The organism is Ferrimonas pelagia (genome assembly GCF_039543565.1).
GTDB lineage: Bacteria > Pseudomonadota > Gammaproteobacteria > Enterobacterales > Shewanellaceae > Ferrimonas > Ferrimonas pelagia.
The window spans coordinates 288,046-333,673 of record NZ_BAABJZ010000006.1 but is presented as its reverse complement, the minus strand read 5'-3'; the positions used below and the strand labels follow the sequence as shown (position 1 = coordinate 333,673).

Genomic DNA, 45,628 nt, shown 5'->3' with positions numbered 1-45,628 from the left:
TACTCAAGCAGTGTGATTGCGGCTCACCCAGTCAGCGCAACAAGCTTAAACGGGCAGGCTGGGATGACGATTACAGGGCGAAAGTGTTCTTTGGGTGAATTGTGATCAAAGTATGCTCCCGCCCTGGACGAGTGTATTTAAAGTAATCCTTGGAGTAATATTAAAGTAAAGTGACCGCAAGTAGATTGATAAAATGGGTTAGTGGTTTTCTATTGTATTGTATTGTTCGTGAGTGAAGTTCGTTATTTTAGCTTGACTTTACGGCTATTGGATCCTGCATAATAGGCTTCGAAGGAAAGGTCTTGTGGAGTCGGGGGGTATATATTGACTGGTAAAGTTTCATCTGTTCTCAAGTGGATTTATATGACCAAATTGAAAATAATGATGCCGCATTTATTTGCGCTTGCGACTTTTGTTCATTGAGTGCGTTCGCATCGACTGGCAGCTGTAGCGATGTTCGCTGTGTAGGCGTCGGCGCTGAAGTGATTACGAGTGTATATCCCGTATCAAATGGTGATGTGTACCTTGGCGCACCGAAATCATCGGGTAACTTAAACTGTGAACTTGTAGAAGGAGCATACTTGACATTAGAAAGAGGGCATTCAAATTTCACACAAACATATTCACTTATTTTGACTGCTATATCTACTGAAAAGAGAATGAATATCAGAATTGTTCCAGGCTCGACAGACTGTCGGATTAGTTATGTAATGATGTCAATAGACTAGTATAAGAGATACGATTATACATAGGGTTGCTGAAGCGATATTGATGTTAACACCTTTAAATGATTTTAGTTTTGACGGGTGGTCTGGACTTACAGGAATAATTTAGGCTCGGGTTTACCAAAATGAGTTTACTTTTTACAATTGGACACGACGTCAAATATAAGTGAGTTCGAGACAAGCCAGGATCTAAAGTTGGATATAGGAGATGACATCTCTAAGGATAGGCAGTTCAGCAACATTTCTGAGCACCTATATGACAGGGAAAAAAGTTACTTTAGCTCTGACGGAATGCTCCAGAGGGGGGAACAGGATTACTACTCAGTAGTTGAGCAGTTTCAGCTCAAGTGACAAAAATGTAGGCTATGCCCGATTGTTTTACATTATCTGTGATTTCGTTTCCTTCAGTGGCAGAAACAAGCCTGTGCACAATACTCTGGCAGCCACTAGGTAATCGATTCTATCTTCATTAAGAATGAGAAATATCAATGACTAAAAAATTAAACACACTTGCGCTTGCGATCTTTGCTGTCTCTGTGACGCCGTTTACTGTTTTAGCTGGCACGACCATTTGCGTCTGTGAGCCACGGGAAATAACAGTTGGTTTTACTGGTCAAAACGATAAATACATGAAAGTGAACTGTATTGATGGTAGCTCATACCCATTGGGGAGAGTTGATGATCTCAAATCCAATATGTACTTATCTTTAGTTTCTAGTGCACTAGTTGCGGATAAAAGAGTACGAGTAACATTTTGGGATGCAGCAGACCGCAGTTGCGAAGACTATAGCGAGCAGTGGAGAGAAGCCCCAGTCGGAATTGGGTTAATAAAGTGATGAAAAAGTTTATAATTGCAATGCTTACTTACTTTTGTGCTACTGCTTCACAAGCGACTACTATTAGTCAGCATAATGTCGAAATAAATCGAATTTATACCGGATATAAAACAGGGGAGGATTATTTCTCGATAATAAATGAAGTCGTCAACCCGAGTGGATGCCAAAATACGGTCGGAAGCCACCGACTATATTCTTTAAATCCCGACGATAACGACATGTCTTCAGCCTTAACCTCTCTTGTAGCTGCAAAGTCTCTTGGGGTAACTATTGATCTTCAGCTCTTTAAAGACTCTTGTTATAGCGGTTATGTCAAAGTGCGTAGAATCGCATTTTAGCAATTGGGTGTATTTATGAGAATAATGAAAACCATAATAGTCGGGCTTGCATCTGCAACATTAGCATTATCACTTTCAGATTTTATTGGTGTAGACAAGGGGAATATAGATAGGGAATCAACTGACGAGCTAGTCGTGAATACTGTAGAGCAAAACTCTCCAAATATACTTAGAGCAAAAATATTAACCATGGGAAAAGAGATATCGGAGTCTACAGTAGCTAGTGTTGATATTGATACTGATGAATATAGTGAAGGAAACGGCGTTAGACTTGCAAGTGCAATGAGGCAAATACAACACTTAAAGGACTTGGTAGGTGAGTGATTGTGGAAAGTAATTTAATAAAAAAATCAATAGGAATGCCATTTCTGCTTTTCTCAATGAGTTGCGCCTTAGCGAATGATAATTCAATTGGTAGTATAGCATCAGAATTTAATGTCGTTGATGGAACGGCAGTATATACCGTGCCAATTTTGAGTGTACCAGGAGTTGGTGGAATGGCTCCTGATATCTCGCTCAGGTACAGTCATAATAGTGGGCCAGGATATTTAGGTATGGGGTGGTCTATCGATGGGCCAAAAATGTTCCATCGATGCGAAAAAATTGAAGCCATTGATGGATATAATCAGAATTTTCAATATGAATCTACCGATGCGTACTGCTTAGACGGTCAAAGAGTGTTGCTAGTTAGTGGAGAACCAGGTCAAACTGGATCCGAGTATAGATTGCAGTTGAATGGAGTCGATCGCATTACAATTTTAGATTCTGATGATAATGGTCCATTATCTATTCAGATGCGGTCTAAAGGAGGAGTTCATCACGTCTTCGATGTTACGCAATACGGCAAATATGCAAGCAAGGCTCCTATTCAATTAAAACTATCTAGATCCTGGGATGGTCTAGGAGGACCTGATTCTGGTATATATTATCACTATTCAGAAGTAGGTGATACTAATCAATTTCGACTGTTAGAGAAAATTACCTATAATGATGGTAATGCATCAGTTGTGTTTGATTGGAAGCCGGATTCAGATGCAGAGACTGGATGGTTTAATGGTAGGAAGCAGGAAGATAACTTTTATCTTGATCAGGTGGATGTAGTAGATAGCTCTACAGGTGTTGTTTGGAATTACGCTTTAGTATATAAAGATGATCAATTTGGTGACCGGTACTTGACTGAAGTCCGGCAGTGTGATGCAGACAAGGTATATAGTCATGACAATTCATTTTGTCTTCCTCCTTTAGTATTTGAGTATCAGTGGCAGTCACGAAGCACTGATGAAGTGTCTTATACTAAAAACCCCACAGAAATCCTTGGTGGAGGGCCAGATATTGAGAATAGAATGGCATTTCTTGACTTAAATAGAAATGGAGTCAGGGACCAAGTAAGGTTTGGTAGCCTTGGGACAATGTTTATCAACTTTGAAATTATACTAGGTAAAATACAGAGTGTGAATGGAAAGGTAATCCCTGTTTGGGATTACAGAAATGAAGAGCAATATATTAATGGCCTTATAAGCGAAGAATCTGGCTTTTCCGTTATTAATAATGCAGATAATATTGAACTGATAGACATCAATGGAGATGGGTATGAAGATATTGTATTAAAGAAAGGTGCAGATGTTGCAGTTGTTTTTTCTTCTGACTTGTACCAGGCCATTCAACAGGGTGGAAGTTGGTGGCCGACTTACAATGTTCGTGGTTGTACAGCAAGTGGTTTTTCAAATAAGAGTGCCTATTTCGCAGATTTGACTGGAAATGGGGTGATGGAATATGTTTGTGAAGGTGTAAGAGAAGACAGTTGGGGCCATATCATTCAGGAGTATAGGGAATGGACAGGTGATGAGTTCGGGCCCCCGAATCGGATAGTGTCTCCAGGAAGCTACATCATATCGGATAGGCCAATTATCAGCCAGTTAGTTGATTTGACTGGTAATGGAGTGCCAGAGTTAATTTCTCATTATAAGAGGCGTGGTTCAAAGTATGAGAGCACCGGTGTTAGGGTATATAGATATGTTCCAACACGCAGTGAATATGAGTCTCAAGGGAAGTGGGTACTGCAATATCGGTATGATGATGAAGAGGCTTTGGCCGCTTTTTCGGTAGACTTCAATCGTGATGGCACTCCGGATATTTTATATAAACACTACGATGGAAATGCACGTTATAAGGTTCTATTTGGGAAGGGAGATGGGACATTTATTTCTCCGGGAAAGACGGTGGCACTCTTTATAGATAAAGACAAAGAGAACGTTCGAATTGGTAGCCATTTTGGTAGAGGTATATCAGATGTGGCTTATACATTTGATGGTTATGCCCCACTTAGTTTTTATTCTCATCGTAATGATAGTAAAAAACACAAGTTGAATTTATATGGTGATGAAGACGAGTTCATCAATAGAATAAAACGGATGGATATAGCCGATTTAAACGGGAATGGGGTCGGAGATATTTATGTTCTCCGGAGAAAAAATAGTAGCTCTAGTAGTCCTTATCGTACTTCTTATGTGTTTCACTCTGACAGAGGAATAGATGAAACGTTTTTGAAAAAAGTTTCAAGTCGAGATGTTAACTCGACTGAAATTTCATATGAGTCTATCGCTGGCTTCAAAGCGTTTTATGACAACGAGTTTATTTATGCTAGATCAGACAAGCAAAGGGAATTCCTAGATAAAAATACAGTGCCGGTTCACAGTGGGTCGTTTCTTGTCAGTAACGTAAAAGTACGGGGTAAAGCCACAGGTAACGTAATATCTCACTTGGAGTATCAATATGGAGGATTGAGAAACAGCCTTAATGGTCGAGGCAACTTAGGTTTAGGAAAAGTAGTAGTTACAGACCATTTTACAAATAGAGAAACGGTAGAGCATCGTAGTGTGATGTATCCATTTACTGGAAAGCAAATGGAAGCATGGGAATATATCATTAAAAACAATGGCTCTAGGCAACTATTGAACCATTCTGAGAATGAGTATTGTTATACTGGCAGTATGGTTTTACCTGATGTTTCTGTATGTAATTCGTCGAGTTTATTGAAAGTAGAGTCTTCGTCAGATAAGCCATTGCTGTTTGCTCACCTGTCCAAAAGCAAACAGACAGGGTATGAACTCGATGGAACCAAAGTTAATGAAGTAACTGTAACGAACAGTAACTTCGATAAATACATGAACGTCGGACGAATTGTTTCTAGCGCCGACAACCTTGTATCTAATGAATCGTATACAACGGATACTGTAAGTACGTATTATCCAGCGAACGAGTCTGAATGGATAGTTGACCGCGTCGAGTCAACAAGAGTAACACATGCTCTAACAGGTCAATCCCCGATAACGAAGAAAGCAAGCTTTGGCTACTTTGACAATGGCCTTCTTCAATGGGAGCTAAGCGGTGATAGACAGTCGGAGTGGAGTGAAGTTAGATATGCCTATGATGGGGTTGGTAATATTACGTCTACAACGACAAATGGTAGTGACTTGCCTTCCCCGCGCGTCGAAACATATGTCTATGATCCCTCAGGACGTTTTATTGAAGAAACATTGATTACGGCGACTAGCCACAGTGTCAATGGAGGCAAAAAATCCTTCACTCAAAAGTCTACTGCAACTTACGATCCCGTAACCGGCTTTACGAAAAGCGTTACTTCGCCCGCGTTGCAAGACAAAACGGATGGAGCAATCAGATATGAGCATAATTGGTTTGGCGAAGTTATTGAGGAATGGCGACCGGGCGTTAAAGAGCCAATTCAGTTTAGTAAGCATCGGGGTGCAACGAAGTGTCAATCTGAAGGAATATCTGATTTTGCTTGGTGTCAAGTTACCCAAGAGCCGGATGGGCCACAGAGCATTCAGTCTTATAATCGTCAAGGACAATTGTTAAGAGAAGCAAAAGAATCATTATTGCCGAATCATTCTGGCAACACACCTAACCAAAAGATACGCTGGGTTTATACCGACTTTAAATATGATGCAAGAGGAAACATAGCAAAAAGCTCTCGGCCTTATTATAAAGGGGCTATCGGTCAGCATTGGGTTGAGAGTAGCTACGACGATGTAAATCGTGTCACAAAGATGCTAGACCCCTGGAAGCCGGGAGCTAGTCGCTCTCAGGCAACAACCGTTTATTCGGCAAATAAACAGACTTTGGTTGATAGGAACGGAGTGAAAACCGAACGATATACCAATGTACTCGGTGAGATGTCTAGAGTGATTCAAGATGGCCGTGCGGAGGTGAGGCATGAATACTATGCAGACGGACTACTTAAGCAGACCACTCAACTTGATGCAGGTAAAAGTTACGTCACTAGTTTCACTTACGACATACTGGGCAATAAATCAACACAGAAAGACCCAGCAATGGGAACTTGGAGTTACACCCATAATGGTGTAGGCGAGGTGATCGAACAGGTTGACGCAAGGGGAACGACGACAACGTCCTTCTACGATGAATCAGGTCGATTGTATCGCTCTTTAAAGGTTTCGAAAGATGGTAAACGGCAAGAAGAATCTCTTTGGGAATATGATACGCAGCTAGTGGGCCTTCTGTCCGCTGAAAGGCATCGAGTTAAGGTCGATAATGTCTGGTTACCAGAACAGGACGTAACAATTCGCCATCAATACGACAAGTTTGCCCGGCCAGAGATCACAACGCAAAGCTTTGATGATGATGTTGACGGCTCCTTGACGACTGTCGAATTGACGTCGAGTGTCGGTTATGACGACTTCGGCAGAGTCGTTAAGGAAGTAAGACCTGACGGCTTCGTGCTTTACAACGAATACCAAAATGGTTACTTACACGCGATTAAAGGGCCCTCTGAGCAGCACAACCTAGAGCTTACGAAAGAGGAAATCGATAATCTGATCCGTGATGCTGTCGAAATGGCAGAGGCATATACTAACAAAGCCAAAGAAGCACTATCACAGGCAGAAAAGTTCGCATCCTGGGCGATGGAAACGCTAAAAGTTGCTGATTCTGTGGTTAGCACTGACAACGTCAACCCAGACACCGTCGGTCGTTATGGTGATAGACCTCATGCGGTATGGCGCAGTGACAGTGGTTATTTGGTGTTTGAAACACCCGTTATTATGGTTCCTATACACGGTGAAATTTTATTTATTGTGCCAGTAAAGCCTGAATTTCACTATTTGTATAACCCCAACGGTGGTGAACTATTGCAGATCTCTGCTGATGAGTGGAATGCCGTTCTTGCAGGCGAAAATACAGACTACGGAGAGTTTATTAAGTCAAATGACAACGCTTGGTTTGGTGACTTCAATGGCGACGGGCGAACTGACTTTGTGGTTCTTGATGGTGCAAAATACACCAGTAATCCGTTTGTTCAGCCGGGATGGCAAAGTGAACTCAATAAGCTAGCTGCTGATTACTTAGCGGCCTATCAACTGTTGATGGCTGATTATGAACGATACATGGATGCCGTCGAAGACTTGATCTTGCTTACCGAGGACGTAGCCTTGATGTCCGGACACTATGAGCTGCAGTCCGATATTGAACTAGAGCGGGCTGATTTGTGGTCGAAACTGCAAGAAGCGGACAACGATGGTAAAGGTTACCTCTATTACTGGAAAGCCCAAGAGATGGATGCGTCTGGACGAGTGCGTGCTGAAGTGTTTGGTAACGGTGTAAGCAGTGACTACTACTACTTTGAAGGCAGCGGTCAGTTGATGCATATCGACAGTCGAGGACCCAGTGGAGCAAGTGATGCTTTCAATATCAATGGTCAAAATTGGCTACGTCAGATGCGTTATGGTTACGACAGAGAAAACAACGTAACGAACAGAGAAAATCTGACGGCCGGTATTACCGAAACGTTCAAGTATGACCGACTCGGCCAACTGCGAGAGGCTACCTATTATTCTATGAATCATGCCGTCGCTGGCAAAGGGAATCGATTTACTGAGAAGTTTGAATACGATAATCGTGGAAACTTCACTCAAAAGGACGGCGTAATTTATCACTATGGCAATAGAGCTTATGCGCCGGAACGTGTCGGTGATGACCAGCTCCATTACAATGAGAATGGTTCGGTGGAAACCATGGGCGATCGCCGTTTCGAGTGGGATCTGGCTGAGAGAGCGGAAGTTCTGCATCGCGGTCAAGACTGGGCACAATACAGCTACATAGGTAATGGTAGTCGTTATCGTAAGGTGTCCAGCAGTGGCGAGCGGCTTTACTACTTTGGGAAATCCTATGAACGTCGATTGAGTGAGGGGCCAGAAGGCGCCCAAGTGGAGCATCATAACTTTATCAATGTCGGGGGACGCTCTGTTGCTGTCAGCATGGATGTACGACGCAAAGAAGGCGGTGCCATCAGCAAAGAGATCCACTACTTCCATAATGACGCGCTAAATTCGGTTGATTTAATCACCAATGCGCGCGGCCAGGTCGTCAGTCAACGTCTGTTCGACCCTTGGGGGAAAGCGCGGGCAATCGATTGGCAAAGCACCGGAATGCGCACGCAATCGCTGTTTGCCAGTATAACCAACCGTGGCTTCACCGGTCATGAGCACATTGCAGAAGTCGGGCTCATTCACATGAACGCAAGGGTGTACGATCCGACACTCGGCATATTCCTCAGTGCCGACCCAGTTTTGCAAGACCCTGAAAATCCGCTGAACTACAACCGCTACACCTACGTATGGAACAATCCGATGAAGTATCACGATCCCAGTGGTAACTTCATCACCCTGATAGGTGCCATAGTGGTTGGAGCAATGGCTTCGTCTGGCTACGCTTTAGCAGCTCAGATGGCGGTGGCATTTGCTTTTGGCTATGTAGGCGGCAAGATTGCGGGACAAAGCGATAGGGATGCATTTTTCTCCGGACTCACCTCCGCCATATTTGTCGGAGTCGGGAGTGCCTTAGGCAGTGGGGGACTGACGGAGTCGTTTGCCGATACTTATATAGTTCCATCGGTCGTCCACGGTTTTGTAGGTGGTACGCTCAGTGCGGCTCAAGGTGGCGACTTCACTTCGGCGTTCTTGTCCAGTGCGATCGCTAAAGGGGTTACTCCCCATGCTAAAGGCTTGGCGGGAGAGAGTTTTAAAACCATGGGCGTCAACTTTGGCGAATTGGCGATTGCGACGATTGCCGGAGGGTTAACCGCAGAAGCTGGAGGAGGAAAATTCAAAAATGGTGCAAGAACTGCTGCATTGGCAAATTTGTTTAATGAGCAAAATGTAATGGGTAGGTTGTCAGAGTACATGGGGCATAAAGTCACATATAAAAAGTACTCTGAGACGGCAGCCTTGAGTAAAGAGTTCCCTGTTGGAAATTGGGAAGTCGTAAGCATCGGCAAGGGATTATTTAGCATTGATTTTAATACCACTATTGGCCCCAAGTTACCTGGTGTGGGTCAATTGAACTTTGGGAAGGTTGGACTTTATAGAGTAGATATGGCCGAATTTGAAATGATTGACAACTACTCTATTCCTGGATATTACTCAAGTGGAAAATTCAGAGAAATATCTGAAGGTAGGTCAATGTGGATTAATGAGGGGCAAACTAAAGGAAATATGTTGCACTTTAATAAATCGTGGTATGCTCCTGCAATGGAAAGACGAGATGGTAGCGTAAGATTCTGCTCTGCTTGTGATGGTTGGGACTTCAGGTTTTGATTAAAAACAATGTTATAAAAATCCTTTTTAGTGTAGTTGTTGCTATAACTTCTTGCGTTGTCTTCGTTAAAGGGCATGTTGCAAATGTTTCTGGCGCTTCTTTATCAGCGAAAAATGAATACCTTGAGATTGTAAGGTCAGGTCTGCCAGATGGGGTGCTAGTACAAGATATTATTAATTTTGAAGATGCTCGCTCTATAGGGGATAATGCTGCGTACAGTTATGTTTTATCAATCCAGAACGAATTGCTTGGTTTGGGAATGATTATTTATTGTGTTGTTGTACTATTATCTAGAAGTGCTTTTTATGGATTCGTGTCAACGATTCCTTTTTGGGGCTTTCTTTTCGTCTTTTCAAATTGGCCATTTTATGCGTTTATAATGATGGCGCTAGGTTTTAATTTCATTCATAAGCGATTTGTTTTTTGAAGTAGCATAGATATTGATGAGGCGTGCCTATATAAAGGTACGCTTTCATCGCCACTATAATACCCTAAGGGTAACTTATGTTCGGTACCGACAGCTCAATGTGTCTGATGATGTATAGCGTATATATACGCCTAATATATTTTGGCCAGTACCGTTATTGCCGAAAACACTAGGAATTAAAAATTATTTTTTTGCTAAATATAAAGATTGTTGGTACCCAATGAGTGCGGCGGCATGGCATCCGTCGGCAACGGTTAAGATAAGTAAGGTTTATGCTTATGGTGATGGGAAAATGCTTTTTTCAGGGCTCTATTTTTCGGATGCAAATTGCAATCATAAAGGGAAATTTACGATTCTCGGTTCACACCCTGTAACCGTTCACTAGAGTGGAGTTGACGCGCTATGAAGAAGCCAATCCGAAGACATCAGGGTACGGCTGCCGTGCCATCACAGCGGAGATGATTTGGCTAACGGTCTTCATCGGTGAGAGGCCCCGCTTCTTGCTGGTGTCCACTTTTACCGGATCGGATCACCACTTGTTGATCCATTTTTTGTCGTCATCGTTGTCACCATTGGAACAGTAAGTTACCAGACTTTTTACTGCAAACTTCTATATCTTTTTAGCAAAACGGTTCAATCCAGATGGTTCGCCCTTTGGTTTAGCCTGGTTGTTGTACTTATTCAGGTTTCAGTAATTTGCATACTTACAGTCGCAACATAGCCAGACACTAAAAGCGGGTCGCAATCGTTAGGTTGGCTATTGCTGACACCTCGCAACTCTTCACCAACCAAGCCGCTTCCGCTGAGCGGGGCATTATATGCAGTTCTGTTATCAGATAAGGAGATATGAATGAGATGGTTGGTTAACCTGGCTCACATGAACGGTTCAGGCGCGTCAGAATGGTACATCCGTCAGTTAATCATTAACTATGTTGTGCGGCCAGTACTCTATTGTCTAGGTGTACCTCTGCTATTTCTTGCGACTCTGGGCCGTTACCCCACAAAACAGCAACTGCGCAAAGGAAGTGGTTGGATATATTTTTCTGGAATGTTGACCTTTGTCTTGGTGATCGCAGCCATCGCGAAGTTCAATGCTATCAACGCAAGCATATAAAACATGCACGGCGAGCGCGTACTCTCACGACGCTCGTCTCCTGCTGAGGGCGCTAGTTCTCGTTAGGAGCTTGTATGAGACAACACATAGAATCTTTACACTATGGAATAGCACGAAAGTTCTCAGAGGCGAATGTTGTCAATCCACTGGAGCTTGCAAGCTGCACACTCTCGGCTCTGTTGACACTGACTCTATCTGGCCTTGTCTTGCTTATATCGTATTTCACCAACACTCGTGTGCCTTCCGGTGTTCTGCTCTTTGCACTATTAATAGCAAATATTGTTTCTCGCCAGTTTCTCTTCTCTCCCTCGGTGAATAATGTGACATACCGGCAGCGAGCCCGAGTTTATTTAAGTGAAAGCCAACGATATAAGTACAGACGCGTTGGTTACTCTGTCGCCGTTTTGCCATTGGTCGTTTATGCGTCATTACTGATATACATAACAACTTGTTGAGCCGCAGATCCACAACGACACACTACCGGCGACTCGCATTGCAATGCCCCACTCCACAGGCCGGTCACGTTCGCTGCACGGCGGGTCCCGCCGACTCTTAACCGCCAGAGCGGGGTGCTGAGCAACAAAAAGCCCGCACGCGGCGGGCTTTCATCTTGCCATTCGGCGGCGGCTTTAGGCCGGAATGCGCCTCTCTTGTAAGCGTCCGGCGAAACCCGTCTGGTATCTACTGACCTGATAGATAAGCTCATTCTCTGCGATCATATGAGGATGAGTTCATGTTTCCGGTTTCCAGCCAACTTACGGTCACGCTGGTTTGTGGCGTCACAGACATGCGCAAGGCCATCGACGGCTTGAGCAACATCGTCGCTTACGAACTCACTCAAGAGCCGTGCTCTGAGCAACTGTTTGTCTTTTGCGGCCGTCATCGCGACAAGCTCAAGATCCTTCAGTGGGCCAATAATGGTTTCTGGCTTCATTACAAACGGCTCGAAAAAGGCAAATTCAAGTGGCCCGGGATCGAGGACGAACAATTGAGTTTGACGATCTCAACTCGGCAGTTGAACTGGCTGTTGGAGGGCTTGCCGCTGCAAAATGACGGTGCGCATCCTAAGCTCCACTACCGCTATCATGACTGTTAAGCCTTATTCCGAATGATCATAAAAACAGCTCAACGACCACCTTTTAATCTAAGTAAAAACAAGCATTTAAGGCAATAACTTGGTAGCTTGGTTATATGCCGTTAGATATTCACGACTTGCCCGATGACCCCGAATTGCTCAAGCAAATGCTTGCGCAACAAGGTCGTGCGTTCGACGAATTAAAAGCCAATTACCACTCTTTGCTCGAACAGTTTCGCCTTGCTCAACAGCGCCAGTTTGGCAAGAGCAGTGAAGCCCATCCTGGACAAGGCGAACTGTTTGACGAAGCCGATGCCGAGGACACCACTGACGCTCAGTCAGAGCCTGAGGTTGAGGCGATAAGTTATACCCGCAGCAAGCCGAAGCGTAAGCCTTTACCTGCCGAACTCCCCCGAGAACAGGTGGTGCTGGATCTGGCCGACGAAGACAAGTTCTGTGATTGCTGCGCCAGCGAACTGCATCAAATCGGTCAAGACACCTCCGAAAAGCTCGAGTTTATTCCGGCGCAGCTCAAAGTCATCGAAACCATCCGGCCCAAGTATGCTTGCCGTCACTGCGAGCAACACAACGAGTCGGTTGAGGTAAAGCAAGCACCACCAGCCAAGAGTGTCATCCCAAAAGGGATCGCCACCCCCAGCCTGCTTAGCCAGATCGTTACCAGCAAGTACCAGTACGGCTTACCGCTGTATCGGCAGGAAGCGATGTTCAAGCAGTACGGCATCGATCTGAGCCGCAAGACCATGTCGGACTGGATGATGCGCAGTGCCGATGCGCTCCGACCGTTGTACGAACGACTGCGCCAGGAACTATTGAACGAGCCTATCCTGCAGGCGGACGAGACCACACTCCAGGTGGTAAAGAAGGACAAGTCTACCTGTTACATGTGGCTCTATTGCAGCGGTGCTGATTCCCCCACGGAGCACGGCCCACTCAATATCGTATTGTATGACTATCAGAACAGTCGTGCCGGACAGTGCCCGGTGAAATTCCTGGATGGGTTTTCCAGCTATCTCCAGGTGGACGGCTATGCCGGTTACGAGCAAACCGCGGCGACCTTAGTCGGTTGCTGGGCTCACGCGCGGCGCAAGTTCATTGAAGCCAAGAAAGTGCAGCCGAAAGGCAAGACCGGCAAAGCGGATATGGCGATCAACCATATCCAGAAACTGTACGCCATTGAGGCCTCAATCAAGGACCAAACGCCCGACTTCAAACGTGCCGCGCGACAAGAACGGGCAAAACCTCAGTTACAGGTTTTCCGGCAATGGTTGGAGAAGTCTGCAGTACACGCCCCGCCGAAAAGCGCCTTGGGTAAGGCCATCAGCTACTGCCTGAATCAGTGGCACAAACTCGAGCGCTACGTTGATGATGGTGAGCTCAACATCGATAACAATCGGGCCGAACGTGCCATCAAACCGTTTGTGATCGGTAGGAAGAATTGGCTGTTTAGCAACACCTCAAATGGTGCACAGGGCAGCGCTACGTTGTACAGCATCGTTGAAACGGCGAAGGCCAATGGATTGGTGCCGTACGACTATCTGACCCATCTGTTCGACCGGTTACCACACTTTGAACCGGACGCAGACCTCACCGAGCTCCTTCCTTGGAACGTTCAGATACCCTAATCAGCGGTTCACTGCCAAGTGCTGATCACCGGACGCTTACCCTCTCTTGCGCGTGCTCCGGCGTTTTGCGCAACCAGCCCATATCGCCCATGATGGCGTAGGCGCACGGGATCATAAACAGCACCAGCAAGGTCGAGGCAAAGATCCCAAAGACGATGGAAACCACCATCGGCTTCACCACCTGAGCTTGCAGGCTGGTCTCCAGCAGCAAGGGGAACAAGCCCGCGGCTGTGGTCACCGAGGTCAAGAATACGGCGCGAAAACGCTCGCGACTGGCCTCCACCACGGCATCCAGCACCTCGGCGCCACGCTCCATATGATGGCGGATATACTGCACCAGCAAGATGGAGTCATTGACCACCACCCCGGCCAGCGAAACAAACCCCATGATCGAAGGCATGGACAGATCATAGCCGGTCAGCCAGTGACCCCAGAGCACGCCGATCAACGCCAGTGGGATGGCGATCATCACCACCGCCGGCTCACGATAGCTGCGGAACTGCAGGCTGAGGATGGCGTAAATGCCAAACAGGCCCAGCAGGAAACCGCGTTTCATCGAATCGCCGGTCTCTTGGTTGTTCTTGGCCTCACCCTCAAACTCAAAACGCACATTGGGGTACTCGGCCATCAGATCCGGCAGCGCCTGCTCGATCAGCTGACGACGGATATCGCTACCGTTGGCGACTCGGCTGTCGACACTGCCAAACACGGTGACGGTACGCAGCCCTTCGTAGCGCTGAATGCGGACATAACCCCGCTGCCAGCTCAGCGTCGCCACGCTGGCCAGCGGCACCTGGCTGCCGTCATTGAGCATGATGGGGAAGCGCGATAGCGTATCGAGATCCGCCGCATCCGCTCGGTCCAGCTGCACCATCACCCGCAGGTTTTCCGGCCCCAGCTGGATCTCGTCCGCCAGTGATCCGTAGTAAGCGCTGCGTAACTGACTGGCCACCATCTGGCCGGATATCCCATAGCTCTCCGCGCCGGGACGCAGTTGAACCAACAGCTCCTCTTTACCTGGCCGCATATCATCCAGCAGGTTATGAACGCCATTAAACTGGCCCAGATACTGCTGCACCGCGACCGACACCTGCTTCAACTCCACGAGATCATCACCGCGTAGCCGCAGCTCAATGGCACGCCCACCGGGGCCATGCATCGGCTGGCTGAACACCAGTGAGATCGGCTCCGCCAGCTCGCCCACTTCAATGCGCCAGTCCGCCAGGAAATCCTCAATACGGCTGTTGCGGATCTCCGCGCTGCGCAGATCCAACCGCACCGTCGCCACATGGGGGCCGGATTCGCCGGCATCCATATTGAAATTAAACTGCTCCGCCCGGTGATGGATCAGCGGCTCGCCATTCTCATGTTCCAGGCTATAACGCTCGGCCACCCGCTCGGCGGCGGCGCTCAGCTTAGCGACTACCGCTTCGGTACGATGCAGCGGAGCGCCGGGCGGCAGGATAATGCGCGCCTCAGCCACATCACCATCGAGCTCGGGGAAACCGGTAAACTTCACCACGCCCCCCGCCACCAAGGCAATGGAGACAAACAGCAAGCCGATCACGCCACCGAAGAAGCCATAGCGTCGTGCCACCGCCCAGCGCACTGCGGGCACCAGTTTGTCGTTACGGAATCGATCGAAACCGGTATTAAACCGCGCCTTGCCCTGCTCGGCCTTGATCCGCCAGCGCGACTTGGCTTTGGGGCTGATCCCCTGCGCTAACTGCGCCTGAGCCGCCTTTTGTCGCGCCTGCTGCTTGTGCATCGAGTGAGCCAGGTGCGCGGGTAAGATCAAAAACGCTTCCAGCAACGAGATAGACAACACCAGCAACAGCACCCGCGGCACCGCGCCCAGCACCACGCCCATCTGACCATCGAGGAACAGCATGCCACCGAAGATACAGATGGTGGTCAGATAGCTGGACAGGACACCGGGAAACACCTTCTTGACCCCGGCGATCACCGCCTCGTCCACCGACATCCCCCGCTCCATATGGGCAGCAATGGATTCGGAGATCACGATGGCGTCGTCCATCAAAATGCCGATGGCCATCAAGAGCGCCACCAGCGACATGATGTTGATGGAGATCCCCAGCACCGACATCAAATAGAGGGCACCGAGGAACGAGACCGGCAGACCCGCGGCCACCCAGAAGGAGTAACGCAGCGAGAAGAACAGCCACATCACCAGGAACACCAGTACGATCCCCTGCGCGCCATTGTTGATCATCATACTGAGCCGATCCCACAGCAGCGACGACAGATCGTTGGAGAGCATCAGGGTGATCCCCTCCGGCGCGCGCTGTTGCTCCTGGGCGATAAACTCAGCGACCCGCTCCTTAACCCGCAGCGCATCCTCGGCCTTGTTCTTGCTCACCTTCAGCACTGCCGATGGCTTGCCGTCAAACAGGGTCTTGGACTCGTCCAGCTCAAAGGTATCGCTGATGGTGGCGATCTGATCCAGCCGTACCACGGCACCATTAGCATTGGCGGCCACGACCAACTGACCCAAGGCCTCTGGCGTCACCCGACGCTCATCAAAGCGCAGCATCAGATTGCGATCGGCGGTTTCAATGTTACCCGCAGGCATCATGGTATTTTGTTGCCGCACTGTGGTGGCGACATCGCCCACCGACAGGCCATGGCGGCGCAATGCGGACTCACTCAGCTCCACCCGCAGCAGGTGATTGGAGAACCCAGCCACATCCACCAGCGCCACGCCCGCGTCGATCTTCATCCGTCGCTTGAGATCTTCGGCGTAGGCCTTGATCTGCGGCAGTGGCAGCTCGGCGCTGATCGCCACATCGATCACCGGCTCGGTCCATTCCAGCTCCTGCACCACCGGCGGCTCGATCTCACTGGGGAAATCCTTGATAGCGCCGATCCGGGTCTGAACGTCCATCAACATGCGGGTCATGTCGGCTTTGTCGTCGATCTTCAGCCGCAGACTGGCCAGGCCCTCGCTGGCCTGACAGCTGGTTTCCGTGATGTTGGACAGGCCATCAACCGCGTCCTCCATCCGCAGACACAGGTTTTGCTCCGCCTGCAGCGCGGTCGCCCCCGGGTACACCACAGTGGCGCCGATGTAGTTGAACTTAAACTCCGGGAAGGTCTCCCGCTTAACGCTGCCCACGCTGAGCAGCCCCACCATCAACAGCAGGGCCATCAACAGATTGGCCGCAGTCGGGTGCCGTACAAACCAGCGGATCATGGCGCCAATACCTCATCGCTCTGAGACTGAGCCGTGCGCAGGCTCATGCCCGCGACCGCCGGCAGCAGATCGTTCAATATCACCTGCTCACCCTCGACAAACTCGCCATGGATAGCGACCTGATCGCCCTGACGAAAACGCACCTCAACCGGCACGATCCGCAGCTGTTGCGCGGCGGTCATCACATAAAGCTTATCGCCCCGCAGCGCGCGGGCGGGTACCACATACGCGCTCTGCTGAGGCGCACGGATCTGCGCGCTGACAAACAAACCGGCGATCAGCGGCGGCCGCGTGGCCAAGTCCAGCTCGCCATAGTCTTGCTCTATCGCCAGTACCACGCCGACGGTGGCCTGAGTTGGATCCACCGACTCTCGCACTCGGATCACCCGAGCCGGCCAGTTGGCCTGGAACCGCCCCGTGTCCAGCTGCACCGAAGCACTCAGGCCCAGCGCCGCAACATCAATATCACCGCCCACGGACCCAGATCCTGTCAGCAAGCTGCGCATGTCATGCAGAGACACCGCGGCTTCCACCTCCATCTGATCGATCCCATGCACCTCCACCAGCACCTGATTGGCGCTGATCACCTGATCGGTCTCGACGTTAACCGCGGCGATCCGGCCATCGAATGGCATCAGGATCCGGGTCTGACTCAGACGTCGGCGCGCATCCGCCACCGCCGCCTGCGCAACCTTTAGCTGAGCCTGCGCGACCTTGCGGTCGTCCGGCAGCAGTCGCAGCTGGTTCTCCAACTCCTGAACCAGCTTGCGCTGCGCCAACAGGCTTTGGCGCTGACTGTCCAGCTCAGAGCTCGACACCAAGCCCTGTGCTTTCAGACTGGCCTGACGCTCGGTCTCTGCCTGCGCCAACGACAGTCGGCCCTGCTCCAGCTCCAACGAGTCGCGCAGGTTACTGGCATTTTGATCCACCCGGGTCAGCTGTGCCCGCGCGGCATTGCCATCCGCTTCAGCCTGGGCCAGACGCAGCTCATACTCCAGCGGATCCACCTCCAGCAATACCGTGCCCTGTTTCAGCAGCCGGCCGGTTTCCAACTCCGGATGACGGGTCCGCACCGGGCCACCCAACTCCGCCACGGCCTGCCAAATCACCTTCGGCTGCACTCGACCAAAGCCGGTGATCTGCGGCGCCAGCTCGGCCTGTTGCAGCGCCGTCACCTCCACCAGACGGGCCCGATCATAGGCCTCATTGACCGGCGCACTGGGGCGCAGCACGACGGCGAGGATCAGCACCAGCAAGCCTGCCAGGATCCCGACCGGAAGCCATCGTTTCAGGGGTTTACGCTTCATATCGTTGTTCTCTTTGTGTAAGCAGGGAGTCCCGATCGGGCCTCCCATCATCTGGATCAGCTTGTGCTGAAAAAACAATCAAAGGATGGTTCACTCGCGCGGTAGGGCTTGAGTGAGGGCCAACCCAAGCCGATCAACAGCAACCAAGCTATCAGGGTGAGCCAACGCCAGCGGCGATTCATACGCTCTTTCCAATTAAAATGCCTTGTCGCAGTTGGTTTGCCTGATGCCGAGCCAAACGGGTTAACGTCGGCATATCCAGCTCTAACCCAACTAACTTTTTGATGCCGCTTGGAATGAGAAACGGAAACACCAGGGTGCTCATCAGGCTGATCTTGGCAAACTGCGGCTCAATGTCGTCGCGCAACAGGCCCGACTGACTCAAACAATTCCCCAACCGATTAACCGCCAATACCTCATCAAACACCCGCTCGGCGATCTGCCGTTGCGGTTCGCTGTCCGGCATCGACATCACCTGCTGCACCATACGAGGCAGCATCGGATGCCGATGAAGATGACGGTAATACGTCAGGATCGCCTGCTCTAAGTTGTCGCCGTCGCCATCACTGAACGACGCCACCAACTCGGCAAACAGCGGCTGAAACAACTCACTTATCATCGCCTCAAACAAGCCCGACTTGCTGCCAAAGTAGTAACGGATCATGCCGATGCTGGTCTTCGCCTGAGCGGCCAGCATCCGGGTCGAGACCCGGGCAAACGGCTGCACCGAAAACAGCTCGCGGGCCGCCATCAACAGCTGGCCACGCACGTCATGGGACGTATCCAGACTGGGACGCCCCACTTTGCTCGGATCCGAGTTAGGCTCTTGCTGTGGAAAGGCTTGGCTCATCGTGACAGAAAATTAATCAGTGATTGATATGATCATTCTATGCGTTAGATGGAGCCCAAAGCAGCGAATAAATTCCTCATTGAACCCAAGTTTGATTAATTATCCGCGCCACATCACACAATCACAGAATAAGTGAAACGCCCCTGAACAAATAACCCGCAGCGCTATCCTCTGTTCGGGCCTCTGCTCGAACGCCATCCCTCGCAACAACATGCCGTGTAATTAGATTCAATCTGACGGTTTATCATGAGTGCTCAACCCACGTCGCACTGGCCGTCGTGCCGGCGCATTGCCCCTAGAAAACGCAGGCAACAAAAAGGGCACCCGGAGGTGCCCAGAGCGTGCGCGTCGTATCCGCTTAGTCCAAGTCGACAGTGATCCCATCCAGATAACCCGATCCGGTATTGCTCGACTGCTTGAGCTTGATCATCAAGCGCAGATCATTGGGCGAGTCGGCGTGATGTAACGCATCGGCGTAGCTGATCTGATCCGAATCGTACAGATCGTACAGCGCCTGATCGAAGGTCTGCATGCCTTGCTCACGGCTGTTGGCCATGGTCTCCTTCAGCAGATGCAGATCGCCATTAGCAATGATATCCGACACCCGCGGGGTGTTGAGCAGCACCTCGATCGCCACCCGGCGGCCATGGCCATCGCGACGGGGGATCAACTGCTGTGCCATCACCGCTTTAAGATTGAGCGACAGGTCAAATTTGAGCTGATCGTGTTTCTCTTTGGGCACCAGGTGCATGATCCGATCCAGTGCCTGGTTGGCGTTATTGGCGTGCAGGGTGGCCATACACAGGTGACCGGTTTCGGCGAAGGAGAGGGCAAACTCCATGGTTTCCTGTGAGCGGATCTCGCCGATAAGGATCACGTCCGGCGCCTGGCGCAAGGAGCTTTTCAGCGCAGTGTCAAAGGAGTTGGTATCCAATCCCACCTCACGCTGGGTGACGATGCTTTGATCGTGTTCATGCACAAACTCGATCGGATCTTCGATGGTCAAGATATGGCCGCGCTGATTGCGGTTGCGGTGACCCACCATCGCCGCCAGCGAGGTGGACTTACCGGTACCGGTCGCCCCGACCATGATCACCAAGCCCCGCTTGGCCATGCAGATCTCCTTCATCACCTCAGGCAGAAACAGCTCCTCCATCGAGGGGATCCGTGCCTGGATCAGGCGCAGCACCATGCCGGGATTGTCTCTTTGCCAAAACGCCGAGACCCGAAAGCGGGCATGATCCTCTTCACCGGAATAGCCAAAGTTCGCCTCGCGCTGGCTTTCAAACTGCTGGCGCACATCCTCATTCATCACGCTGTCGACCAGCGCATCGACCTGGACGCGTTCCAACGGCTCAAAGCTGAGCTTCACCAGCTCACCGTCGATCTTAGCGCTGGGCGGAAAACCGACGGTGATGAACAGATCCGAGGCCTTGCGCTCGATCATCTGCCGCAACAAGGCGTGAATATCGTGAGTCTCACTCATGGCTCTATCCTTAGAAGGTCTTCTTGGTCATCTTGGCCAGCGCATCCTGGCGCGTCACCAAGCCCTTATTCATCAAGTTATCCAGCGACTGATCCAACGTCTGCATGCCGTGCGCCATGCCGGTCTGGATCGCGGAATACATCTGCGCCACCTTGTCCTCGCGGATCAGGTTACGGATCGCCGGCGTGCCGATCATGATCTCATGGCCCGCCACCCGGCCACCGCCGACCTTCTTCACCAACGTCTGAGAGATCACCGCCTGCAACGACTCCGACAGCATGGTTCGCACCATGTCCTTCTCGCCAGCTGGGAATACATCCACGACCCGATCGATGGTCTTCGCCGCCGAGGTGGTGTGCAGGGTACCAAACACCAGGTGACCGGTTTCCGCCGCGGTTAGCGCCAGTCGTATGGTTTCCAGATCCCGCAACTCCCCCACCAAGATCACGTCCGGATCTTCCCGCAGCGCGCTGCGCAAGGCCGCCGCAAAGCTGTGGGTATCCTTATGCACCTCGCGCTGGTTGATCAGGCTGTTCTTGGGCTCATGGACAAATTCGATGGGATCTTCGATGGTGAGGATATGATCGTGCCGACTGGCATTGATGTAATCCACCATCGCCGCCAGCGTCGTACTCTTACCCGAGCCGGTTGGCCCGGTGACCAGGATCAAGCCGCGAGGATAATCCGAGATATCCCGAAAGATATCCGGCGCATTGAGCTCCTCCAGCGTCAACACCTTACTGGGAATGGTACGAAATACCGCGCCCGCGCCACGACTCTGATTAAAGGCGTTCACACGAAAGCGGGCCAGGCCCGGCACCTCAAACGAGAAGTCGATCTCCAGATGCTCTTCGTAATCCTTACGCTGCTTGTCGTTCATAATGTCGTAGATCAGCGCATGGACCTCTTTATGGTCCATCGAAGGCAGATTTATCTTACGAACCTCGCCATCGACACGAATTAATGGCGGAACCCCGGCAGACAGGTGCAGATCAGACGCGTTGTGCTTTACACTAAAGGCAAGTAATTCCGTAATTTCCATATCAACCTACAAATCCCTTGTGAATCTATGACCACCTTAGCAGAGCGGGTAAAACAAGCCCAAGCCCGAATTGCCCACGCCGCACACCAAGCGGACCGGTCGGCCGACGAGATCCTGCTGCTGGCCGTCAGTAAAACCAAGCCGGCGGAGATGATCCGTCAGGCGCACGCGGCGGGACTGAACCACTTTGGCGAGAACTATCTGCAGGAGTCGGTTGAGAAGATCGAGCAACTTCGCGATCTGCCACTGATCTGGCACTTTATCGGCCCACTTCAGTCGAATAAGACCCGGCCGGTGGCCGAGCGTTTCGATTGGGTCCACAGCGTCGACCGACTGAAGATCGCCCAACGACTGAGTGAGCAGCGCCCGGCAGAGCTCCCCGCACTGAACGTCTGTCTGCAGATCAACATCTCCCGCGAGGCGAGCAAATCCGGCGTACTGCCTGAACAGCTCACCGAAGTGGCTGCGCAGATCGCCAAGCTGCCAAACCTGACGCTGCGCGGGCTGATGGCCATTCCCCAGGCCAGCGACGATCCCGCCCAGCAGCGCGCCGCTTTTGCCCAGATGCAGAGCCTGCTACACCAGCTCAAGGCGCTGCACCCCACGATGGACACCCTGTCGATGGGAATGAGCGGCGATCTGGAAGCGGCGATCGCACAAGGCAGCACCATTGTCCGGATCGGCACCGCCATCTTTGGTCGCCGTCCTCCCCTCAACAAGGAAACCAACCAACGTGGCTGACAATTCCCAACGTCGCATCGCCTTTATCGGTGCTGGCAACATGGCCCGCAGCATCATTAGCGGCCTGGTGAGCAACGGCTATCCGGCAGATCGGATCATCGCCGCCAACCCCAGTCAACCCAAGCTCGATGCGCTTGCCGCCGACTTTGCCATCCAAAGCACCAACGACAACCTGCTCGCTTGCCAACAGGCGGATGTCATCGTCCTCGGGGTGAAGCCGCAGCTAATGGCTCAGGTGTGCGAGCCGCTCAGTGCGCTGGATCTGTCCGGCAAGCTGGTGCTGTCCATCGCCGCTGGCGTCACCTGCGACAGCTTGCAGCGCTACCTCAAGCAAGCGATCAGCCTGGTTCGCACCATGCCCAATACCCCGTCTCTGCTCGGGCTGGGCATGACCGGACTGTACGCAGAGGCCAGCGTTGCGGAGGCAGACCGTGCCTTTGCCGGTCAGCTGATGGCCGCCGTCGGCGAGATCATCTGGCTGGCACAAGAATCGGATATCGACCAAGTTATTGCCTGCGCCGGCAGCAGCCCAGCCTATTTCTTCCTGTTTATGGAAGCGATGCAACAAGCGGCGGTAAAAATGGGGGTCACAACTGAGGATGCGCGCGCTATGATCCAGCAAGCGGCGATCGGCGCCGCCGCCATGGCCAAGCAAAACCCACAGTGGTCGCTGGCCGAGCTTCGTACTCAGGTCACCTCCAAGGGAGGCACGACCGCCAAGGCGATTGAAACCTTTGAACAACAAGATCTGCGCGCGAGCGTAGACGACGCCATGAATGCCGCGGTAAAGCGCGCGCAGGAAATGGCTAAACAGTTTTAACACGGACTCGAGATCTCTATGAACGCACTTACCTTTCTGATCACCACTGTCTTTAAGCTCTACCTGATGGTGGTCTTGCTGCGCCTGTGGTTACAGTTCGCCCGAGCGGATTTTTACAACCCCTTCAGCCAATTTATCGTCAAAGCAACCCACCCTATCCTTGCGCCGATGCGCCGGGTGCTCCCTCCTATGGGTCGACTGGATACCTCCAGCCTGGTGCTGGCCTATCTGGTCGCCATCTTCAGCTGGGTGAGCCTGTTCTTGCTACGCGGCGCCGAGATCAACCCTGGCCTCACCGCCCTATTGGCGGCGGTCACCGTACTCAAAGAAGCCGGCCTGCTGCTGTTTTGGATGCTGCTGATCCGCGCCATCCTTAGCTGGGTCTCTCAGGGGCACAACCCGGTTGAAGCAGTACTGCATCAGCTGACCGAACCGCTGCTGAGCCCAATTCGCCGCGTGCTGCCGCCCATGGGTGGACTGGATTTCTCCATGCTGGTGGTACTGATCGGCATGAACTTCCTCAATATCCTATTTGCCGATCTGATCCCCTTCTGGACCCAGGTGTGAGTCAAGCCGTGACGCAGCAGGGCGATGCCCTGCTGCTTCGTCTTTACATCCAACCCAAAGCCAGCCGCGACGCCATTGTCGGCTTGCATGGGGAGGAGTTGAAGGTCGCCATCACCGCCCCGCCGGTGGATGGCAAGGCCAATAGCCATTTGGTTAAGTACCTGTCAAAGCAATTTAAAGTGGCCAAAGGCCAGATCCAGATCGTCAAAGGCGAGCTGGGCCGACACAAACAACTACGGATAGAGCAGCCCAGACAGATCCCGTCCGCCGTGGCGCAAATACTGGCCGGTGAATGATAACCGGCCGATCCAGGGTCTATAGTTTCTGATCTGGGCAACGTACCCGGCCGATCGTCCGGGCGGCGCCAATGCAGCCACATTCGCGACCGCCCATCCTGGCAGGGTAAAAACAGGAGAACCCCATGTTTCGAGCCCTTATGTCGCTACTCATCGCCAGCCTGTTCCTGCTGGCGCCCGCCAGTGCCGAGCAAAAACTTCAGGTTGGCGATTACGCCATCCATTACGTTTCGTTTGGCAGCACCTTCCTCACCCCACAGATCGCCAAGAACTACGGCATTACCCGAAGCCGCTATACCGGGTTAGTGAATGTTTCGGTGATCGACACCAGCCAGCCTACCGACGAGACCCACGCGGTCCCAGTGGCGATCTCCGGCACCGCCAGAAATCTCCTCGGTAGCAGTAAAACGCTGGAGTTTAAAGAGATCCGTGAAGGGGACGCCATCTACTACATCGCTGAGTTATCGCACAGCAATGAAGAGACCTTTACCTTCAACATAGAGCTGAGCAACGGCTCCGATCTCAACACCAAACTGAGATTCGAGCAGAAGTTTTACGTCGATTGATGCCTGGGTAAGATCCCTGTTCATCGACCGCAGGCTTAGGTAAGATCGGCGCCCTGAATTTCAGGGGAGCGGCTGCACGCTCCCCCACCTAAGGAGCCGTCCATGACCGCCACCCAACGCCTTGTTCTGGCCACCGGTAACGCCGGAAAAGTGAAAGAGTTTGCCCAGTTACTGGCTGACTACCCGCTGGAGGTTGTGCCTCAGTCCCAATTCAATGTGGGCGATGTCAGTGAAGATGGCACCACCTTTATTGAAAACGCCATCATCAAGGCCCGTCATGCGGCGCAGATCACCGGCCTGCCCGCGGTAGCCGATGATTCCGGCATCGAAGTGGATGCCCTCAACGGTCGCCCAGGGATCTACTCCGCCCGCTATGCTGGCGAAGGCGCCAGCGCCGAAGCCAATTGGCAAAAACTGCTGGTGGAGATGGATGGCAAAACCCAGCGCAGCGCTCGCTTTCAATGTGTCTTGGTCTACATGCGCCACGCTGACGATCCGTCCCCGGTCATCGCTCAGGCCAGCTGGGAAGGCAGCATTACCGAACAGCCTCGCGGCGTCGAAGGCCACGGCTATGATCCCGTGTTCCAAGTTGCCGGTGACAGCCGCAGCGCCGCCGAGCTGACCAGCGACGAAAAGAACGCCGCCAGCCACCGTGGCAAAGCGATGGCCTTGCTGCTGGATGGCCTGAAAGCCAAAGGGATCCTCTAAGTGACTCAGTTGCCACCGCTGTCGCTCTACATCCACATCCCTTGGTGTGAGCAGAAATGTCCCTATTGCGACTTCAACTCCCACGCCCGCAAGGGCGTGATCCCAGAGGCGGAGTACATCGCGGCCTTGCTGGCCGATCTGGAACAGGATCTGCCGTTGGCTGCTGGCCGAACCCTGCGCAGCATCTTTATCGGCGGTGGCACCCCATCTTTGATCTCGCCAGATGGGATCAAAACCCTGCTCGACGGCGTCCACGCGCGCCTGCCGCTGCAACCGGGCTGCGAAGTCACCATGGAAGCCAACCCGGGCACGCTGGAAGCGGACCGATTCCAGCCCTACCGTGAAGCTGGGGTCAACCGCCTCTCGGTTGGGGTGCAGAGCTTTCAGCAGGACAAGCTCAATCTATTAGGCCGGATCCACGGTGCAGACGAGGCGCGCCGCGCCGCCACCGAGGCACGCAAGGCGGGATTTGAGCGCTTTAATCTGGATCTGATGCACACCCTGCCCGGCCAGAGCGTGGACGACGCCCTGTATGATCTGGCCCAAGCGATCGCACTGGCGCCACCGCACCTGTCCTGGTACCAGCTCACCATCGAGCCCAACACCCAGTTCGCCTCAAAGCCGCCCAAGCTGCCGGACGAAGACACTCAGTGGGCGATCTTCGAGCAGGGCAAAGCAATGCTCGAAGCCGCCGGCTATCGCCAGTATGAGATCTCCGCCTGGGCTCAACCCGGCTACCAGTGTGAACACAACCTCAACTACTGGCGTTTTGGCGACTACCTAGGCATCGGGTGTGGCGCCCACGGTAAGGTGACCCAACGCGATAACAGCCTGCTGCGCACGGTTAAGGTGCGCCACCCGAAAGGCTATCTGGAGCCGGGCCGAAACCCAATGGACAGCCAACACCTAGTGGAGAAAGAGGACCAGGCGCTGGAGTACTACATGAATCGCTTACGCCTGATGGAGCCGATGCCACTGGCGGAGCTATCGCAACGCACCCAGTTAACGTCACAAGAGGTCAAGCGCCCGCTGGACTGGGCCTTGCAACGTCAGCTGATCCGCGTTGATCCCCAGCAGATGCAATTGACGGACTTGGGTCATCGCTACCTCAACGAACTGCTCGGCCAGTTTCTGCCGGACTAAGATGGGCCCCCGCGCTATCAGCGCCAAACGTGCCGATAGGGGAGTCGCCCTTGGCGCGATGATCCGACGGCCGTGTGCACTTCGCACGGCCGTCAGTGCGGCGCGTCATCCATACCAAACCACGCCGCTTCAGCCCTCCCACCCGAAGTAAGATCTGCTAACAGTTTGCTTCTGCCCTCGTTGCGTACTTGTGACAAACTGGCGTCCATTCGAGCCTTATCATTCGTTCACTGCAAGGAGTGCACCGTGAAACCCTACCGCTCAATCCTAGCTCTATCCCTGTCCCTCGCCTTGGGCTTCACGACCAACGTGACCGCAGCCGCTCCTCTGGCCGCAGAGCCAGCACAAGAACAACAGTCCAGCTCCGCCAAGGCCAATGCCCTGTTTGAGACCATCTTTATGGAAAACGTGATGGCATCACCCGAATCCCAAAGCTATTTAGGGATCAAACAGGATCAAGACAAATGGAACGAGATCGGCGAGCAAGCCGATGCACAGGCGCTGGCGCGTACTCAACGCCACCTGCAGCTGCTCCGTCAGATCGATCCCGACAAGCTGGATCCGCAAACCCGACTGAGCTATCAGCTCTTGGAGAAGAAGCTGCAAGAGGCGATCGACGATCATCGCTGGCGTCACCACACCTACCCAGTCAATCAGATGTTTGGCCTGCAATCGGGCACTCCAGCGTTTCTCATCAATCAACACCAGATCAGCAACGTGACCGATGCTGAGGCCTACATCAGCCGGGTTCGTGCGGTCGAACGTCGGTTTGACCAGCTGATCACCCTGATGAGCGCACAAGAGCGCCGCGGGATCATGCCGCCTAAGTTTGTGTTTGCCCACACCATTAACGACAGCCAGAACATCATCCAAGGCGCGCCCTTTGAGTCCGGCCAAGACAGCGCCCTGCTCGCGGATTTTAAAGCCAAACTGGCCTCCGCTCAGCTTGAAGACAAGGAGCAACAGCGGCTGCTAGCCGAGCTTGAGAGTGCCCTCTCGCAACCTTTCTTACGCGGCTATCGCAAGCTTATCGCCTACCTTCAAAGCGCACAGCAGCACGCCGACGAGCACGATGGGGTATGGAAGCTGCCTGACGGCGAGGCTTACTATGCGATGAAGCTCAAACGCACCACCACCACGGAGCTCAGCGCCAAGCAGATCCACCAATTGGGCCTGGACGAGGTGGCTCGGATCCACAATGAGATGCGCGCCATCATGCGGCAGGTGGAATTTGACGGGGAGCTCCAAGACTTCTTTGCCTTTATGCGTACCGATCCCCAGTTCTACTTCACCAATGATGAGGCGGGCAAACAGGCTTACATTCAGCAGGCCAACGCCACCATCGGCGCCATGAAAGATCGACTGGATGAAGTGTTTAGGCTGCAACCCAAGGCCGATCTCTTGGTGAAACCGGTTGAGGCGTTCCGCGAGCGCTCGGCGGGAAAAGCGTTTTACCAACAGCCCGCGCCTGACGGCAGTCGCCCCGGCACCTACTATGCCAACCTATACGATATGGCGCAAATGCCGAGCTACCAATTGGAAGCGCTGGCCTTCCATGAAGGGATCCCAGGTCACCATATGCAGATCGCCATCGCCCAAGAATTGGAGAGCCTACCCAAGTTCCGTCGTTTCGGCCGCTATACCGCCTATATCGAAGGCTGGGGCCTGTACTCTGAATACCTGCCCAAAGAGCTCGGCTTTTATCAAGATCCCTACAGTGACTTTGGCCGATTGGCGATGGAGCTTTGGCGGGCCTGTCGCCTGGTTGTTGACACCGGACTGCATGATCGGCGCTGGACCCGTCAACAGGCCATCGACTATCTGGCAAGCAACACCCCCAACGCCCAAGGCGACGTAGTAAAAGCCATTGAACGCTATATCGTCATGCCAGGCCAAGCGACGGCTTATAAAATCGGGATGCTCAAGCTATTGGAATTACGCTCGATTGCGCAGGAGCGAATGGGAGAGAAGTTCGAGCTCAAAGGGTTTCACGACGCCGTCCTGGCCAACGGCCCATTACCCCTGGATATATTGGAGCAGCAGGTGGCGCAATGGGGATCGGAGCGGATACAGCTCTAATGCTCCCCTAAGCAAGCACACGTCGAAAAAAAATGGAGGACCCAAGGTCCTCCAATTTTCTTATTTTTCATTGGGCTTATTCATTTTTTTCACCGCGGCCCATCGCCAGTGCTTCCACGCCGCCAGTCTTAGTGCTGTATGGGTCGTGGTCATGCTCCTGCAATCTTTGGTGTTGCCTAGGGTAGAGCGTGTTCACTCCTGCGATCTTAATGTCGCGTCGGGTACGGAGCGTGTTTCTTTCTGAAAAAGACCCCGGTGATCGCCGGGGCTGAAAGTCCAGATGTTGGATCCTAACAATCCAAACAAGCGCATCGAGAAACTCAACGACTTGCATGCCAAACAATTCAGACCGGTTAGATTGGGCAGAGGGGTCAATCCTGCTCAATCGTTTCCTTCATTTGACGATTTGCATTCTATCCACTTCTGCTCTACTGACAAGCACTCGTTTTGGTCAAGGTTACATAGTTACAACAACCAACCGTAACAACTGGACACTCAGTCGACCACTCAATTCCACTATTATCATGCATTTAGCAAAACAACAGCATTAACACGCCGTTAACTGTCCTCTATAGAGAACAATGATTCTTGTCACTGGTGATTTCGGTTTGCCATCATGCTGCCAAGGTCCCAGCGTTTACTGCCACCAAAATGGTCACGGACAAAATCCACAAAGGCGCGCACCTTTGGAGCCAGATGCTGTCTGCGCGGGTACACCGCCTGCAGTGCTAATTGATGATTCAGCTCCCAATCGGGCAGCAACTGCACCAACTGACCACTTTGCAGCTCCTCTTCCAGCAGATAGGTCGCCAGATAGACGATCCCCAACCCCTGCTTGGCACCCTCTTTCAGCGCAGGCGCATCATCAACCCGATAGTTGCCTTGCACTCGGATCTCACAGTTGTCTTCACCGCGGACAAACTCCCATACAGTGTGCTCATACCACTCGCTCTTATAAACCAAGCAGTTATGCTCAGCAAGCTGCTCCGGATGGTAAGGCACGCCATGCTTAGCCAGATACTCCGGCGACGCTACCAGCGCAAAGCGACAGTTCATTACCGGCCGGGCGACCATCCCCAACGGCAACTGCTCAGACATGGTGAGCAACAGATCCAGCCCCTCTGCGACCACATCCACCTTATGATCCAAGAAGCTGATCTCCAGCTCCAGCTCGGGATGCTCCGCCATAAACTGAGGGATCAGTGGCATCAGGTGCTTCGAGCCAAACGCCTGGGTGATCCCCACGCGCAACACGCCGCGGATCTCACGCTGCAAGCTCTGCACGCTGGCCACCGCCTGATCCAGATCCTTCAATAAGCCCTCTCCGTGGCTATACAACAGCTCACCACTCTCGGTCAGACTCAGACTGCGGGTGGTACGCTGAACTAACTGCACCCCCAAACGCTGCTCAAGCTGACTGATCTGGCTGCTTACCTTCGACTTTGAGATCCCCAATTTTCGCGCGGCTGCCGAAAAGCCCTGCGCCCTTACCACATGAGTAAAGATCACAATTGGTTCTAATAATTCACGCATCTACATTTCCCCTTTGACCCGGGCGATATTGAACCCGTTCGCGAGGCAAAAGAAAAGCGGCGATGATCAACATCGCCGCTAAACATCCGCTTATTGCTCGATTTATATCAATTTAGCGCAACCAAGCCAGATCTGGATCACCATGAACGATCACATCGAACGCATTGAGCTGAGGGATCAACCGCTGCACATCCGCTTCCAACTCCCCAAGCGCTTTCCATTCATCGCACATTCGCTCGGCTTTCGCTTCGATCTGACTGGCCTGCGCTTCCACCTTCGCTTCCAAGCGTTGGCCCATCTGCTCCATCGACTGGCCAAAGGACTCCATCCTCTGCTCAAAGCTGCCCTCACCGCCCGCCATCGCCTGGCCGATGATCACCAGCATATTGCCCATCGAAGCGGTGATCGCCTGCTCTACCTCTTTGGATACGGCATCATCGATCTTATCGCCAACGTTATCGATGGAATCCGAGTTCAATCGATAGCCGCCACGCTCGGTCACCATCGATGATTGAATGTGCTGCTGCACCGAGCTCATCAGCTGGCCCATGCTCTCGTTTTCAATACCCAGACCCGCCAGCTCACCGAACACCTCATCCAAGGCTGTCCCAGCCAAGCCCAGGGCTTCATCAACCACGCCCACCAACTGCTCGGCATTATTGAGCAGCTGCAATTGATACGACTGCAGCGCCAATCGCTGCTCACGGTCAAGGCGCACCTCCTCCCCCTCAACCCAAAGCCGATCGTCCTCGAAGCGATACAGGGTTTTGTCGTTATCGCTGATCAACAAACGAGCGTGATCCACCTCGATGCCATGATTAATGGTCAGATCGCAGCGATCGACACTCAGACCCCACTCCTGGGCCGATACCGTCGAGGCCAGAAGTAATATCGAAGCAAATACCGTACGTAACATGAAGCGCATCCTTGTAAGTCGAGATCAAACTGATGTCATTAAAGCCAATTTCATGCCAGATCTATAAGCACCTGTTTTATATTCAATAGATACAAAAAAGGCTTGGTGGATTAGGGGATCTCACCAAGCCTTGGTCTGAATGACTAAAAGATAGAGCGGCCAAGTCGTTTGGCTAACTGCTCCAGCATCGCCACCCCCGCCACCGAGTTGCCACTGCCGTCCAGCTCAGGCGACCAGACACAGATGCTCATCTCACCGGGCACGACCGCGATAATGCCGCCACCGACCCCGCTCTTACCCGGCATGCCAACCCGATAGGCGAACTCACCGGAGCCATCATACAATCCCGACGTTGCCAGCAAGGCATTAACCTGTCGGTTCTGTTTTTCTGACAGCATGTTGTTTTGATCCAACCGGCCGCCTTTATTACACAGAAAGAACAGAGCACGGGCCAGATCGGCACAGCTCATCCGGATGGCGCAGGTGCTGAAATAGGTTTTCAGTACCTCATCCACGTCATTGTCAAAATTGCCAAATGACTTCATCAAATACGCAATGGCCGCATTGCGAGCACTGTGCTGATACTCCGACGCCGCCACTAACTTATCGGAAATAATATGGGGGTTACCCGCCAACTCACGCACCAGTTCAAGTAGCGTATGTCGTGGTGCACTCAAGCGACTTTGCAGCATGTCGCTGATCACCAAAGCGCCAGCGTTGATAAACGGGTTACGCGGCATCCCCTTCTCAAACTCGAGCTGCACCAGGGAATTAAACGGATTACCTGAGGGCTCTTTGCCGACCCGACTCCACAACTCCTTCTCGTCGTACAGGCCCATGGCCTGAACCAAGGCAAACACCTTGGAGATACTCTGGATCGAGAAAGGCTCCTCGTAATCACCGGCGCCCACCACTCCAGCGGCAGCGGTACAGACAGCGATGCCCAGCTTTTGGCTGGGCACCTTTGCAAGCTCGGGAATGTAATCCGCGACCTTTCCGCCCCCCAGAAGCGGCGCCGCATCAGCAATCACCTCTTCCAGCAAACGTTGGCTAAGCATCAGCCCCACCAAATATCGTACAGCTCTGTCACCTTAACGTCGGTGACGGGCTGCGTGGCAAAGAACGCCTCTACCGCCGCACGGTGATCATCATTGCACTTGCCGATGTTCTGGGTGCAGATCAGCCCTTCCCAGGCTTTGTGACCGCTGCCGGAGAAACCCAACTTGGCCGGCTCCACCACCTCATTGATGAACTGATCAACGATGGCATCGATCTGCGGCTCAGACACCTCAGGTTTGAAGGTCCAGAACAGGTCAAACCCCAGCTCCTGAAACGCGCCAGTGCGCAGTTTTTTGTGGATACGGGTATTACGCTTTGCGTTGGTCTTGATAGCCATCAGGACTCCTAATGTATTACTAAAATCAGCTTTCGCGTTTATAGATCAGGTCCCACACGCCGTGACCTAGGCGTTGGCCGCGAGCCTCGAACTTGGTCAGCGGACGGAAGTCCGGACGCGGCACGAAATCGCCTTCGGTAGCGGTGTTAACAAAGCCCTCGGCTTCCTTCATCTCAAGCACCATATGCTCGGAGTAAGGTTCCCAATCCGTTGCCATATGGAACAGACCACCCATCTTCAATTTACGGCGGATCTCAACCACAAAAGACTCTTTCACAATGCGACGCTTATTGTGACGCTTCTTGTGCCAAGGGTCAGGGAAGTACAGCTGTACCCGATCCAGAGACTCATCAGCGATGCAATCCGCCAGCACTTCAATGGCGTCATGCTCGTACACACGCACATTGGTCACACCCAGTTCTTCAGCATAGGCCAGACAGGCGCCAACACCCGGACCGTGCACTTCGATACCAACGAAGTTCTTCTCCGGCTCGGCTTTGGCCATCTCGACAAAGGACTTGCCCATGCCAAAACCGATCTCCAGTACCACAGGGGCTTCACGCCCGAACGCCTCGGCCAGATCAACCGGGCCGTTCTTATGCTCCAGGCCCATGGTTGGCCAAAACAGCTCCATTGCGCGCTCCTGACCTTTGGTCATCCGGCCTTCACGCTTTACAAAAGAGCGGATCTTGCGGTGACGCAAGTCCTCTTCCGGGACAACCGGCTTTTGCTCATCAGTCATCAGATATTCTCGCTTCGCTCTTCAAGCTCATTGCGGTGAACGCTACACTGGCGCCCACAAAAACGCGTGATTGTATTTTAGGTTGCCCACCGATGGAAGCGAACCCGACTCTCTTTGCAGATAAGATCCTAGCTTGGTACGACAAATTTGGCCGCAAAACCCTGCCCTGGCAGCTAAATCGTACCCCATACCGGGTGTGGCTAAGCGAAGTGATGCTACAACAGACGCAAGTCGCTACCGTCATTCCCTACTTCGAACGCTTTACTCAGCGCTTCCCAACCTTGACGGATCTGGCCAATGCCGAAGATGACGAGGTGATGCACCTATGGACCGGACTGGGCTATTACGCCCGGGCCCGTAACCTGCTCAAGGCCGCCAGACAGGTTCGAGATAAACATCGTGGCGAGTTCCCCACCGATATCGAGCGGGTCATCGACTTGCCGGGGATCGGCCGCTCCACCGCCGCGGCCATCCTCAGTCTGTCGCAGGATCAGCCCCACGCCATCCTCGATGGCAACGTCAAACGGGTGCTGGCCCGTCACCGGGCCATCGAGGGCTGGCCCGGTCAGAAGGCGGTGGAAACTCGGTTATGGCAACTGGCGGAGATCAATACCCCCGCCAGCAAAGTCCAGCCCTACAATCAGGCAATGATGGATATGGGCGCGATTATCTGCACCCGTAGCAAACCCAAATGCGGTGAGTGTCCAGTCAGCGATGATTGCATCGCCTATGCACAGGGGCGGCAGAGCGAATTTCCCGGCAAGAAGCCCAAAAAAGAGAAGCCGATAAAAGCCTGCTTCCTGCTTCTGCTGCGGCATGATGGTCAAGTCTATCTGCACAAACGCCCTGGAGTGGGCATTTGGGGTGGACTTTGGTGTCCGCCACAGTTGGATAACAAGAGGGCACTGGATAATGCCCTGTTGCCGCTCAAAGCCGACAAGGCGCCACAGATGCTGGCGCCGTTTCGTCACACGTTCAGCCACTACCATCTCGACATTCAGCCGGTCTTGGTGGAGCTGATGACTAAACCGGACCAGGTAGCCGAACAACAGGGCCGTTGGTATTGCCTCAGCTCGGAGCACACCATCGGCCTGGCTGCGCCGACAGAAAAGCTGCTATCTGAACTCCAGCGGTTGGGCTGATCCCCGCCTTCTGGTATAACTGCGCTAGACCCAATTAATAGGATGCAGCAATGGCACGCACCGTTTTTTGCCAATACCTGAATAAAGAAGCCGATGGCCTGGATTTTCAATTGATCCCGGGCGAAGTGGGCAAGCGGGTATTCGACAACATCTCCAAAGAAGCCTTTACCCTTTGGCAGAAGAAACAAACCATGCTGATCAACGAGCACAAGCTCAACATGATGAATGCCGACGACCGTCAGATGTTGCAAGACAACATGGTGAAGTTCCTGTTTGAAGGTGAAGAGATCCACATCGAAGGCTACAAGCCGCCGGAGTCCTGATCTCTCGCCTTAACGCACACAGCCCCGCCGAACGGCGGGGCTGTGGTGTTTCTAACGCTAGCAATTTCAGGCTTTTCGCCGGATACGGCAGACCATCCTACTCCATCCCAGTACCCCTGCTCGGCTATGGGCTAACGCGATAAAGCGGGGTTTTAAGTGCCATCTAATCGCCACTGTTGCTTGCGCTTTTCAAGCCTACCGTCTCCTGCCCAATGCTTCAGTGCGCAACTTTGCGTGGTAAGGCTCAGCAGGCCTCGTTGCACTGTTCACATGCTAAGGGAAGCGCCAAGTTTGCTTCCCTGCATCAGTCCTTCAGTCGTTGTGCGGCTGCTCTATCAAAGCTTCCAGCTCTGCTTCCCAGACAACGGCCTCGCAGCGGTCGTCATCGAAACGAAAGCTCACAGAAGTCAGCGGACCCGCTATCGCGCTCTAACATAAGCAGTGCTTTAGGCAACCACCACTTCCCGCCCAAACACAAACGCCACTTGTTTCTTTGCAGTCACTCAACCCGCCTCAAGCCTATGCTTTTCTCCCTCGGACATTCCAACGCACACAGGCCAATCTCAATATACAACCCATTGTTCAAATTTTGATTTTCATGCTGATCCGATGAACGCCGGCAATCCATTAGGGGGCAACTCATCTGCACAGACGACGACATGGAGTTCGGACAATGGTCGAATGAGCTTGCCGTCAATAACCGCTAAGAATATGTGGCACCATATTAGTTGCTGTTAGTACGCAAAGCGGTACCGTCATCGCCACCGTGACATCACAGAATTAAGCTCAAGGCTGAGCTTTCAAACAAGGAAGGGATCCACTATGACACACGTCGCCAAAGCAATTCTCCAACGCCGCTCTATCCGCGTTTACAGCCAACAATCGGTGCCGGAACAGACCGTGGCTCAACTCTTACTCAATGCGGGCCAATCAGCCTCCGGCAGCAATCTTCAACCGTGGAAGGTATACGCGCTCACAGGCGAAGCCAAGGATGCGCTGATCAACACTGTGGCTGATCGCGCCATGACCAACCCAAGGGGCGAAGCCGGTGGGATCCCCATCTATCCCGACCAGATGGACCCTATCTATCTTCAGCGTCGTAACGCCTGCGCCGAGTTGATGTATCAGGCGTTGCAGATCCCCCGGGAAGATAAAGTGGCGCGCCTGCAGCAGATATTTAAAAACTTCCAGTTCTTTGGTGCCCCGGTAGGGCTCATCATCACCATGGATCGAAAAATGGAAGGCTCACAACTCCTCGACTGCGGCATTTTCTTGCAATCCATCATGCTGCTGGCCGAAGAGCAAGGCCTAGCCACCTGTCCCCAGGCCAGTTGGTGCATGTGGCCAGATACGATCAATGAGGTACTGGGACTCGATCCCCAAGAAGTGGTCGTCGCTGGGCTGTCACTGGGCTACGCTGAGCCCGATGCCGCCGTCAATCAGATCCACCAACCACGTCAACCCGCCAAGCAATATATCTCCCTCCGAGGATTTTGATCAGCACTGGTGCGAAGCTCTATGCCGCCTCATGACTGACCCAAAAGATCAGACGACCCGCAATCGCCCTCGCTCTTCGCTCCGCCCCGCGTCCTCCAATGAGGTTAATGACGGGGCGACTTTCATGCGTCAGCAGCTTCACCATCTGTTGCCGGGCCTGTCGCTCCTGCTAAGCCAGCCTATAGCGGATGCTGCTGGCTGCCTAGGCGCAGTGCCCATCCAAGAACCTGACAAACGCTCATCAGCCTAGTCCGCGAGGCGCGTCCCCACGGCAACACAACCTTGCCTGTTATCCAGCCTGTCAGCGGACGCATTCCCTGTGCTGCGACCAAAGGCTCCAGCTACAAAAAAGCCGATGCGGTCGGCATCGGCTTTGTCACTCAAGATCCGACATCAAGCTTTTTTCATCTGCGGTACTCGGTTCATGCTGGCGTCGCCAAGCTGACAGCCGCCATCAACATCCAACACGGTGCCGGTAATGTAACGCCCCAGCGGAGAACACAGATAGACAACCGCATTGGCGATATCTTCTTTATCTCCCAAATCACCCAGTGAAATGCGCGCCTTCATCATCTGCTCAATTTCCGGTGTCGGTGCCAACCGGCGCATCCCTTCAGTGTCATTGATGGGCCCTGGGCAGATGCAATTAACCCGTATTCCCTCTCTGCCCCACTCGAGCGCCAAGTCCTTCACCAGCATGTTGATCCCCGCCTTGGCAGCGCCAACATGCGACTGAAACGGCATCGCCTTCACCGCTTGCTCGGCCGTGATAGCGATAAAGCTGGAGCCGGGCTTATTGCAGTGCTCATAGGCGGCACGAAACACGTTGAAAGTGCCTTGTAGATCGATATCCATCACCGTCTTAAAGCCGTTGGCACTGATGTTGGATGCGGGAGCCGGAAAATTACCCGCGGCTCCAGCAATCACAATATCTGGAGGACCAAAATGCTCGCGGGTCTGTTCAATCGTCGCCATCACTGCGCCAAAGTCCCGCACATCGGCAGAAAAAGCCAAAGCTTCTCCGCCTGCATGCTGACGGATCTCTTCCGCCGCTGCCTGAGCCTTTTCGCTATTGCGGCCTATCACTACGACTTTGGCACCATAGGCACTTAAGCCTTTGGCAATGCCCAGATTGATGCCACTGGTGCCTCCTGAAATATACGCAACCCGCCCCTTTAAGATATCTAACTGATACATCTGTATTCCTTCACCCCATCACTGTTGAGAAACCTAAGCAGCACCAGCAGTCCTCCACTTGTAGTTTCAACAGCCCAAATTCGTTGACTCGGCGCGACATCCACAACCACTTACGCCCTATAAAAATAGACCGACAGAACATCGACTAGCGCTCGCACTCTCCATTCCGATGACCAAGATCCCCATTGCCCCGTCGGCTCCAGATAGAGCCCGACAGCTTTCAATCCCTACCAGTCCACCGAATGGAACTTGAACTCTGCTTCGGTGCAGCGGCACTGTGCTTTCGATATTGGGGACGAGCTCTTCACATTCCTCTCTCGAGGCCGAGCCCGACATGCTATTTCAACCGACGGGCTTGGATTGCCATCCGCCCGCCCAATTCGAACCGACATTACCATCCACAGTCAGGGCCGTCCGGCATTTGGATAGATGCTTTCTTCCGGTTTACGACAATAGCTCGGAGATGTCATCAGCGCTCAGCCCAAGCTCCGAGAGGAGCGCGGGGCCATCTTCCCCTCGCCCCGATGGCGCTTTTGGCGTGGGCGCTGCTGTACGGCTGAACTTGGGCGTAGGCGCAGGCTGCATCACCCCGTCGATTTCCACAAAGCTTTTGCGAGCTTTAGCATGGGGGTGCTCGTGCGCCTTCCAGAATGGCAGAATGGGACTAAAGCAGGCGTCTGAGCCATCCAGCAATTGACACCACAGGCTTTGTGGCTTGGTCGCAAACAGATCCGTCAGGGCCTGGCGCAACTGATGCCACTTACGCGGATTACTGTGCCATTGAAGCCACTCGGGATCGCCCCCCACTAACTCAACAAACTGAGCAAAAAACGGCGCTTCAATCGGACCAAGAGCAACAAACTCCCCATCGGCACAAGCAAAGCTTCCGTAGTAACCACACCCGCCATCAAACAGGTTAATGCCACGCTGTTCTTGCCAGATCCCCGAACCTTTCAACGAAAACATCAGCGACATCAGGGCCGCGGACCCCTCGGTCATGGCCGCATCAATCACCTGCCCCTGGCCACTGCCCTTACTCTCCAGCAAGCCACACACCAACCCAAAGGCCAGCATCATGCCACCGCCACCGTAATCGCCCACCAGATTCAGAGCCGGCATCGGTGGCCGATCACCCGGGCCATTTGAGTACAGAGCACCGGACAGCGCGATGTAATTAATATCGTGGCCGGCAGTGTTCGCCAACGGTCCGTCCTGGCCCCATCCCGTCATCCGGCCGAATACCAACTTTTCGTTGCGGGCCAGACACGTATCCGGGCCCAGGCCCAACTTCTCCATCACACCGGGACGAAACCCTTCAAACAAGGCATCCGAACTTTCAACCAGCTTAAGCAGCGCTTCCTTTCCGCCTTCCGATTTGAGATCCAAAACAATGGAGCGTTTACCACGGCGGTTAATATCCACCGGCATCTGTGGTGCGGTTCCCTTTACCTTGCGCTCAACCGCGATAACTTCCGCCCCCATATCCGCCAGCATCATGCCAGCAAACGGTCCGGGGCCGATCCCCACCATTTCAATGATCCGATAGCCTGTTAACGGGCCCATAAACACCTCCCTTGTGCACGACGAACCTGGGCCCTCGGGCCTCAACGGTGCTCGTACCTATCCTCAAAACATAAACACCCCACAGCCATACGGCCATGGGGACAACGATCCAGCGCAGCGTGCGCTCAACGATAGCGAGCGTTGAGTTGCGCCAGTTCGCGCAAACTGGCGGGCACATCAAATCGCGCTCCATAGCGCTTGGCCAACTCATCGGCACGGCTGACAAAGGCCACTAAGCCATAGCTGTTGATGTATTGGAAAACGCCGCCATGATGCTGCGGGAAACCGATCCCCAGCACCGAGCCGATGTTGCCGTCCATCACCCGCTCCAAGACACCTTCATCCAAACACTTCACCGATTCGATGGCTTTGCGAAACAACAAACGCTCCAGCACATCAACCACCGGCAAACTCGCCGGCTGGGCATCGATCAACTCAACCAATCCCGGCCACACGGTTCTGTTTCCGTCGGCCGAGTAATCGTAGAAGCCACCATCATACTGGCGCCCCTTTCGTCCCGCCTCGACCATTCGGGGGATGACATCCAACTTGGCGGGCCGTTTCAGCAGGGCCGGATCCAGATCATGCTCGGGTTGGCGGTGATCACGGCGGAAACCCTGGGCGAGTCGTTGCAGCGGACGGTCGACTTCAATCGCCTGTTCACCAACAGCCTGATCGCAGAGCTTATCGACGAAGGGGAAACGGTTTGCTATCAATTGGTGCGGCGGCCCGGCTATGCCATCCACAGCCCCATTGCCATCGAACAAAATTTGATGGTGGTGCATCGCTTCCTAACCTGGTTGGCTCAAACACGTCTCCCCCTACTGGACGTCAACCTCGACTATCCAGCCTCACGCCGAGACCAAGAATACCTGCAGATGTTTTTCGACGTGCCGCAGCATTTTAACCAAGCCAGCAACTGCCTTCGATTTCACAAAGACGGCCTCAATCTCCCCAACCGACGCCAACCGACCGATCTCGAACGCTTTACCCAACGCGCGCCGGCGGATCTGTTTAACCCTCTCAAACAGACCCCGTCACTCTATCAACAGACGCGCGCCTGGCTGGAGCTGTGGTCGCCAATGGCCAAAGCTGCCCCAGCATCGATGTCGCCGCTAAGAACTTCTGCCTGTCCGAACAAACCTTTCGGCGCAAACTCAAACAGAGTGGCAAGACCTATCAGGAGCTGAAGGAGCGTGCCCGGCGCGACCGCGCCATCGAACTGCTGAGCCGCTCTCGCCTACCGATCGACCGGATCGCCGAGCAACTGGGTTTTGCCGAGCCCAGCTCATTTATCCGCGCCTTTCGCAGCTGGACCGGTCGGACTCCCGTCGCCTATCGCAATGCACAAGCCAGCCACTTTACCGGCAGCTCCACCCGCGAAATGCCGCGGTAGCGGTTGGGCTAGGGCATCCCATCTGGTATAACTGCGCAAGACCAAATTAAGAGGATGCAGCAATGGCACGTACCGTTTTTTGCCAATACCTGAACAAAGAAGCCGAAGGCCTGGATTTCCAACTGATCCCCGGCGAAGTGGGCAAGCGGGTATTCGATAACATCTCCAAAGAAGCCTTCGGCCTTTGGCAGAAAAAACAGACCATGCTGATCAACGAGCACAAGCTCAATATGATGAATGCCGACGACCGTCAGATGTTGCAGGACAACATGGTGAAGTTCCTGTTCGAAGGCGAAGAGATCCACATCGAAGGTTACAAGCCGCCCGAGTCTTAAAGCGCTCGCCAGCTGTCACGCGACGATGCTCGCTCACAAGCCCTGTCCCTGACAGGGCTTGTTGCGTATAGCCTCACTATACGCCGCTAGAGTGAACGCAGAAACGCCAGCAATTGTGCCCGCTCTTGCAGCACAAGCGCCGCAAAGGTATCCCGACTGGCTTGGGCTTCCCCGCCATGCCACAGCACCGCCTCTTCCAAGGTACAGGCACGGCCATCGTGCAAAAAGCAGGCTGATGGATTCACCGTCTGCGTCAAGCCTATCCCCCACAGCGGCCGGGTCTTCCACTCTCGTCCATTGGCCAGAAAATCATCCCGACCGTCCGCCAGCCCCTCGCCCATGTCGTGCAGCAGCATATCGGTGAACGGGTAGATCACCTGCGACAGCAGCGCGGCCGGCGCATCGACGCCGCCAAGCTGCTCGGAAGTCGCGGTGGTAAAGCTGGGGGAGTGACAACGGTGACAGCCGAGCTGGGCAAAAAGGCGCGCGCCTTCACGGACATCGCTGTCCTCGGCATTGCGCCGCGCGGGCACCCCTAGGGTCTCAGCATAAAACACCACGAGATCGCTAAAGCTCTGATCCGCCTCTGGCGCCCCCTGCTGATCCTCCCCTGTATCCACATATCCGGTCCGGGCCAAATAGTCCTCATGCAATGGCGTGCCCGCCACACTCTCCTGAGGAAACAATGGATTGGTGATCCCGATGTCACCACGCAGCGCGCCCAACGATTGCACCCGCACGCTGGGGGTATTGGCTTTCCAGCCAAAGCGACCCAGAGACACAGGCCGAGCATCCCCATCCCGCGCCTTGACGGCGTCATAGACCCAGTTGGGGCGCCCTGAGATCCCATCCTGATCCACATCCATCTCGTCGGCCAACGCCAAAATGTCCGCCTCCGGGATCAACTCAAGTAATCCCAAACCAAACACCGGCATACCATTGCGCAGCCCTGCCTGCACATTCGCCTGACCCAAGGCGCTGGCCGCAATATCCTCCGGCGCATCATAGGCATTGCTAAAATGGAATACCGGTTTGGACAGAACGACTTCGCGGCCATCGGGATAGGTAAAAGTGTGCGTCTGCCACGCCAGCCAAATATCGGCCTGACCGACGAAGTTATTGTGCTGCCAATCCGGCCGCGCCTTCAGCACGCCTCGATGAAACATCTGGGTGCCAAACCCCGGCACCGGCACCGGGGCGCAGTAGTCATTGGCCGCCGTGGGCTCGGTGCAGGCCTCCGAGCGGGCCAGGCTGATCCGAGCAAACAGGCCGGCATCGCTGCCCAGCTTCCTAGGCGTTGCCTCCCCTTTGATGGTTGAGGGCCGTCCATCGCGCTGATGACAGGCGTTGCAGTCGGCATTGTTGAACACCGGCCCTAACCCGTCCAACTCGGGGTGTGCCTCATTCGGGGCCGTGGTAAAGCGGGTTTCGAAATGCAGATCCCCCACCAGGTGCGCAGCGAGCTCCGCTTCGGTCAAATTCGGCGCTGGGGTGGAAAAGCCATGGCCAGAATGACTGGCATCGACCACACTGGTGCCTCCCCCCAGCAGGACAACATCCGTATAGTCAGGGTAAGCGGCAAGCGGCGGCTCGACAGGCCCCTTGTCGTCACTGCCACCGCAGGCGGTCAGCAGACACATGAGCGCCCACATTGAACAGCGCAAGCTGCGCTGCGAAGGGGGATCACTAGGTTTCATACTCATACTCACTTCATGGGGTGGCGCGATGCTTTCGCGCAGCTCAAACAGCACCGCGCAAGCTGCACCGCTCACCACGACTTAGCGCGCAAGGAAGCCCCTCGGACGAAGGGCCCCTCGACCAGCAATGCTCAGTTATTCCAGTCACTGAGCAATGGAATGACTTCACTCTCCAAACGGGTTTGCAGAGCCGCCAAGGCATCCACCGCGGACTGCACCCGAACGCGACCTTGTTGATCCAAGATCGCCTGACGGAAGGGCAGCGCTTGCGTCCCACCGATCGCCAAGATGGCATCAATGGCCGTTTGGATCTCCGCGTCGAGACGATCCGCCAATGCCTCATCACCGGCCCGCACCCAATCGTTCAGCCCCACCTTGTCACTGGCACCACTCAACTCACCCCGGTAGATGTTCTGCACACCCACGATGTTATCGGAGAAATCCTGCAGCGAGTTCCAGCTGTACTGAGACTCCACCAGAGAGGTATCGGCCTGAGCCAGGCTGGCGCCAAATGGATCGGCGATCTTGCCGTTACCCACCTCATCAACAATGCCGATCAAGCCCTGCACCAGCTCCTCGATCACCGCCAGATCGGAGCCATAATAGGCGTTACCCGAGTCCTTCAAGGCCGCGCCATACGCCTCGCCGCCGTTGTAGCTCACGGTCCAGGCCTGCTCCAGCTCGCCGGAGTAGTCGACCGCCACTTGCGCCAAGGCCACCAGATACGCCAGCTCGGCGCCACTCATCGCCTCGATCGCCTTGTCGTTATCGGCAATGCCGTCGCCGAACAGCAAGAACTCCATGGTATGAAAGCCCTGCACATCGTCATTCCAGGTCTTGATGCTGTCGGCGTCAAAGCTGTCGTTGGTCGCCAGTTGTGCCTGCAGATCTGTGGTGTTCAGCGGCCAGCTATCTAGGTGGGGATCAATACTGAGTGCGTCGATCGGGCCGAAGATATGGGCCTCACCCTGCTCCCAATAGCGCCGCGCCGCTTTCCACGCGTCCTGCGCCGCCACCAGATTGGCCTGAGTGGGATCGTTACGCAGGTTGTCCGCCGCCAGATGCAACGCCTCCATCCCAGCGGCCAGCTGTTGATAGCCTGCGACGATCACGTCGTCGGTCAGATTGTCGATCAACAGGCTGGCATCAAAATCAAAGCCCGTCGGCGGCTCGAGTGTGTCGTTGCCGTCACCGCCGCTGCTGCCGCCGCACGCGGCCAGGGAGATCGCTGCGGTCAACGCCAGCGCAATAGGAGAGAACGAAGAGAAGGGGATATTCATTGTTGGTTTTCCTTAACATGAAGATGAAGCACTTAAAGTTCAAATTGATAGCCGAGGCTCAAACTGAGAAAGTTGCTGTCTGGAATGTTGCTCTGGGCTACCGACTCGCGGCCAAATTCGGCCTTAAACACCAGCTGTGCCAACGGCAGATAATTGAATCCTGCGCTGAGCCAATCCCGCTCAAATCGCGCGGTGCCACTGCCACTTTCAACCTGCTTCAGCGGATCGCCGTGCTCAATATTGGCAAAGGCGATCAGCGGCGACGACCAACCCAACCACGGCGCCAGATCGACGCCCGCCTCGACAAACCAGGCCTCAGACTCACTGCCGAGTTGGGCAAAGTTGCCCGGGTCCAAACCTGGCGTGGATTTGTTGGCCAGAGTGATCGCATCCGCATCGTCGAGCTGGCCATACAGGTATTGGGCCCGCAGCGTCCAGGGCCCCTCGACAAAGGCCGCGTGCAGATCCCAGATCTGCACCCGACCATCCACATCCAGCTTGTTGGTTTTATGCCGATTGCCGCTGGTATCCCCGACGTAATAGGACACGCCCACGGCGCTGCCCTGCTTGATGTCGCCCCAGTCCAGCCGCAACACCGTGGCCAGTTGATCGGCGTTGACGGTCTCAAACCGACGCTGATGACCCGTACTCACCCAGCCATAGCTACGGAAATATTCGGAGTTCAACCCTGTCACCAGTTGCGCCTGGTAGTGCAGGCTGCGCCACTGACCAAACACGCCGACACCGGTTTCATGCCAAACCGCCGGGATCAACGACTCAATCGAGCGATGGCGCTGTGCCGTCAGATACTCGGTGGGCTTATGCAGTGCAGTGGTCATGCCGATGGGCACATGAATGCGCCCCGCTCTAACCCCAAACAACGGGTTTGGCTGATATTCGATCTGGGCCTTTTCGATGATGATCTCACCACCCGCCTCGATCTCAGACTCAAACTCGCCAAACTCCTCGAAGCCGTCGTATTCCAGCGCAGCGCCTGTACCGCCGTGCTCGTATTCGATCTCCACTTCAACCGACCAATGCGCGTCAAAACGATAGCCAAATTCGGTCACCACGCGCTCCAGATCGGCCCGATCACGCCGCTCTCCCGTCAGATCCTGCGTATTGTGGTAAATAACCGCGTTGTGCCACGCCACGCTGCCATACGAGGCAAACGAAAACCCCATGTCCGATTGCGTCGCGGGCAACGCCGTCACGCTTTGGTCACTGTCTTGTTTCCCATCGGACGGACGCAACGCCGCGAGCTCGTCCTGCAGCGCTGCCAACTCGGCTTGCTGGCGTTGTAACTGCGCTTCCAGTGCCGCCATCGAGGTTTGGGCTGCCGCTGGCAGCCCCATACCCGCGATCAGCAAAGCCGCGGGGCTCACCTTGACGCCCGCCATGCGCCACTCAATCCATTTGTTCATTTTTGGCCCCCCTTAAAAACAACGAAATAATAATCGATCTCATTATCATTCGCAACGTGGTTGCTACAAAATCCACAACATAGGNTGAGCAGTGAGCAGTGAGCAGTGAGCAGTGAGCAGTGAGCAGTGAGCAGTGAGCAGTGAGCAGTGAGCAGTGAGCAGTGAGCAGTGAGCAGTGAGCAGTGAGCAGTGAGCAGTGAGCAGTGAGCAGTGAGCAGTGAGCAGTGAGCAGTGAGCAGTGAGCAGTGAGCAGTGAGCAGTGAGCAGCACAAGAGGTGTGCCCCGATCGTGAGGCCGCATATGGCGCGCCAGCGCGGGTTTCTCCCGCTACGCGCTGCAATGGCGTGTTCCCAGGCATGACGTTTGGGCGATAAACCGGGGCAGGAGCAGGCTAACTCTGAGCGAAATGAGGAGCGGCGCCTATGTGGAGGCCGTGCCCAAAACCGGGATGCAGCGCAGCCGATGAGAAAGGCGCCGAGCACCCCAGCATCAAGTGGGGCGCGCGCAATAATAGTGAAGAAGGTTCGACGCAGCCTGACAGGCGACGCCCATCATCGCAGGCTTCGCCGCTTGAGTGC

The 45,628-nt window shown here is 53.7% G+C and carries 37 protein-coding genes; 21 read left to right on the top strand and 16 right to left on the bottom strand.

Features of this window, described 5'->3' with window-relative positions; genetic code table 11:
- Positions 1-1,213: 1,213 nt before the first annotated feature.
- The 7 genes from ABEA08_RS03335 (at position 1,214) to tnpC (ending at position 13,790) form a co-directional block, all read left to right on the top strand.
- Positions 1,214-1,561 carry a hypothetical protein gene (locus ABEA08_RS03335; RefSeq protein ID WP_345333293.1) on the top strand — a complete coding sequence of 116 codons (348 nt, stop codon included), beginning with the start codon at positions 1,214-1,216 and terminating at the stop codon, positions 1,559-1,561.
- Between the two features lie 362 nt (positions 1,562-1,923).
- Positions 1,924-2,223 (top strand): hypothetical protein, encoded by a 300-nt coding sequence (locus tag ABEA08_RS03330; protein ID WP_345333291.1) that lies wholly within the window; start codon positions 1,924-1,926, stop codon positions 2,221-2,223.
- A gap of 2 nt (positions 2,224-2,225) precedes the next feature.
- Positions 2,226-9,530, top strand: a complete 7,305-nt coding sequence (locus ABEA08_RS03325) for an RHS repeat domain-containing protein (protein ID WP_345333289.1) — start codon at positions 2,226-2,228, stop codon at positions 9,528-9,530.
- Positions 9,527-9,958, top strand: a complete 432-nt coding sequence (locus tag ABEA08_RS03320) for a hypothetical protein (RefSeq protein ID WP_345333287.1) — start codon at positions 9,527-9,529, stop codon at positions 9,956-9,958. The genes ABEA08_RS03325 and ABEA08_RS03320 overlap by 4 nt, the downstream gene beginning before the upstream one ends.
- An 850-nt stretch (positions 9,959-10,808) precedes the next feature.
- Positions 10,809-11,072 (top strand): hypothetical protein, encoded by a 264-nt coding sequence (locus tag ABEA08_RS03315; RefSeq protein WP_345333285.1) that lies wholly within the window; start codon positions 10,809-10,811, stop codon positions 11,070-11,072.
- A 733-nt stretch (positions 11,073-11,805) separates the two neighbouring features.
- Positions 11,806-12,168, top strand: a complete 363-nt coding sequence (gene tnpB, locus ABEA08_RS03310; RefSeq protein ID WP_345333283.1) for an IS66 family insertion sequence element accessory protein TnpB — start codon at positions 11,806-11,808, stop codon at positions 12,166-12,168.
- A 95-nt stretch (positions 12,169-12,263) separates the two neighbouring features.
- Positions 12,264-13,790 (top strand): IS66 family transposase, encoded by a 1,527-nt coding sequence (gene tnpC / locus ABEA08_RS03305; protein ID WP_425557319.1) that lies wholly within the window; start codon positions 12,264-12,266, stop codon positions 13,788-13,790.
- A gap of 25 nt (positions 13,791-13,815) precedes the next feature.
- Here tnpC and ABEA08_RS03300 read toward each other — a convergent pair whose 3' ends face one another.
- The 5 genes from ABEA08_RS03300 to ABEA08_RS03280 form a co-directional block, all read right to left on the bottom strand.
- Positions 13,816-17,004, bottom strand: coding sequence for an efflux RND transporter permease subunit (locus ABEA08_RS03300; protein ID WP_345333281.1), 3,189 nt, complete (start codon positions 17,002-17,004; stop codon positions 13,816-13,818).
- The gene (locus ABEA08_RS03295) at positions 17,001-18,311 is read right to left on the bottom strand and encodes an efflux RND transporter periplasmic adaptor subunit (protein WP_345333279.1); all 1,311 of its coding nucleotides are present in this window, start codon (positions 18,309-18,311) and stop codon (positions 17,001-17,003) included. Before ABEA08_RS03295 ends, ABEA08_RS03300 begins: the two co-directional genes overlap by 4 nt.
- Positions 18,312-18,489: 178 nt before the next feature.
- A complete protein-coding gene (locus ABEA08_RS03290; protein WP_345333277.1) occupies positions 18,490-19,161 on the bottom strand; it encodes a TetR/AcrR family transcriptional regulator in 672 nt (223 codons plus the stop codon).
- 358 nt (positions 19,162-19,519) lie between these two features.
- The gene (locus ABEA08_RS03285) at positions 19,520-20,647 is read right to left on the bottom strand and encodes a PilT/PilU family type 4a pilus ATPase (protein ID WP_345333275.1); all 1,128 of its coding nucleotides are present in this window, start codon (positions 20,645-20,647) and stop codon (positions 19,520-19,522) included.
- A 10-nt stretch (positions 20,648-20,657) separates the two neighbouring features.
- A complete protein-coding gene (locus ABEA08_RS03280; RefSeq protein ID WP_345333273.1) occupies positions 20,658-21,689 on the bottom strand; it encodes a type IV pilus twitching motility protein PilT in 1,032 nt (343 codons plus the stop codon).
- Between the two features lie 27 nt (positions 21,690-21,716).
- Between ABEA08_RS03280 and ABEA08_RS03275 the strand changes: the two genes are divergently transcribed.
- The 8 genes from ABEA08_RS03275 to ABEA08_RS03240 all read left to right on the top strand — a co-directional run bounded on the left by ABEA08_RS03275 (position 21,717) and on the right by ABEA08_RS03240 (position 28,609).
- Positions 21,717-22,430, top strand: coding sequence for a YggS family pyridoxal phosphate-dependent enzyme (locus ABEA08_RS03275; protein WP_345333271.1), 714 nt, complete (start codon positions 21,717-21,719; stop codon positions 22,428-22,430).
- Positions 22,423-23,250, top strand: a complete 828-nt coding sequence (gene proC / locus ABEA08_RS03270; RefSeq protein ID WP_345333269.1) for a pyrroline-5-carboxylate reductase — start codon at positions 22,423-22,425, stop codon at positions 23,248-23,250. The genes ABEA08_RS03275 and proC overlap by 8 nt, the downstream gene beginning before the upstream one ends.
- Before the next feature lie 18 nt (positions 23,251-23,268).
- Positions 23,269-23,817 (top strand): YggT family protein, encoded by a 549-nt coding sequence (locus tag ABEA08_RS03265; protein ID WP_345333267.1) that lies wholly within the window; start codon positions 23,269-23,271, stop codon positions 23,815-23,817.
- Positions 23,814-24,113, top strand: a complete 300-nt coding sequence (yggU, locus tag ABEA08_RS03260; protein ID WP_345333265.1) for a DUF167 family protein YggU — start codon at positions 23,814-23,816, stop codon at positions 24,111-24,113. The genes ABEA08_RS03265 and yggU overlap by 4 nt, the downstream gene beginning before the upstream one ends.
- 125 nt (positions 24,114-24,238) lie before the next feature.
- A complete protein-coding gene (locus ABEA08_RS03255; protein WP_345333263.1) occupies positions 24,239-24,679 on the top strand; it encodes a DUF4426 domain-containing protein in 441 nt (146 codons plus the stop codon).
- Positions 24,680-24,781: 102 nt separating this feature from the next.
- A complete protein-coding gene (rdgB, locus tag ABEA08_RS03250) occupies positions 24,782-25,387 on the top strand; it encodes an RdgB/HAM1 family non-canonical purine NTP pyrophosphatase (RefSeq protein WP_345333261.1) in 606 nt (201 codons plus the stop codon).
- Entirely contained in the window at positions 25,388-26,530 is a 1,143-nt protein-coding gene (gene hemW / locus ABEA08_RS03245) for a radical SAM family heme chaperone HemW (protein ID WP_345333259.1), read from the top strand.
- Between the two features lie 246 nt (positions 26,531-26,776).
- A complete protein-coding gene (locus tag ABEA08_RS03240) occupies positions 26,777-28,609 on the top strand; it encodes a DUF885 domain-containing protein (protein ID WP_345333257.1) in 1,833 nt (610 codons plus the stop codon).
- 591 nt (positions 28,610-29,200) lie between these two features.
- Here ABEA08_RS03240 and ABEA08_RS03235 read toward each other — a convergent pair.
- From ABEA08_RS03235 to trmB, 5 genes are all read right to left on the bottom strand, one after another.
- Positions 29,201-30,142: a LysR family transcriptional regulator gene (locus ABEA08_RS03235; protein WP_345333255.1), complete on the bottom strand. Its 942-nt coding sequence runs from the start codon at positions 30,140-30,142 to the stop codon at positions 29,201-29,203.
- Between the two features lie 112 nt (positions 30,143-30,254).
- On the bottom strand, positions 30,255-31,058 hold the full coding sequence (locus ABEA08_RS03230) for a DUF2884 family protein (RefSeq protein ID WP_345333253.1): 804 nt from the start codon (positions 31,056-31,058) through the stop codon (positions 30,255-30,257).
- A gap of 143 nt (positions 31,059-31,201) precedes the next feature.
- Positions 31,202-32,116, bottom strand: a complete 915-nt coding sequence (gene glsB / locus ABEA08_RS03225) for a glutaminase B (protein WP_345333251.1) — start codon at positions 32,114-32,116, stop codon at positions 31,202-31,204.
- Positions 32,116-32,454 carry a YggL family protein gene (locus tag ABEA08_RS03220; RefSeq protein WP_345333249.1) on the bottom strand — a complete coding sequence of 113 codons (339 nt, stop codon included), beginning with the start codon at positions 32,452-32,454 and terminating at the stop codon, positions 32,116-32,118. The genes glsB and ABEA08_RS03220 overlap by 1 nt, the downstream gene beginning before the upstream one ends.
- 25 nt (positions 32,455-32,479) lie before the next feature.
- Entirely contained in the window at positions 32,480-33,196 is a 717-nt protein-coding gene (gene trmB / locus ABEA08_RS03215) for a tRNA (guanosine(46)-N7)-methyltransferase TrmB (RefSeq protein ID WP_345333247.1), read from the bottom strand.
- 92 nt (positions 33,197-33,288) lie between these two features.
- On the opposite strand from trmB, the gene mutY reads away from it, so the two are divergent.
- The 3 genes from mutY to ABEA08_RS03200 all read left to right on the top strand — a co-directional run bounded on the left by mutY (position 33,289) and on the right by ABEA08_RS03200 (position 36,158).
- Positions 33,289-34,338, top strand: coding sequence for an A/G-specific adenine glycosylase (mutY, locus tag ABEA08_RS03210; RefSeq protein ID WP_345333245.1), 1,050 nt, complete (start codon positions 33,289-33,291; stop codon positions 34,336-34,338).
- Positions 34,339-34,388: 50 nt separating this feature from the next.
- Positions 34,389-34,661, top strand: coding sequence for an oxidative damage protection protein (locus tag ABEA08_RS03205; RefSeq protein ID WP_345333243.1), 273 nt, complete (start codon positions 34,389-34,391; stop codon positions 34,659-34,661).
- Between the two features lie 822 nt (positions 34,662-35,483).
- Complete coding sequence (locus ABEA08_RS03200) at positions 35,484-36,158, top strand: nitroreductase (protein ID WP_345333241.1); 675 nt, start codon at positions 35,484-35,486, stop codon at positions 36,156-36,158.
- A gap of 393 nt (positions 36,159-36,551) precedes the next feature.
- Here the strand turns inward: ABEA08_RS03200 and ABEA08_RS03195 are convergent, their stop codons facing one another.
- From ABEA08_RS03195 to ABEA08_RS21995, 3 genes are all read right to left on the bottom strand, one after another.
- The gene (locus ABEA08_RS03195) at positions 36,552-37,355 is read right to left on the bottom strand and encodes an SDR family oxidoreductase (protein ID WP_345333239.1); all 804 of its coding nucleotides are present in this window, start codon (positions 37,353-37,355) and stop codon (positions 36,552-36,554) included.
- A 444-nt stretch (positions 37,356-37,799) separates the two neighbouring features.
- Complete coding sequence (locus ABEA08_RS03190; protein WP_345333237.1) at positions 37,800-38,918, bottom strand: CaiB/BaiF CoA transferase family protein; 1,119 nt, start codon at positions 38,916-38,918, stop codon at positions 37,800-37,802.
- A 125-nt stretch (positions 38,919-39,043) separates the two neighbouring features.
- A complete protein-coding gene (locus ABEA08_RS21995; RefSeq protein ID WP_425557318.1) occupies positions 39,044-39,238 on the bottom strand; it encodes a hypothetical protein in 195 nt (64 codons plus the stop codon).
- On the opposite strand from ABEA08_RS21995, the gene ABEA08_RS21990 reads away from it, so the two are divergent.
- The 3 genes from ABEA08_RS21990 to ABEA08_RS03175 all read left to right on the top strand — a co-directional run bounded on the left by ABEA08_RS21990 (position 39,188) and on the right by ABEA08_RS03175 (position 40,649).
- On the top strand, positions 39,188-40,108 hold the full coding sequence (locus ABEA08_RS21990; protein ID WP_425557317.1) for an AraC family transcriptional regulator ligand-binding domain-containing protein: 921 nt from the start codon (positions 39,188-39,190) through the stop codon (positions 40,106-40,108). The genes ABEA08_RS21995 and ABEA08_RS21990 overlap by 51 nt on opposite strands.
- Positions 39,991-40,314: a helix-turn-helix domain-containing protein gene (locus ABEA08_RS03180; protein ID WP_345333233.1), complete on the top strand. Its 324-nt coding sequence runs from the start codon at positions 39,991-39,993 to the stop codon at positions 40,312-40,314. The genes ABEA08_RS21990 and ABEA08_RS03180 overlap by 118 nt, the downstream gene beginning before the upstream one ends.
- A 62-nt stretch (positions 40,315-40,376) precedes the next feature.
- Positions 40,377-40,649 carry an oxidative damage protection protein gene (locus ABEA08_RS03175; protein WP_345333231.1) on the top strand — a complete coding sequence of 91 codons (273 nt, stop codon included), beginning with the start codon at positions 40,377-40,379 and terminating at the stop codon, positions 40,647-40,649.
- An 86-nt stretch (positions 40,650-40,735) separates the two neighbouring features.
- Here the strand turns inward: ABEA08_RS03175 and ABEA08_RS03170 are convergent, their stop codons facing one another.
- From ABEA08_RS03170 to ABEA08_RS03160, 3 genes are all read right to left on the bottom strand, one after another.
- Positions 40,736-42,289, bottom strand: a complete 1,554-nt coding sequence (locus ABEA08_RS03170; protein ID WP_345333229.1) for a di-heme oxidoredictase family protein — start codon at positions 42,287-42,289, stop codon at positions 40,736-40,738.
- A 188-nt stretch (positions 42,290-42,477) separates the two neighbouring features.
- Positions 42,478-43,626, bottom strand: coding sequence for an imelysin family protein (locus ABEA08_RS03165; protein WP_345333227.1), 1,149 nt, complete (start codon positions 43,624-43,626; stop codon positions 42,478-42,480).
- Positions 43,627-43,658: 32 nt separating this feature from the next.
- Positions 43,659-45,050: a hypothetical protein gene (locus tag ABEA08_RS03160; RefSeq protein WP_345333225.1), complete on the bottom strand. Its 1,392-nt coding sequence runs from the start codon at positions 45,048-45,050 to the stop codon at positions 43,659-43,661.
- Positions 45,051-45,628 lie beyond the last annotated feature (578 nt).

Coding starts and splice junctions, on each gene's coding strand:
- ABEA08_RS03335 (WP_345333293.1), top strand. CDS start 1,214: ATGACTAAAAAATTAAACACACTTGCGCTTGCGATCTTTGCTGTCTCT.
- ABEA08_RS03330 (WP_345333291.1), top strand. CDS start 1,924: ATGAAAACCATAATAGTCGGGCTTGCATCTGCAACATTAGCATTATCA.
- ABEA08_RS03315 (WP_345333285.1), top strand. CDS start 10,809: ATGAGATGGTTGGTTAACCTGGCTCACATGAACGGTTCAGGCGCGTCA.
- tnpB (WP_345333283.1), top strand. CDS start 11,806: ATGTTTCCGGTTTCCAGCCAACTTACGGTCACGCTGGTTTGTGGCGTC.
- tnpC (WP_425557319.1), top strand. CDS start 12,264: ATGCCGTTAGATATTCACGACTTGCCCGATGACCCCGAATTGCTCAAG.
- ABEA08_RS03300 (WP_345333281.1), bottom strand. CDS start 17,004: ATGATCCGCTGGTTTGTACGGCACCCGACTGCGGCCAATCTGTTGATG.
- ABEA08_RS03295 (WP_345333279.1), bottom strand. CDS start 18,311: ATGAAGCGTAAACCCCTGAAACGATGGCTTCCGGTCGGGATCCTGGCA.
- ABEA08_RS03290 (WP_345333277.1), bottom strand. CDS start 19,161: ATGAGCCAAGCCTTTCCACAGCAAGAGCCTAACTCGGATCCGAGCAAA.
- ABEA08_RS03285 (WP_345333275.1), bottom strand. CDS start 20,647: ATGAGTGAGACTCACGATATTCACGCCTTGTTGCGGCAGATGATCGAG.
- ABEA08_RS03280 (WP_345333273.1), bottom strand. CDS start 21,689: ATGGAAATTACGGAATTACTTGCCTTTAGTGTAAAGCACAACGCGTCT.
- ABEA08_RS03275 (WP_345333271.1), top strand. CDS start 21,717: ATGACCACCTTAGCAGAGCGGGTAAAACAAGCCCAAGCCCGAATTGCC.
- ABEA08_RS03265 (WP_345333267.1), top strand. CDS start 23,269: ATGAACGCACTTACCTTTCTGATCACCACTGTCTTTAAGCTCTACCTG.
- ABEA08_RS03255 (WP_345333263.1), top strand. CDS start 24,239: ATGTTTCGAGCCCTTATGTCGCTACTCATCGCCAGCCTGTTCCTGCTG.
- rdgB (WP_345333261.1), top strand. CDS start 24,782: ATGACCGCCACCCAACGCCTTGTTCTGGCCACCGGTAACGCCGGAAAA.
- ABEA08_RS03235 (WP_345333255.1), bottom strand. CDS start 30,142: ATGCGTGAATTATTAGAACCAATTGTGATCTTTACTCATGTGGTAAGG.
- ABEA08_RS03230 (WP_345333253.1), bottom strand. CDS start 31,058: ATGTTACGTACGGTATTTGCTTCGATATTACTTCTGGCCTCGACGGTA.
- glsB (WP_345333251.1), bottom strand. CDS start 32,116: ATGCTTAGCCAACGTTTGCTGGAAGAGGTGATTGCTGATGCGGCGCCG.
- ABEA08_RS03220 (WP_345333249.1), bottom strand. CDS start 32,454: ATGGCTATCAAGACCAACGCAAAGCGTAATACCCGTATCCACAAAAAA.
- trmB (WP_345333247.1), bottom strand. CDS start 33,196: ATGACTGATGAGCAAAAGCCGGTTGTCCCGGAAGAGGACTTGCGTCAC.
- mutY (WP_345333245.1), top strand. CDS start 33,289: ATGGAAGCGAACCCGACTCTCTTTGCAGATAAGATCCTAGCTTGGTAC.
- ABEA08_RS03205 (WP_345333243.1), top strand. CDS start 34,389: ATGGCACGCACCGTTTTTTGCCAATACCTGAATAAAGAAGCCGATGGC.
- ABEA08_RS03200 (WP_345333241.1), top strand. CDS start 35,484: ATGACACACGTCGCCAAAGCAATTCTCCAACGCCGCTCTATCCGCGTT.
- ABEA08_RS03195 (WP_345333239.1), bottom strand. CDS start 37,355: ATGTATCAGTTAGATATCTTAAAGGGGCGGGTTGCGTATATTTCAGGA.
- ABEA08_RS03190 (WP_345333237.1), bottom strand. CDS start 38,918: ATGGGCCCGTTAACAGGCTATCGGATCATTGAAATGGTGGGGATCGGC.
- ABEA08_RS21990 (WP_425557317.1), top strand. CDS start 39,188: ATGATGCTGCGGGAAACCGATCCCCAGCACCGAGCCGATGTTGCCGTC.
- ABEA08_RS21995 (WP_425557318.1), bottom strand. CDS start 39,238: ATGGACGGCAACATCGGCTCGGTGCTGGGGATCGGTTTCCCGCAGCAT.
- ABEA08_RS03175 (WP_345333231.1), top strand. CDS start 40,377: ATGGCACGTACCGTTTTTTGCCAATACCTGAACAAAGAAGCCGAAGGC.
- ABEA08_RS03170 (WP_345333229.1), bottom strand. CDS start 42,289: ATGTGTCTGCTGACCGCCTGCGGTGGCAGTGACGACAAGGGGCCTGTC.
- ABEA08_RS03165 (WP_345333227.1), bottom strand. CDS start 43,626: ATGAATATCCCCTTCTCTTCGTTCTCTCCTATTGCGCTGGCGTTGACC.
- ABEA08_RS03160 (WP_345333225.1), bottom strand. CDS start 45,050: ATGAACAAATGGATTGAGTGGCGCATGGCGGGCGTCAAGGTGAGCCCC.